This window comes from Chryseobacterium contaminans (assembly GCF_001684955.1).
Taxonomy (GTDB): Bacteria; Bacteroidota; Bacteroidia; order Flavobacteriales; family Weeksellaceae; genus Chryseobacterium; species Chryseobacterium contaminans.
This window is the reverse complement of record NZ_MAYF01000024.1, coordinates 1-57671: the sequence shown is the minus strand read 5'-3', so window position 1 is coordinate 57671 and position 57671 is coordinate 1. Positions and strand designations below refer to the sequence as shown.

The window sequence follows — 57671 nt, the reverse complement described above, 5'->3', positions numbered from 1 at the left end:
AAAAAGATATGGAAGCGGATACTGTGATGGATAGATTGGTTTGCGGAGATGTAGGTTTCGGTAAAACAGAGGTGGCTATTCGTGCCGCATTTAAGGCTGCTACAGACGGAAAGCAGGTGGCTGTATTGGTTCCTACCACTATTCTGGCATTTCAGCATTACAGAAGCTTTAAAGAAAGGCTGAAGGATTTCCCGGTAAATGTTTCTTACGTGAACCGATTCAGAACAGCTAAACAGAAATCTGAAACGCTGGATGATCTGAAAAACGGGAAAGTGGATATTATTATAGGAACCCATCAGCTGGTAAGCAGTTCGGTTAAATTTAAGGACCTTGGATTATTGATTATTGATGAAGAACACAAATTTGGTGTTTCTGTAAAAGATAAACTAAAAACCCTGAAAAATAATGTGGATACGCTTACATTGACGGCAACCCCAATTCCAAGGACATTACAGTTTTCATTAATGGCAGCAAGGGATTTGTCTGTAATCAAAACGCCGCCGCCTAACAGACAGCCGGTAGATACACAGTTGATAGGGTTTAATGAAGAGATCCTTCGTGATGCTATTTCTTATGAAATTCAGAGGGATGGGCAGGTGTATTTTATTAATAACAGGATTGAAAATCTAAAAGATATTGCCGGACTTATTCAGCGTTTGGTGCCGGATGCAAGAGTTATTACAGGGCATGGCCAGATGGATGGTAAACAGCTGGAAAAAAATGTACTGGATTTCATGGAAGGGAAGTATGATGTGCTTGTTTCTACTACGATCGTGGAAAGTGGAGTGGATGTTCCGAATGCGAATACAATCTTTATTAATGATGCGCAAAGGTTTGGGATGGCAGATCTTCACCAGATGAGAGGAAGGGTAGGACGAAGCAATAGAAAAGCATTCTGTTACCTGATTACACCACCTTATGATATGATGACTTCTGATGCAAGAAAACGTCTGGAAGCCATCGAGCAGTTTTCTGACCTTGGAAGCGGCTTCCAGATTGCAATGAAAGATCTTGAAATTCGTGGAGCAGGAGATTTATTGGGGGCAGAACAGAGTGGCTTTATCAATGAAATGGGATTTGAAACCTATCAGAAACTAATGCAGGAAGCCCTGGAAGAATTGAAAGATGATGCTGATTTTGAGAATTTATTTGAAAACGAAGAAGACAGACAAAAACTCTTCAAATCTGTGAAAGATGTCAATATTGACACGGATCTGGAACTGATGTTGCCGGATTTCTATATTTCTAATACAGAAGAACGATTATTATTGTACCAGAAAATAGCAGAGATTAATAATGAACAAGATCTTCATCAGTTTGAACTTGAACTGATTGACAGGTTCGGGGCATTGCCTAAAGAAGCCGTGAATCTGCTTAAGAGCGTTTCTTTGAAATGGCTTGCTGCAGATATAGGTTTTGAGAAGATTGTCATGAAGAACGGAATATTTTTAGGGTATTTTCCTGGCAATCCTCAGGATAAATTCTATCAGACAGATAGGTTCAGACATATTATTAATTATTTGACCAGAAATCCTGCGGAGGCTCAGCTTAAAGAAAAATCGGGTAAAGAAGGCAATCAGTTGATGATGAGAAAAGAGAAGGTGAAAAACGTAGATGAGGTTAATCTCTTACTAAAAGCAATCATTGAACATAATTAAAATATTGTGTTCAAAAATTACTAAGTTTTCTCTAAACAATACTAAACCACATAAAAAGAATGAATTTTTATGTGGTTTTTTTGTGATTGTTATCATGTTTTTTCTTCGGAATATTCCTGTTTAAGAGAATTAACACCCTTTTTGAGGGACTGAAGTCACTTCTTAATGAGAAAATAGAGTTGGGTAAACAACGATATAGAAGTGGTTTGGCATACTATATAATTTTAATTTTATTTCTAAAACAGACGTGTGTAGAAATAATTCTACTTTTTCGTGTAAATAATTCTACCATGTAATGTGTTTATTTCTATAGGTTTAAGTGTTATGACTGGAATTTTTTCGATTCGTAATTTGTACCTTTGCAGTCCTTATTATGAAAAAAATTATATTCAGTTGTGTAGTCGGATTTCTTTCCTTCTATGCAGAAGCACAGGTGGGAATCGGGACCACTAAACCAAAATCAACTCTCGATGTGAATGGAAAAACTACTTTAAGAAGAGAACTTAGGGTAGGTGGAACTTCCACTCAGGTAGGAAATGCAGGATTAAACGGACAGGTCTTAGTTTCTCAGGGAGAAGGAAAGCCGCCTGTTTGGAAATCATTGAATGTTCCCTTTATGGAAGAGGGACAGTACAAATTAATCAATTCTTATTTGTCGTCGGATCAGGTGGGTATTACTACTCTTTCTGGTGGTGTTCAAGGTGATGGAGTTTCCAGTAATAATGTTGGAGACGATATCAATGATGCCTCCAAAGGCAAATGGGCAAAAATTGATGGGCTTAAAAATGTTTTTACCATTAAAAATGGAAAAAACAGGCTTACTTATCAGTTTCAGACCGGAGTTGAAATGAAAGCACCGGTATCTACTACCTCTGACAATGTAAGATTCGCCTGCGCTGTTTTCAGAAATGATAAATTGGTTGCTGTACGTCCTGACAGGATAGCATCTACCAATAGCAGCGGAAAAGCAGGTATTCAGGATTATATTTTCACACTTAATTATACAGAACTGAATGTTCCCGTTGGTGTACAAAAGCTTGAAATTGCATGTAGAAAAATTAATACTTCAAATGTAAATTCTCAGTTTGCCATCGGTCGTGATGTTCAAAGTTCCAACGGCGCATCCAATGCATTTACGTTGGAGTCTAATATGAAAATTGATGTTATTGAGTATGTAACTTATAAATCCAACTAACTTAAGTGATGAAAAATATAATTTCGACTATACTTCTCGCATCGGGATTGATGCTTTCTGCCCAGGTGGGTATTAATACTAATTCTCCAAAAGCACAACTGGATGTAAACGGAGATCTGAACCTGAGAGATAGAATTGCTGTATTTAATGATACAGATAAAAGTCTTTCTTTTGGAAATAATGATCAGCTGCTGGTTTCTCAGGGTGAGGGCTATGCACCGATCTGGAAAACCCTTCGTATTCCGGAATATGAACCGAATAAGTTTTATCTTATCTTTAATAATTCCTTTTCAGATAAAGTGGGAGTTGATTTATCATATTCGGAAGAACCTAATATGAGTACTTCTAAGGCGGCAACTTTTACAAAAGGGGCAAGTTTTGGAAGTCTTACAGGATTTAAAAAAATTAGCGGGCTGTCACAAAAAATCAGTGTGTTCAGTACTGAGAGTAAAGCTTATTTCCAGTTTGAAACAGTAGTACAGGCTAATTTTACCGCTAATGGAAGCACAGATACATCTATAGATTATGCATGTGGTATTTTTGTAGACGATAAACTGATCAATTTAAGACAAAGCAACCTAAAAGCAAGCAGTGCCCAATTTCCTTTCCTGACCCATAATCAGATAGGAGTTATAGAAAACCTTTCTAAAGGTGACCATACGGTAAGTGTAGGATGTTCAAGACTTACATCTTATGGAGATGCCCCTAATAGGAGACTGGCTATAGGAAAAAATACAAATACCAATATTAACAGCTTTATTGCTCAATCTTCTTTGAAGGTAGAAGTATATGAAGTTCCACAAGCATTTAACACGATAATAAATTAAAAACCAATTATGAAAAAAATATTTTTTGTTCAATTTTTATTAATTGTCGGGTTAGCTAGCGCTCAAATCGGTATTAATACGCCTAATCCTGTTAATAAACTGGACGTAAATGGAGACGTAAATGTTAGAAAAGAGCTAAGAACTGCAGGTACCGATTTATTAAAAGGATCAGCGGGTAACGCAGGAGACATTTTTCACAATAATACGGAAATGGCTGCCAATGATTGGAAAAGTATTAAAATTGCCGATGGACAAGGAAGTATGTCTTTGTTTTCGATTAATACTGTTGCAGACCAAACAGGGATATCATTCAATAGCAATGGTAATCCTGTACCTTACAATGAAAATGATGATTTAACAAGTAGCTGGCTTGTGATACCTCAGGCTGTTGATACATTTTCTGTAACAAATATGACCAATAAAGTGACATTTTCATTTCAAACCACTGCTCAAAAAGTATTTGCCGGTACAGCATCAGCAAGTTTTGCATGTGGTGTGTTTGTAGATAATAAACTTAAAGCAGTGAGAACTGATGTATTGCAGGGAGACAGTGGGGCTTATAAAATATTTAATCTTAATGCAACGCTTGAAAATCTTATTCCTAAAAATAAATATTCTGTTAAAGTAGCCTGCATAAACAGGACATTAAATAATACAACACTGGGGATTGGAAGAGCAGTGGACGGATCAGTTCTTAGTAGTGATATGGCACAGTCTGTTTTAACAACATCTGTATTACAGCCTTATTAATTTTAATATCCATATAATAATTAAGAATCTAAAAGCGTTATGTTTTTAGATTTTTTTATTTATTGTCGCTATTCTTTATGAATTTATTGGTTGGTGTAGCCTGTGTTGTGTAAAATTGAATTATATTTGAACAAATTAAAAAAATATGGTAAAAAACTATTTTCTTCATGTGTTGGCTGGTATTCTTCCATTCGGTTTGCTGGCTTCACTTCAAACAGTACAGGAACATCCAAGATTCAGAGGGATTGTAATAATGGATCTCAGAATCTGATGTTTATCTATTACAAATCGTAGGAGAACTATTATTGTTAATCTTATCAGAATATAAATAATCGTATAATTTTTATGCAAAAAAAAATTATATTTGTGAAAAAATAATCAATTACCAGGAAATGAAACAAATTTTCTATTTTATCTTATTAATTGCAGGCTTTTCTTCAATACATTCCTGCAAAGATTTATTGGATGAAGACGGGAATCCTCTTTTGGATCTGAATAATACGGGAGGGCTGAGCGGCCCAAGAGCTTTATATAAAGAAATTACCGATAAAACCACTCTGGCGGAATATCAGTACAGCGGATTGCTGATGAACAGAGTTGTCACAGATAGTGCTTCTATTACAGATATAATGTACAGTGGTGATAGAATCAGCCAGATTAATTTCAGAGGTTTTCTTGATCTTGATGGAAACGGAAAACTGGATAAAGACAGTATATCTTATGAAAGACAGTTCAATTATGGAAATAACAGCCAGTTGCAGTCTATTTCTGAAACACGCTCTGTATTCAAAAGAACGCCACCGGTTCCACCTTCCACTAAGCCAGGACCTCAAACCTTATTCGCTTCAGAAAAGTATATTCATACCCTAACTTATAATGCCGGTACTTCAAAATTGGAGTCTATCACTACAATTAAAGGCGAAGAGGCTATAGGCGGGCCTATCAATTATAAAGAATATTACAAATCAGAGTTTACGTATGTGGGAGATAATGTATCTAAAGTACTTAATGTTTCTGGGCCGGTAACATCCAATAATCCAATTGTGTATGGTACACCTACTGAAAAATACGGCTATGAATATTATGCTTATGATCAACAGATCAGCCCGTTCACGCTATTACCAAAAGTATATAAAATCTCAAGATTATTAGCTACTAAACATACTATTAAAGAGAGCTTGATTCTTTCTCCAAATAACCCTAAGAGATGGTCTGTAACAGATCTTAGTGCAAATATCCCTCAGCCTATTGTAATGAGTACAAATTACGCATATGACTTGCAGACTTACATGACAAAAGGCTATGGTGTGAACTATATTTATAAACCACAATAAAATAGTTTTTCAATAATATTTAAACTCAATCTTTCCAAGGTTGAGTTTTTTATTTTTTATCCCTTAATTTTGTAAAAAATTTCTGATGAAATATTTAATTGTTGGGCTGGGAAACAAAGGCTCAGAATATGAAAATACACGACATAATATAGGTTTTAAAGTAGCTGAAAAAATAGCTGAAAAACTGGAAGCCCCGTTTAATACTGCTAATTTCGGCTGGATAGCAGAAGGAAAGTATAAAGGCAGAAAAGTTTTTGTTCTTAAACCGGATACCTATATGAATTTATCCGGTAATGCTGTAAGATATTGGATGCAGAAAGAAAATATTCCTTTGGAAAACGTATTGATTATAACAGATGATCTGGCGTTACCTTTCGGTACTTTAAGGATGAAAGGAAAGGGTTCTGATGCAGGTCACAACGGCCTTAAGAATATCAATGAAGTATTACAGACACAAAACTACGCAAGGCTTCGTTTTGGGATTTCGGCAGATTTTGCTGCAGGCCGACAGGTAGATTATGTATTAGGAACATGGAATGAAGAAGAAACAGAAAAACTTACAGAAAGAATAGAAACTTTTTCAAAAGCCAGCCTTTCCTTTGTATTTGCAGGGATCAGTAATACAATGTCTACATTTAACGGAAAATAATTAGCCATTTTTTTGCTATACCTGAAAAATAAAGGCCATCGGATTTCCGATGGCCTTCTGCTATGCATTTAATTAATTTCCAATCAATTGATCTGATCTCTATGATACTTAGTAAGTAGCTAAATAAGACTCTTGATTATTATAACCAGGTTACTGCACCTGTTTCAACATCGTAGTTAGCTCCAACAATCTTAATTTTTCCTTCTTCTTCAAGTCTTTTAAGTGTTGAGCTTTGTTTGCGGATGTCTTCAATGGCATTTTTTACATTCTGGTGATTAAGTCTTTCTAAAAGAGAACTGTTTTTTGATGAGCGTTCTTCATTTTCTTCAATCACTTCATTGATAATTGGGTTGAAATGATTGATCAGGTGGTTCAGGTTATCCATTCCCAACCCTTCAATTTGGGCTGCATCAAGACCTCCCTTCAGAGCTCCGCATTTAGTGTGTCCTAAAACAACGATCAGTTTGGAACCCGCTACGTTACAGCCAAATTCCATAGAACCTAAAATGTCCTGATTTACAAAATTACCGGCAATTCTGATACTGAAAACATCTCCCAATCCCTGGTCGAAAATTAATTCTGCAGAAGTACGGCTGTCTATACAGCTTAAAACCACTGCAAAAGGCCATTGCCCTTCACGGGTTGCATTTACCTGCTCCAGAAGGTCTCTGTTGGCTTTAAGATTATTAACGAATCTTTGGTTTCCTTCCTTTAAAAACTCTAAAGCTTTTTCAGGAGTAATGGTAGACTGAGTTTCGTATGTATGTGCTTTCATATAATTTTAGTTGTTTGTTGAATTGTTAAGTTTAAAATAAAATTGGTTTGAGCTTACATTGCTCTTTTATGAGTAATCAAGATGTGAGAATCCTGGCTTCTTTCATAATCTTTATATGACGTTTTAAAGCCCAGAAGTTCTACGTTGATATCTTCTTCTTTTGCACGGATATTGGCAAAATCCTGGATCATTTCCAGTACATCTGTCGCGATATATGAAGTTTCTCTTGCGTCAATGATTACAGTAGAGTTAGATTTAATGTTTTTTAATGTTTTTTTAATGGCTGCTTTATTTAAGAAAGATACTTCCTCAGCCAGTTTGATCTTGATTCCATCTGCATCATCCAGTTTTTCTCTGCTGAGATAATAAGCTCTTTTCATATTTCCCTGCAGGATATAGAATACAGAGATGGCAAGACCAATTCCAACCCCTTTTAACAGGTCGGTTGCTACAACAGCTACAACAGTTGCCACAAATGGTACAAACTGGAATTTTCCAAGATGCCAGAAATGTTTGAAGGTAGCAGGCTTCGCAAGTTTATACCCTACCAGAATCAACACCGCAGCAAGAGTTGCCAGCGGGATCAGATTCAGAATAACCGGAATACTCAATACACAAACTAATAGAAGTACCCCATGAATCATAGCAGATACTTTGGAAGTAGCTCCTGCATTGGCATTTGCTGAACTTCTCACCACTACTGAGGTCATAGGAAGCCCACCAATAAATGAGCTTACAAGATTTCCAACTCCCTGCGCCTTAAGCTCAAGATTCGTATCAGTAATTCTTCTTTGCTTATCCAATCTATCCGAAGCTTCAATACAAAGTAAAGTTTCTATAGAGGCTACAATAGCAATAGTTGCTCCTACAATCCATACTTTAGGATTGGTAAAGCCACCGAAATCCGGCATTGTAATAAGATTCTTAAAGTCATCCAATGATTGTGGAACAGGTAGTGAAACCAGGTGTTCTTTACCAATAGCCAATGAACTTCCTGATAGTTTGAACAGTTCATTTAATAATATCCCGGTAACTACTGCTACCAGCGCTCCCGGAAGCATTTTCATTCTTTTAAGAACCGGAATTTTATCCCAGGCAATAAGAATCCCTACAGATACTGCTGTTACAATAATAGCTCCAGGGTGAATCGCTCCGAAAAGTTCAGTAAAATACCCGAAATTAAGTCCATTACTGAATAATGACTGGTTTCCTTCATAATCTTTATCAAATCCCAGTGCGTGAGGAATTTGTTTTAAAATAATAATGATACCGATGGCTGCAAGCATTCCTTCAATAACATTATTGGGAAAATAATTGGAAATACTACCAGCTCTTACAAAGCCTAAGACCAATTGGATAATCCCCGCAATAATCCCGGCACATAAGAACAGTTCAAATGCTCCAAGGTCGGTAATGGCGGTTAGTACGATAGCTGTAAGCCCTGCGGCAGGCCCGGAAACTGATATGTTTGAATTACTAAGAAAGCCTACAACAAGGCCACCTACAATTCCGGAAATAACCCCGGATAATGGCGGTGCTCCAGATGCTAAAGCGATTCCTAAGCACAAAGGCAGTGCTACTAAGAATACAACGAGTCCGGAAGGGAAATTCTCCTTGATTCCTCCTAATAATGATGTTTTTTTCATGATATTTTTGAAAATAGTATAACCGATGATTTATTCTTAAATAATCAATTATAAAAGATTGGAAAATTAATTTTTAAAGCATAAACAGCTTATTCAATACCTTAAAAGGCATGAATAACTATAAAATCTAACTACTACTTTTAAAAATTAAGCTTCCGGAGGCGGAGAAAATATAGTAAGTAAAGGAGATAGATGAAAGGAATCATCTACCAGTACGAAAGACATAGATTGAGGTGCAGGCTCAGAAAACTTCAGATAGTCAAAAACATCCAAAGGTTTTGGAATTGTCTTTTCGTAAACTATAAACGAGGATGGGTGAGAATGTGGCTCTTCTTCATTTACTATTATATTTGTTCTGACAATGTCCCAGCCTGCCACCGCAGCAATGCTTGGCAGCGCTGTAAAATTTAGAAAAAACGTTAATACAATAATACTCCAGAATTTCATTTCACATTCTTTTTTGAAAAACTATTTAGTCTTTCTGCTCATTACCCAATCTGAACCGGTAAGGTTGTAGATCTTCTGAATGTCTTTTAAGATTTTCTCAAAATCAATCTCAAGATCAATAATTTTACCTGTTCTAAGGTCAAATACCCAGCCGTGTACAACAGGTTGTTCTTCTAAAATATACCTTTCCTGTACGCAGGCCATTTTGATAACGTTGATACATTGCTCCTGAACATTAAGCTCAACCAGCCTGTCATAACGCTTATCTTCATCTTCGATAGAATCAAGTTCTGCCTGGTGTAATCTGTAAACATCACGAATATTTCTCAACCAGGGATTCAATAATCCTAAATCCTGAGGAGTCATCGCTGCTTTTACACCACCGCAATTGTAATGTCCACAAACTACAATATGTTTTACTTTAAGATGTTCTACAGCATATTGAATAACTGCTGTGGAGCTCATGTCTAAAGTATTTACAACATTGGCAATATTTCTGTGAACAAATACCTCTCCCGGCTTGGCTCCCATTAATTCTTCCGCTGTAGCTCTACTGTCTGAACATCCTATATAAAGATAATCAGGATTTTGAGTTTTTGCCAGCTCATGGAAGAAGTTGGGGTCTTGTGCCACTTTAGATTCTACCCATTTCTTATTGTTCTCAAAAATAACTTCGTACGATTGTGACATAATTTTAAATTTAAAAAGGTTTATAATTATTTATTTCGTTTAAATTATTTTCAAAATCAATAGACCGAATCAATAATTATGCAAAAATATAATTTTTACGGAAAAACTATCCACTTTTAACAAAGTTTAATATTAAAATATGCTTAAAATCATATGTAATATTCCTATATACTTTGCTTTAGCATGAATAAAGGTTCTATAATAATCCAAACGTTTAAAAACTAAGATAAATTTACAAAGTAAAAATCATAAAATAGGATGTGAAGATTAAAATATTTTTAAATTTCCCTATCCTTCAAAAGAATGGATGAGATCTATTGAAAATAAATAATATTTACTTTAAAAAATGAATAAATTAAGGCTTTGATTTTAACCCTATAGTTTCAATGGCGGATTTATAATGCTGGGATTTACATGGCTTATTACTACATTGGCTGGCATTTTTCAGATCAGAAAGGGGAATATGATAAAGCCCAACAGTTTATGGTTTACAGTTATGCCTGTACCTTTGCTGCGGTAACACTAAGACTTTGGTATCCTTTGTTGCAGAATATCACTCATGATCCCGATAAATCCTATCTTGCTGTAGCTTGGCTATGCTGGCTTCCCAATTTGTTGGCCGCTTATTGGATTAATAAAAAGAATCTTGAAGTTAATTAAGATAATTTATTATTAATATAGCCTTGGGTAGCATTTTCAGCAGGATAGATCTTTCCCGGATTTCCCATAACCATAGAGTTTTCAGGAACATCAAAGTTCACATAGGCATTAGGCGCAATCAAAACATTGTTTCCTATATTTACATTGCCAACAATAACGGCATTGGGGCCTATCCATACTTCATCTCCGATAACTGGGTAACCTTCGTTTTTGCCTCTGTTCTGCTGCCCGATTGTTACTCCTTGGGCAATATTACAGTTTTTACCGATTTTAGCTTTAGGATTGATAACCAGTGCTCCCCAATGCCCCAGATATAAACCTTCTCCAATCTGAGTTTCAGGATAAATCTGGAAACCGTATTTTATCTGATAATGCCTTAAAACAAGCCTCCAGAACATACCGGAAACTGATTTTTTCTGGTGTTTCTGAGCCTTTCTGAAGATGTAGAGATAATGGAGATTGGGGTTAATGCATTTTTTCCAAATTCCAATTGTGGAAAGCCATGTACCGCTTTCCCTGTAAAAATCTTTCTGTATTGCTGTATACTCTGGCATAACAAAATATTTTATACATGATCAATAATTTCCTGAAGATGCGCTACCGATTTTTCAAGCACAAACGGAAGGTCCGTTTCTGTTATTGCCTTTTCATATTGTTTGGAAAGCTCACTGTTCGTTAAGAATTGTTTCATTCCTTCATAAATTCCTTCTTCAGAATTAGGGGTAATAAGACCCAGTTTGCCATCCTGAAGCAGGTCTTTTATTCCTGAAACATCTGTGGAAACTACTGGTTTATTAAGAATAAGAGCTTCTGCAATAATGGTAGGGAATCCTTCATGTCTGGATGACATTATATAAAAGTCCGAGTTTTTAAGATAAGGATAAGGGTTACTTCTGAAACCAAGCATCTTTACTGTATCCTGAAGTCCCAATTGATTAAGCTTTGCCTGTATATTGTCAAAATCAAAACCATCACCAATAATGATGATCTGATGTTTTAATCCTTCATCCATTAATTTCTTATGAACATCCAAAAGCCTGTCGTAACCTTTCTGAGGATATACGGTGCCAATAGTTACAAAGGTTGGTAAATCTTTGGAAAAAGGGTAGTCATCAATCTTAGCCTCTGCTTTCTGGAGTGTATCCTGAGAGTCTATGGGGTTGAAAATCTTAACAACGGCCTGTTTCTCTTTTTCATTACGGGCCAGCTTCTGCATTTCCTCTTTAAGCTTGTTGGAAATAACCAGAATTCTGTCGAATTTGAAAAACTGCCTGATTACTTCAGGTGTATATTCTTTCAGATTAAAGATATCATTCTGAACCCATACGATTTTTTTAGAATCTTTTTGCGGACTGGATAGTATCTCTTTGTACATCCCATGGATAGCCGCTATTTCTACATCGTATTTTTTATTTTTTAATATAAATTTATAGAGAAGGGAAGGGAACATCAGGAACATTTTCTGATACAACACCCTGAATGCCTTCACCGGAATTTCATGAGGCTTATTGGTGGTAATCATTTCTCCTTTCAGGAGATAATGGAGTTTTACCCAAGACGGAACTTCCTGGATGTACATTCCTGTATAGAGGTTAATCAATAAATCAACTTCATATTTATCTTTGGGAAGGTTTTTAAGAAAGTTAACCAGAACTTTTTCTGCACCGCCATGGCGAAGGGAACCGATTCTAATGAGAATTTTCTTTTTTTCAGACATTTATTTTTTTATAGGTTTATAAGTATGAGGGAGATGTTCTTTTACATAAGCTTCCAGTTTAGGCCTGTCTGCTTCCAGTTCCCGGGGATACATGACGTTGTTTTTTAATGCTTTGTCCCCATATTCTTCAATAGTACAGATAAACTTTGCAGGAACCCCGGCATACACCGTTCCGTTCGGCATAGAGGAAGTTAAAATGGAACCTGCTCCCAATACACAGTTATCGCCTATTTCTGAACCTAGCATGATGATGGTATCTGCGCCAATAAAGCACTGTTTTCCAATTTTTATGCGCCCGAATGCTCTTACATCCTTATATTTTTCAAAAAAATGTAAGGCATTGTAGCCGCCATCATGATTAATGAATCTAACATTATTAGAAAGTGTTGTTTCGTCACCTATTTCAATTAAAAAAGGTTCCGTACCTAATTCGGGAACTTCTACAAAACGAACATTTTTTCCTACCTTTAATCCTTTAGCAATACAAATTTTGAGATAGATCCTCTTGATAAGGTATTGATAAGTGGTATGAATTTTTAATATGATACGATATATAAATATCATTATTCTAAATTTGTTTTTCTCATACAAAGAAAAGAATTTATATGATAAGAATTTCTAAAATAGAATATTATTTGCCTGAATTGATTCTCACAAATAGGGATTTGGAAAAGGAATTTCCGGAATGGAGTTCTGAAAGAATCCGGGAAAAAGTGGGGATCGTGCAGCGTCATATTTCTTCAGAAAATGAGACAGTGTTGGATCTGGCTATTCAATCATCAGAAAAGATTTTTGAGGAATATGACAGGAATACAATAGATTTTATTCTTTTCTGCACTCAAAGTCCGGACTATTTTCTGCCCACTACGGCTTGTATCTTACAGGATAAGCTTGGGCTGAGAAAAAATATAGGTGCTGTAGATTTCAATTTAGGATGTTCCGGGTTTGTGTATGGGCTGGCCTTTGCTAAAGGATTAATTGCTTCAGGAATTGGCAGCAGTATTTTGTTAATTACTTCAGAAACATATACCAAACACATTCATCCCAAAGATAAAGGAAACCGCTGCTTATTTGGAGATGCTTCAGCCTCCGTAATTGTTGAGAAAGATTCAGATGTAGAGGATTATAAATTTTGTCTTGGAACTGATGGCAGTGGAGCTGAGAATCTGATGGTAAAAAAAGGAGGCTTCAGGACAGATTTTACCTTAAATCCAAATCATGAGTTTGGCCCTGAGAATCTTTATATGAACGGTCCTGAAATTTTTAATTTTACCATAGAAAAGATCCCAGGATTAATTAAAGAAACCATGGAGGAAAATAGCCTTACCATGGATGATATTGATTATTTTGTTTTTCACCAGGCAAATTCTTTTATGCTGAATTATCTGAGACGTAAAACAAAAATTCCCACCGAAAAATTCTATATTGATATGGAAACAACAGGAAATACCGTCTCTGCAACCATTCCGATTGCCCTGAAAAATATGATGGATAAAGGTTTGTTGCAAAAAGGAAATAGGATTTTACTGGCTGGTTTTGGGGTAGGATATTCCTGGGGAGCAACCATAATAGACTTTTAATTTTTAAATCATCAATCACAAAATTTAAAATATATGAAAACTTCCGTTTTTTTAGAAAAACTACAAGAAGAATTAGAAGAAAAACAAGCATTGCACCGAAACACTAGGCTAAAGGATCTGGAAAACTATGATTCTATAAGCTTACTCTCCGTCATAGCTTTTGTAGACGAAAATTTTAATCAGCAGCTTGATCCGGACCAGTTTAAAAATATGGAAACGGTTTCCGATCTGATGAATATTATTGGGTTAGAAAATTTTGAAGATGATTAATGATGGTTATATAATCATCATTTACTTCGTTTTTGCTGATAGAGATCTTCAAGGATGTGTTCAACGGTATTGAAGATCTTCTGATTATCAAACTGATCTTCAATGGTAAGAAGGTTCTTTCTGATTCTGGCAATCAACTCCGGATCAGAAAGGAACTTTTTCATCGCTTCATACATTTCGTTGGTTTCATACTTAATCAAGTATCCCGTTTCGCGGTCTTTAATCATAATTCCTACATCGCCGGTATCTGTTGCAATAATCGGTTTTTGAAGGATCAGTGCTTCTGCAATTACGAGTGGCCATGCTTCAGATTCGGAAGGAAGAATAAAATAATCTGCATTTTTAATGTAAGGATAAGGGTTCATTTTATTACCACATAAAATAAATGTGTCCTGAACATTATTGGTATTGATCTGTTCTTTCAGGTTTTCCATTTCTTCGCCATTTCCAAGAATTAAAATGGTGTGGTGGAAGCCTTCGTCTATTAATCTCTTATGAGCATCAATAAGTTTGTGGTAACCTTTTCTGTGATGAAGCCTGCCTACGGAAACAAAGACTGGTCCCTCAGGGAAATCGTTTAATTTTTCTTCTGCCTTTTTCTTAATTTCTTCAATAGGAATAGCATTGATGACTACACTTTCTGCGGGATATTTTAAGTCCGGATAATAAAGATGCATCATTTCTTTGATCCTTTGCGAACAGTAAATCATATGATCAAACTTTTGAAAGTTGCTGATGATCTCAGGAACGGCAGGCTGTAGGGCTGGTAAATTGATTTCAGAGTGAAACCAGCCTACTTTTTTTGAATGTTTATTGCTTGAATTATTGACGGCTGAGAAGGTAGCATAAGAAGGAGAAATCTCTATATCAAATTTTTTATTCCCTAAGATGCGGTCAGCAATTCTGGGATTTTTTAATATTCGCATCAGTTTAAGTCTTCTGCGGGCAAGCTGAAGTTTATTGATGAAAGGATTTTTAGAAAAATTCTCTTTGCCTTCAGTAAAATAAACCTTTTTGACATGATTGGGGATTTCGTCCCGAAGTTCCCCCTGGTTCATGTTGAGGCATATGGTTAATTCAAATTTATCAGGATTAAGATTGTTGAGCATGCTCAATACCACTTTTTCCACCCCTCCCATTTCCATAGAGCGGTGTCTGAAAAGAACCTTTATTTTCTTATTTTCTGACATTATCTGAATAGTTTTTGTAAAGTGATGGCTATATTTTTTTTAATTCTGTACCAAATTCCATGCTGATACTCCAAAAGAGCAAAAATCTCCTGGTGATTGGTATATTTTTCCGGGATTTTTTTTCCGTTGATGCTGGTAAGGTTTCGTCTTTTCATAGTTGCTAAAACAACCTGAGCAAAGTAATCATAAGATTTACCTTTGTTATTATTCTGGGAAATACCTCCCGAATGAGCCCTGTAAAGATAATTGGTGTCATCTATAAAATAAACGTCCCCTTTTTCATACATTTTTAAATACAAATCCTGATCCTCCGCAATTCTTAGTTCCGGATTCATTTTTTCGGTCTGTTCATAAACATCCTTTCTGAATGTGACAAAATGATTGATCTGATTAGGATAATTGAAGAAATAAGGATCGCCGTTCCTTACCTGCATTGCAGATTTAAACGGGGCAATAGGCTTTAGATCCTGGTCACACCCCATAAAGCGGGAATAGGTGAGCACCACTTTCTTTTTGTCTTTAAAAACCTGAATAGCCTTTTCAATAGCTGTGGGAAGTATAGCATCATCTGGGTCAACAAAACCACAAATTTCCCCTGTAGCTAATTCTATAAGTCTGCTTTTGGTAACTCCTACGCCAGAATTCTTTTCATTTTCAAAAAATCTGAATCTTTTATCTCCAGCAATAATGGTTTTTACCAGCTCTTTTTCATCTTCTGAAGAAGCGTCATCTACAATAACTGCTTCCCAGTCAGTATGAGTTTGTTTCAGTAGAGAACCGAAGCAATCTCTAAACAATGCAGCGTTGTTGTAATGAGCAATAAGTATGGAAAACTTCATCTTGATTTATAAAGAGTATTGACAATTAATTTCTGTAAAACTATAATGATTAACGGACTTGATATTTTTATCAGTTGCCACAGATGAATATTCCAGAAAATAGACTGAAAGAAATTTGTTCATTGAAAAATGAAATCCGGATGATAAACTGGCATTTTTCATAATAGGGATAGGGTAATGCTTTTTTTTCACTTGAGTTACACAAATATAACCTGTTTTTATATAAATGAAAAAAAAACTTTATTTTTGCTTTACATAAAGACAACACAGTGGGTGAAATAACAAGAGTTCTCAAAACATTTATCGGGTATTTGAAAAGACCCGATCTTTATCCGGAATTGGGCCGGAAAATTATTAAAAATACCGTTAACAGAGGAAATGCTTTTAAAGGAAAAGAAAAAACAAATTCCTGGGCAGCCGAAAGGGCAGTATCACAGAAAGAAGCCGTTTCAAAGCTTTTTGGGCTTGAAATAGATACTTTTCGTAAAGATTATCAGGAAATTTTAGCGAATGCTGCTCAGAGAGAAAAGCAATGTCCCGTGAAAATGGGAGGTCCCGGTGCTTTGGAACTGATTTACTATGCCTGTGAGTTTGCTAATGCTCAGTATGTTGTGGAAACAGGAGTCGCTTACGGATGGTCTTCATTGGCTTCCCTTTTATCATTGGTAAAAAGAAACGGGACACTATACAGTTCAGATATGCCTTATCTGGCTCAGGATGGAGATCAGTATGTAGGATATGTGGTTCCCGAAACGCTTAAAAACCATTGGAAGCTATTCCGCTTTGCAGACAGGGAGTCATTACCAAAAATCTTTGCTGAAAATGCTGTATTCGATGTTCTTCACTATGATTCTGATAAGAGCTATAACGGAAGGACATGGGCATATGAGGAGCTTTACAAGCATTTGAAAAAGGGAGGAGTTTTCATCAGTGATGATATTGGTGATAATTCTTCATATCAGGATTTCTGTGAAAAAAATAATATAGAGACCACTGTAGTAGAATATGAAGGAAAATACATCGGTGTTTTTATTAAATAATTTTAAACGGAGCTATTTCCAATAAAAAGATATTGATCCCTTTTATTAATTTATTTGATAAGAAATACTGTGAACCCTAGTAAGATAAAGATTTCTGGATAAAAAATGGTGTATAAATTTATTAAACAGCTGTTTACACGGTTTTTATGAAAATAAGTCAGATTACATTTACCAGATTTCTTGCGGCTATGGCCATTGTCATCTCCCATTTCAATAAAGATCTGTTTTTATATAAAATTGATTATATCTCAAAAATATTTCTGAATGCCAATGTAGGAGTGAGCTACTTCTTCATTCTTTCAGGTTTTATTATGATTGTGGCTTATCACAAAAAAGATAAAATTGAGTATTTTGAATATTATAAAAACAGGTTTGCAAGGATTTATCCCTTGTATGTACTGGGGCTTTTGCTGTATTTGGTAACCAGATACTCCAACTTCAGTATCTATAAAGGATTTTTGTATCTGTTTGGGCTTCAGAGCTGGATTCCGGGTGAGGCTATGATTCTGAATTTTCCAGGTTGGTCTATTTCTGTAGAGTTTCTTTTTTACCTGTTGTTTCCTTTGCTGTATAATTATCTTTATTCTAAAGGAAATAAAAGTATTTGGGTAATAACTGTTTTGATCTGGATTGTAACGCAGGTATTTTGTAGTCTATATTCAGATTCATTTTATTATAAGGGGCCTCATACGGAAAGTCATGAGCTGCTGTACTATTTTCCACTGATGCATATCAATGAATTCCTGGTGGGAAATCTTGCAGGATTATATTTTATGAAAAACTCAGGTCAGAAGAATTATGATGTACCGGTAGTTATTATTTTCGGACTCTTGCTGTTGTCCTTGATTTTTCTTCCGCTGTTCTATCATAATGGCTTGATGGCATTGCTCTTTATCCCTATCATTATTTTAATATCCAGGAATAATGGAGCAATAACGAGGATATTTTCATGGAAACCTCTGGAATATTTAGGGGAGGCCAGCTATGCAGTATATATTACCCATATTCCTGTTCTCTACATTCTGAGAGAGGTTTTAAAATGGGGGAATTATAATTTTTCCATTGATATTGTATTTGGGATTTATATCGTAGTTCTTATCATCACCTGTATTCTGTTTTATCAATTTATTGAGAAGCCATTAAGAGATTATCTGAAAAGGGTGAAGATCAAATAAAAATTTTTACTTTTGTAACCAAACAACACAATTATAAAATGAGAAAAGTTCCCGATACCTATATTTCAGATGAAAATCTGATATTACAACCCATCAGCAGAAAAAACAATAAAAAAGTGCAGTCAGCACTAGGAAAGTATACATTGATGTTTTAATAAAAAAGAATATTTATGTATAAAACATTTTCGGAGCTTAAAAAAGAACTTCGTAAAGAATCTAAAGGATTAAAGACTGTAAAAGTTGCCTTACTAGGCGATACTGCAACCCAGTTTTTAAATATTGCTTTAAAAGGAACTGCTGTTTCTGAGGGAATACATCTGGAGATCTTCGAAGCGGATTTTGGGCAGATATCCCGCCAGATCCTGGATCCTTCTTCAGAATATTATGAGTTTAATGCAGATTATACCATTATTTTTGAATCCTCCCACAAACTGCTGGGGCAATATTATAAATCGTATAACTCGCAGTCTGTTTTTGCTGACAATAAGATCAGTTATATTGCTGAGCTTTATCATACAATCCAAAGCAGGACTAAAAGCAGAGTGATTTATTGCAATTTTCCGGGTATCAACAATCAGGTTTTTGGAAATTTCTCAAATAAAGTAGAATCTTCCTTTGTTTTTCAGCAAAATAAGCTGAACTACCTGCTCTCAGCAGAATTAGCCATTAAGAATGATAATTTTTTTATTGCTGATTTAGTTTCCATTCAGAATAAATGGGGGCGGGACTTTATGTTTTCTCCCAATATTTATATCAATACGGAAATGGTTCTTTCTTTAGATGCGCTTCCTATTATTGCTCATCATATGGTAAGTATTATTTCTTCTTTGGAGGGGAAATTTAAGAAATGCCTAATTCTGGATCTGGATAATACAACATGGGGAGGAATTATTGGTGACGATGGCCTTGAAAAGATTCAAATTGGAAGCCTGGGAATTGGAAAAGCATTTACAGAGTTTCAATATTGGGTAAAAGCTCTGCAAAAAAGAGGGATCATTCTGGCTGTTTGCAGTAAGAATGATGAAGATAAAGCCAAAGAGCCTTTTGAAAAACATCCGGATATGGTTCTTAAACTGGAAGATATAGCGGTATTTGTAGCCAATTGGGAGAATAAAGCAGATAATATCAGAAAGATCCAGCAGATTTTAAATATAGGGTTTGATTCTATGGTTTTCCTAGATGATAATCCGTTTGAAAGAAATCTCGTAAGAGAAAATCTTCCGGAAGTTTGTGTTCCAGAGCTTCCAGAAGATCCTGCCGAATATCTGGAATATTTATATAGCCTGAATCTTTTTGAAACGGCCAGCTTTTCTGAGAATGATACAGAAAGAACCAAACAATATCAGGTTGAAGCACAGCGTGCCATTGCCCTGGAAAGTTTTACAAATGTGGAAGATTTTCTTGAAAGCATGAATATGGTTTCTGATGTTCAGTCTTTCAACAATTTTTCAAAGCCGAGGGTATCTCAGTTAACGCAGCGTTCCAATCAGTTTAATCTTAGAACAATAAGATATAGTGAGCAGGATGTAGACCATTTAATACACTCAGATAATCATATTACCATGTCCTTTACTTTAGAAGATAAATATGGTGATAATGGGCTCATCTGTGTTATTGTTATGGAAAAAAAGGATCCTGAAACTCTTTTCATTGATACATGGCTGATGAGCTGTCGTGTCCTGAAAAGAGGAATGGAAGATTTCACCCTGAATACCATTGTAGATACTGCCAGAAATAACGGATATAAATATATAGTAGGAGAATACATTCCTACAACTAAAAATCAAATGGTTGCAGATCACTATGAAAAGCTTGGATTTATCAGGCAGGATGAAAAGTGGATATTGGCAGTAGATGATTATAAAAATAAAAACGTATATATTAATAACAAACTATAAACACATTGAAACATTATGAATAATGATGAAACTCTAAGTAAACTAACTGGTATTTTTCGTGAAGAACTGGATAATGATGAAATTGTACTCACCCGTGAAACTACAGCGGAAGATATTGAAGAATGGGATTCTCTTTCTCATATTCAATTAATTGTAGCGGTAGAGAAAGGATTTGGAATACGTTTTACTTCATCGGAAATCAGAAGCTGGAATGATGTAGGGGAAATGATAGACTCTATAACTTCAAAATAAGTTGTATGCTTCTTAATTCCTACAGCTTTATATTTTTCTTTATTGCGCTTTATTTTATTTATTATCTCTGCGGAAAAACCTCGAAGATTCAAAATATAATTCTGCTCATAGGAAGCTATGTCTTTTACAGCAGCTGGAGTTGGGAATTTTTATCACTACTTATTGTTACTACAGGGGTTACCTATTTTGTAGGAAACAAAATAAAATCTGCCGAAAAGGAGAAAGCTAAAGTGTTGTGGCTGAGATCAGGAGTTTTTATGGTCCTGGTTCAGCTTCTGTATTTTAAGTATTTTAATTTTTTCATTGAGAACTTTAATGATTTCCTGAATCTTTTCGGAGTTAAAGATCAATTGGGATTGCTGAAGATTATTTTCCCGATAGGAATAAGCTTCTATTCATTCAGAATGATAAGTTACTTATTGGATATCAGGAATAATAAGCTGAAGGAAATTCCATCTTTACTGGATTATGCCGTCTTTATTGCCTTTTTCCCATGTATTATTGCCGGACCTATTGACAGGGCAACTCCATTTTTGAAAAACCTGAAAATAAAAAGAGAATTTTCTTCCCCTCAGTTTACAGATGGTTTGAAGCAGATTTTATGGGGGCTTTTCAAAAAACTGGTGGTAGCAGATAATATTGCCGGAATTACCTCTCAGCTCTTTGACTCCTATCATACCTTAAACGGAAGTGCTTTATTGGCAGGGGCTGTATTGTATTTTATCCAGTTATATTCAGACTTCTCAGGATATACAGATATGGCTATTGGGATTTCTAAGCTGCTGGGGATTAAAATTCAGCCTAACTTTAATTATCCGTTGTTTGCACAGAATGTTGCCGATTATTGGAGAAGATGGCATATTTCTTTAACCTCCTGGCTAACAGAATATGTTTTTACCCCTTTATCTATTCACTTCAGAGATTATGATAAATATGGATTGATAATGGCCATCATCATTAATTTCCTGGTTGTAGGATTCTGGCATGGTGCCGAATGGCATTATATTGTACATGGCCTGGTAAGTGGGATTATGTTTATTCCATTGATTTTGAGCGGGAAAATGAATAAGAAGATAAAAACGTCTAACAACTTCATTCCAACAAAGGAGGAAATGAAAAATATCCCCGTAACATTTATTCTTTTCACTTTATTGATGGTCCTTTTCTTTTCAAAAGATATGGAAATGGCTACGAAATATTATCAGGGAATCTTCTCATTGTCATTTTTCCAGTTACCTAATTTTCCTATTCAGAAAGAAATCATAGCTGTCAGTTTATTTATGATATTACTGGAGTGGGGGAATAGGGATAAAGAATATGCTATTAAAGAAATTCTTGTAGAGAAAAATATCGTTTTACGATGGGGTTTTTATTATGTGCTGGTGTTTCTGGTTTTCCTGTTTTATATTGCTCCTAAAGGATTTATATATGCCATGTTTTAGCCTACTATCAGAAATAATAGAAAGAACTCTGTAAGAACAAGCAGAATTTGAATTATGAAAAAATCACTTTTAAAATTGATACTGTTTTCTATACTGCCTTTATTGGTAGTAGGATACGCTGTCTATTTTTTAGCAAAAAATTCAGATGATTTTTATAGAAGGTTTACCTCTCCCCAGCAGAATTCTTTTATACTGGGGAGCTCCAGAGCTGCGTTGATGGAGCCTGCTATTATTGACAGTATTTTACATCCCAAATTTCCCAATATACGTTTGTATAACTATTCCTTTACCTGGGCACATTCTCCTTATGGGCCCAAATATCTGGAATCTATTGAGAAAAAAATTAAACCTGAAACTAAGGATGGTGTTTTTATTGTTACCGTTGAACCTACAGCTTTAATGGTAGATAAAAACAAACCGGACAATCCGGAGTTTTATATTGAAAATGATAAGAGTGTTGCCAAAACTTCAAGGGTTGCTGTCAACCCCAATATTGAATATCTGCTGGAAAGTTATGAACCTTCCATTACCCATGAACTGAATAAAAAAATAATACCTCCTAAAAACATAGTTGGAGTTCCTGTTATTTTAGACAACGGAAGATATTATCTGAAAATTATAAAAAAAACAGCTCCGGAAAAACTGAAGATGTCCAACAAGAAAAATATGAGGCTGCTTCAGGAAAGAGTAAATGGACTGAAGGCATCTGAAAACAGGATTCTGTATCTTGAAAAAACAATTGAGTTTTTGAGTAAACATGGGAAAGTAATTATTGTAAGAATGCCCGTTAATAAAGAGCCTTACTCAATAGAAAATAACGCATTCCCGGATTTTGATCGCCGCATGAAGCATGTTGCCTCTAAAACAAAAGTTTCCTATATCAATTACAATGAAATGGATAATCAGTATCAATGGCTGGATGAGGTTCATCTGGATGAAAAATCAGTTGAAGCATTTTCAGCAGTAGTAGCCAAAGATATTTTAACACATTGATCATATATAGGTTTGGCTAAAAGAATTGTAAATTTATTAGCTTAAATCATTTATTTTTATTTTCTGGAATATTCATGAAAATCAAAATAAGAAAAAGAATATGTAATCCAAAGTACTCCTAATGAATGAAATAATAAATATTCCACTAAAAATGGCAGGAATTTTCTCAGGAAAAAAGGCTGTATCTATGCTGGTTTATAAGATATACCATATTGAAGCAGAAGTAATAAAGGCTCACGGGGAGTATAATAACCGTTAACTTCTAAAATCAGCCGATGTTATTCAATTCAATAGGATTTCTTATTTTTTTACCAATAGTATTTTGTCTCTATTGGTTTGTTTTCAACAGGAAATTTCAGGAACAGAACAGGTTGCTGTTGCTAGCCAGTTTCTATTTTTATGCCTGTTGGGATTGGAGATTTCTTTTTTTACTGATGTTTTCCATTGGTCTTGATTATGTATCAGGAATTAAAATAGAGAACAGTAAGACGAACCGGGAAGCTAAATTCTGGCTTACTCTGAGCATTGTCATCAATCTTGGCTTTCTTGGTTTCTTTAAATATTATAATTTCTTTGTTGATAGTTTTGCAGACCTTCTTAGTGGCTTTGGATTCAAAGTAAATGTCTGGCTGCTTAATGTTATACTTCCGGTGGGAATTTCGTTTTATACATTCCATGGACTGTCTTATGTGATAGACGTCTATAAGAAAAGAATAAAAGCGGAGAGAAGCTTTACAGACTATGCTGTCTTTGTAAGTTATTTTCCGCTTCTTGTTGCTGGTCCCATAGAAAGAGCAACTCATCTTCTTCCTCAGATTCAACGGGAAAGGGTATTCAATTATGAGCAGGCGGTGGATGGAATGAGACAAATTCTTTGGGGATTTTTCAAAAAAATGGTTATTGCTGATAACTGTGCACCGCTGGTGAATGAAATATTTAACAACTATCAAACAGAAAGTCCCGGAAATCTTGTGTTAGGGGCTGTATTGTTTGCTTTTCAGATCTATGGAGATTTCTCCGGATATTCAGATATTGCATTAGGGGTTTCAAGATTGTTCGGAATAGAATTACTGAAAAACTTTGCATTTCCTTATTTCTCCAGGGATATTGCAGAATTCTGGAGAAGATGGCATATTTCGCTTTCTTCATGGTTCAGAGATTATCTGTACATTCCGTTGGGAGGAAGTAAAGGTGGGCTTTCTATGAAAATAAGAAATACATTTATTATTTTCCTGGTGTCTGGGTTCTGGCATGGCGCGAATTGGACGTTTATAGTTTGGGGAGGCCTTAATGCGTTGTATTTTATGCCTTTGCTCATCATGAATAAAAACCGCCAGAATATGGAAGTAGCGGGGCAGGGGAAGTTTCTGCCATCCTTTAGGGAATGCTTACAAATTCTGATAACTTTTGTGATTACCTGCGTTGCATGGATTTTTTTCAGAGCTGAATCTGTAACTCAGGCCATTCACTATATCGGTAGAATTTTTAGCCGTGAACTGCTTTCTATTCCGCATACATTACCGGTAAAAGTATTGGCCCTGATTGGGTTTATGATGACCGTAGAATGGATTAACCGAGAAAGATTCCACGGATTGGAAATTAAAAGATTCCAGCCTTGGATAAGACGTATTGTCTATTGGGTTGTTATGTATATCATTCTCCGTTATGCCAACTTCGGGAATAATGAATTTATTTATTTTCAGTTTTAGCATGAAGAAGTTTTTAATTAAAATAGTCCCTTATTTTGTAGCAGTGCTTATAGTGCTGGCCATCCTTGGATCTTATGCAGATGGTAATACGGATGATAACTATATGCATTTTGCGGTTAAAAAGCCAAAGAATATGATACTGGGAGATTCCCGTGGCTCTCAGGGAGTGGTTCCCGGAATTTTGAAAAACAAACTTTCTGTGGATTTTGATAATTTTTCTTTGAATATCGTAGAATCACCCTATGGACAGGTTTATTTTAAAGCCCTTAAAAGAAAATTAGATCAGGAAACTAAAAATGGAATTTTTATATTGACGGTAAGCCCATGGAACCTATCATTAAATAAACTAATAAAAAAAGAAAAAGATTTTCCGGAAGAACATTCTCCGTTGAATGATATGTACTTTTATGACAGGTCTCCTAATTATGAATATCTTTTGAAGCATTATACAAGAAGTTGGTTTAAAATTTATACCGAAAGGGAAGAAGCCGGAAGGTCCAATACTTTCCTGCATGATGATGGATGGCTGGAAGTAACAATCAATATGCATAAAGATTCTGTTGCGGTGAGAACCCATAAAAAGGAACAGTTTTACAAAGACTTAGCCAATACAGTAGAGCTGTCACCAGAGCGTCTTAAAGCCATTAATGAAATGATTAATTACTTAAGGACAAAAGGCAAAGTCTATCTCGTACGCCTTCCTACATCAAAAAGTCTTAGTGCCATAGAGAATAACAAATATCCTCATTTTAACAAACTGCTAAGAGATATAGCAAGGAAACAGAATGTGAAATTTTTTGATTTCTCAGGAAATTATGCTGAATATGATTATACAGACGGCAATCATTTATATAAGGAATCAAGTAAAAGAATTTCTTCTCAGATAGCGGATTCTATTATTGCAAATAGAGGAAAATAAAATAAGATCAGAACAGATTATTCCTAAAGTTAATGTTATAAATTCCAGACCGGATGCTTTTATAGTCTGTTAGAAAATATTTCAGGATCATTCCCCATTTTTTTGAACTAGGAGCATTGGCAATCTGAAAACTGCGATACATTCTTTTGATATGAAGCTTTATATGTTCAGAAAGAGTAGTCTCATTTTCAGCCCAGGTATTCACTTCTTTCCATAACAGGACACGGGTAGTTGCCGGATTCACCTTTTTTGAATCAACCAATGTAATTCTGTTGTCTTCATGTACACCTCTTACTGCAATAGCTTTATCTAAAATTCCAGGGTAAAGATTAAGATAATAAGAAAGCCTGAATAAAAATTCCGTATCCTGATGCAGCCTTAGACTGGATTTAAATAAGGAATCCATTTTTTGCATCAAAGAGTCCCTACGAATCGTTAAAGCATCAATACTGAAGAGCCCGAAACTTCCAAGCATATAGATTTGCCCCGGAAAAACATCTTTGGGTTCATGTCTTTTATAAACGGTGGTTAACCGGTCTCCGAATAAAGAATAATATTGTTCTTTTGCTTTTTCAGTATAATAGTGTACCCCAAGGGCTCCATATACGCCTTCTACTTCAGGGTTTTTGAAAAGCTCTTTTTCAGCATCAAATCTGTTAGGAAGAAAATAATCATCCGCATCCAGGAATGCAATGAAATCTCCGCTGGACTTTTCTATTCCCAAATTTCTTGTTGGGCCTGCACCATGATTCTCTTTATCCGGATGCTGATAAAGTTTTACTCTTTCATGTTTTTTGGCAAGCTGTTTACATACCTCTAATGCATGATCCGGCGATTTATCTTCCACCAGAATAACTTCGCAAACTTCATCAAACTGCAGAGCAGATTCCACTGCCTGGGAAACATATTTTTCGGCATTGTAAACGGGAATAATTACTGAAATTTTCATTTTTTTGTTTACTTAACTTTTTTATATCATTTGTGGCTAAAAGCGTTGCAAGATAGTTAATTATAAAGACTTATCTCTAATTTTTTTACATAAAAACAAAGAGGTGTTTTTTATTAAGATTCTGATTCAAAAAGTCTGCCGAACGAAATGCTTTCGGATGGCTTCAATTAAGAATTTGCAAAGTTTTTTGATTTTTGTTTTTTAATCTAAGTTTTGTAAATCTATGGTTATTATTTTATGAAATCAATGAATGCCGGAAATTGATATTGTATAAACCGGACCTTATGCTTTTGTAATCGGTAAAGAAATATTTAATAATCATTCCCCACTTTTTCAACAGAGGTGCTTTAGCGATTTCAAAGCTCCTGTGCATCCTTTTGATGTGAATCTTTACCTCCTCGGAAATGTCGCTTTCAGTTTGGGACCAAAGGTCAACTTCTTTCCACAGTATAGCGCGGGAAACGGAAGGATCTATGACGCGGAGGTCTACCTTTGTAATTCTGTTATCTTCATGTACTCCTCTTATCGCTATAGCTTCATCCAGGATTCCGGGATAAAGATCGAGATAATAAGAAAGGCGAAACAGAAATTCTGTGTCTTCATGAAGTCTTAAATGAGGTTTAAAAAGAGGTTTTACTTTGCTCATTAAAGCTTCCCTACGTATTGTTAAAGTATCAATACTGAAGAGCCCAAAAGTTCCCAGCATATGGAGCTGTCCAGGGAAAACATCTTTAGGATCATATTTTTTATAAACTGTAGTCAGTCTGTCACCAAACAATTGATAATATTGTTCTTTTGCTTTTGCGGAATAATAATGCACTCCAAGAGCTCCGTAAACGCCTTCTACTTTTGGATCTTTAAATAACTCTTTTTCAGCATCGAATCTGTTGGGTAGAAAATAGTCGTCTGCATCCAAAAAAGCAACAAAGTCACCGGTTGATTTTTCAATTCCCAAATTCCTACTTGGGCCAGCTCCATGGTTCTTCTTGTCCGGATGCTGGAAAAGCTTTACTCTTTCATGTTTTTCGGCAAGCTGCTGACATATCTGCAATGCATTGTCAGGGGATTTATCTTCAACCAGAATAATTTCGTGTACTTCATCAAACTGAAGAACAGACTCTACTGCCTGGGAAACATACTTTTCTGCATTATAAACGGGAATAACTACTGAGATCCTCATTTTTTCTCCTTTTTACAATAAATTTAGAATTACAATTGCGTTTTATTAGTACCATTTTGAATTGGAAATTTAAGCTTTTAATTTTACTTTTAAAAATGAAGGGCGTTTTTTTCTATAAAATAACACAGAAGTACAATCAGAGCAATTCCAATGCTGTTTTTTTTATAATGTGAGATGATCTAGGTTACTCTATAGCCTTATTTTCCTCAGAAAATTTCCCCACAAAACGGTGAGATAAGTACAAAAACAAACGGTTTTGACTAAGAAAGCTAAAAGTGACTGTCTTTCCATTTAAAAGTATAGTCACAAAAGAAAAATGCAAAATAAATTATCAAGCCTTATGAGAATAAGTAAATCTGTATTTTGTTCTCAGGATATTCGGGTTTTTTAAAATAGCAGCCAGCAATCCTATTTTTTTTGAAATACCTTTCTTTCCAGAAAGTTCAAATGCCTTTTTCTGAAGATAAATATGTTGTGCAATATCTGTTTCAAGGGATAAGGTATTAGACCATTCGTAAAGGGAATTCCAGAAAAGAAACTGCCGCTGGTTATACTGTGGAGAATACTTTATTATTTTAGTAATTCTGTTGTCATCATGCATACCCCGCATTGCTACAGGAATATCTATAATACCGGATTTTAGATGACAAAGGTATGAAAGTTTAATGATGAAATCTGAATCCTGATGAAGGCGGAGAACCTCATTAAATCTTAATTTTTTAGATTCAAGAGAGTATCTTCTTACGGTAAGGGCATCCAATGTGAAGAATGAACCAAAAGCTTCAGGTGTAAATCCCAATAGCCCTCTGAATACTTCTTTCCCTTCTGCTGCATAGTTAACGGTTAAAAGTTCACTGTCATTAATATTAGACATAAATTCTTCCTTACCTTTTTTAGTCAGATATTCCGTGCCAATAGCATTAAAAACGCCGTCTATTTTTGGATCTTTAAAAAGCTCTTTTTCAGCTGTAAATCTGTTGGGCAGAAAATAATCATCAGCATCCAGAAATGCAATGAAATCTCCGGTTGCCTTTTCAATTCCCAGGTTTCTGCTGGCTCCGGCACCATGATTTCCCTTGTCCGGATGCTGGAAAAGTTTTACTTTATCATATTTTTGAACCAGTTCACGGCAGGCCTGAAGAGCATTGTCCGGAGAATGATCCTCTATCAGAATTACTTCATAAACTTCATCAAATTGTAAGGCAGATTCTACAGCTTTTGATACATATTTTTCTGCATTGTATACAGGAATAATTACAGAGATTTTCATTTTCATCGTTTGTAGTAAGTGAAACGGTATTTAGTTTTTAATATCTCAGGGTTTTTAAGGGTTTCCCATACAATAGTACAGTATTTAATGAGGCCTTTCTTTAGCGAAAGATCAAACGATTTATAGAGCAAATAAATTCTTTTTCTGGCTTCTGGCGGGATCTGATTGGAAATAGCCCATTCGTTCAGAGATTTCCATAAAAGAAACTGCCTTTGGTTATATTGGGGAGAGTATTTTATAATTTTAGTGATTCTGTTATCATCATGAATACCCCTCATGGCAACAGCTTCTGTAATATTGCCTGTTTTTAAATGACAATGATAAGACAGTTTGATGATAAAATCCGAATCCTGATGTACCCGAAGTTCTTTATTGAATTGGAGATGATGTGCCGCCAATGAAGCTCTTCTTACGGTAAGTGAATTAAGATGAAAAGAAGTACCGAAAGTTTTAGTTGTTAAACTTAAGAGTCCTTTAAAGACTTCTTCGCCCTCTGCCGGATAGTTAACGGTACTCAAAGATATCTCTTTAAACTTAGATTGAAATTCTTCTTTTCCTTTTTCGGTTAAATATTCCGTGCCAATAGCATTGAAAACTCCGTCTACTTTCGGATCCCTGAAAAGTTCTTTTTCGGCTTCAAACCGGTTAGGTAAATAATAATCGTCTGCATCCAGAAATGCAATAAACTCTCCGGTTGCTTTTTCAATTCCCAGGTTTCTGCTGGCTCCTGCACCATGATTTCCCTTGTCCGGATGCTGAAAAAGCTTTACTCTATTGTATTTTTGAGTCAGTTCACGGCATACCTGAAGTGCATTATCCGGTGATTGGTCTTCTACTAAAACGATCTCATAAACTTCATCAAGCTGTAAAGCAGATTCTACGGCTTTTGAAAGGTATTTTTCTGCATTGTATACGGGAATGATTACTGAGGTTTTCATTTTCATCTATTGTAATGAGACTTTGTCTTCCAACGGAATTGTTTTATATTATAACATGGCTTTGTTATTGTCAGCCCATAATGCGAGCTGTAAAAGATTCCAGTGTCTTTCATCTTTGTCAAGGAAATTCTGAGCAGCTTTAAAATCAATGAAATTAAATACCTTATGGTTCGGGTCTTTCAGCAGATCATTTGAAAAATTCATCAGGTTTTCTTCCGCAAACCAACTTTTAACTCCAAGTCCAAACCCTTGTTTATGGCGTTTTCTGATGGTTTCAGTCCAATAAGAGCCCATTGCTTCACGAAGGATAATTTTATCATTGCTGTCATTCAGTTTCAGCTGATCCGGTAATTGAATACAAAATTCTGCAAAGTCCAGATCCAGGAATGGAGTTCTTACTTCCAGAGAATTGGCCATGGCCATTCTGTCGGATTTTACCATCATATTGGCAGGAACATAGTTTTCCAGATCTACTCTCATAATATCGTTAAGAGAATCCGGATTAGGGGTAAAGCTATAAGTTTGCAGATAGTCTGAAGAAACCCCAAGGAGATCACGTTCTTTTTTATTAAAAGCATTTCTTACATCATTCAGATGGAAATCCATAATAGATGAAAACTCCCCATTTTTCCTGCTAAGGAATGAAGTGGGTTTTATTTGCTGATATAATTTTAATCCGAATTGTGCTATGATATTTTTATAGCTGAAATGTTTTTTTAATTTATTTTCAACAGTATAAAAATGATATCCACCGAATAATTCATCTCCTACATCTCCAGACAATACAACTGTAAGGTTCTTTCTGGCGGCTCTGCAAATCTCATAGTGAGGGATAAATGAAGCATCTGCAAAAGGCTCATCGAAAAATGGTGATATTTTTAATAAAGAAGTAACAAGGTCAGACTTCTTTTCATGAACTTCAATATGATTGGTCTGATACTTATCGGCAATTTCCTTTGCGTATTTCAACTCATTATCTTTGTGATCGTATCCGAAGCTAATGGTGGTCTGATGAGGTAGAAATTCATCTACTAAAGCCACAACAGATGAGGAATCTAATCCTCCACTCAGGAAACTTCCTACTTCTACATCTGCAATCAGTTGTTTTTTTACCGCATTTTTCAACAGGTACAGAAATTCTTCCTTCGCATCAGAAAGGCTTATCACTCTGTCTTTTGCAGGTAAGCTATAATAACGGGAAACTGTAAATTTTCCATCTTTCCAGATCAGTTGATGAGCAGGTGGAAGCGTATGAATATTGCTGTAAATACTCTGATAAGAACTTACATATCCATATTGAAGATAGTGGGAGAGAGCCTCGGAACTTACTTTAGGTTGGATAAGCCCGGAAGCTAAAATGGCTTTGATTTCTGATGCAAAAATGAATTCATTATTCTTTCCAATGGCATAATAAAAAGGTTTTTCCCCAAAACGGTCTCTCGCACAGAATAACTGTTGTTTCTGCTCATCCCAGATGGCGAATGCAAACATTCCCGGAAGATCATGAATGAGGTTTTCCTGTTTTCTCTGATACATGGCAAGAATAACTTCCGTATCAGAACCTCCATGGTAAGGATATTCTGCATATTGCCTTTTGATATCCTGATAACCATAGATTTCACCATTAAGTACAATACATTCATTCTTAGTGCTAGAGAACATGGGCTGTTTTCCATTCTCAGACAAATCTATAATGGAAAGTCGGCGGTGGCCCAGTGCGGCATTTTCATAAAATTCATAATGAGAAGAATCCGGCCCGCGGTGAACCAATGCATCCGTCATCTTTTGGATCTCTTCCTGGTAATTTCTGGCATTACTGCTTATAATCCCCGCTATTCCACACATAATATATTATTTTTCATCATTAATTTTTCAATTTTTGTACAGCTAATTTACGACAGATTCAGAAAACTAGGGCCTGATTGAATCAATTGACTTCGTAGGCTGCTTAATTTCTCACTATCTCTTGCAATTTTTTTATACTTCAGAGACAGTTCTTTGTATCTGTTGAGATTTCCCGTTATAAAATTCTTAAGCATACTTTGTTTTAATGATCTCTTTTCCCGTTGTAAAGCGTTGGGGAGGCTAGGATTCAAAGTATTGATTTCCACACGAACATCTTCGTATTTGGTGAAATCTATTTTATGGAGAAGCTGCACCCCATCATGAACTACCTTGCTGCCTGGAACCAATAGTACTTTCTTTTGATGAAAATGAACTCTGTTAACATATTCATCATCTTCCCCATAATGAAAAAAATAAGGATTAAATCCTCCTATGGTTTCTATTGTTTTTTTCGGTAACAGCCAGTGAGCTGCATTTACAAAGTGAATTTCATAGTAAGGCTTCAAAGTCTGAAAATACAAATCCGAAATCATTCTCGTTTTTTCATAATTCTTGGCAATGTACTGATCCAAAAATATATCAAGATACTTTTCTGATCCATCAATGTGAATAGGGCTTATAATACCGATTTCGTCTTTGTTGGGATGGTTATTATATACTTCAAGCATTTTTTCCATACTGTTTTCATACAGCCATGCATCCTGATTCATCAGATAGAAGAAATCAGCTCCGTTTTTATAAGCTTTCTCTATGCCTATATTGTTGGCTTTTCCAAATCCGAGATTAGATTCAGATTGAGTAAAATCCACTTCCGGGAAATTTGTTTGTATGTATTCCTGAGTTCCATCTGTAGACCCGTTGTCTATTACAATGCATTGTACCGGGACAGAAGATTTTCTTAAACTGGTGAAGCATCTTTCTGCCCATTTCATGGCGTTGTAGGTCACAATAATAATTTGAATATCAGGCATTTTTTATTTTAATATTTTATTCCGGATTCATGAATACCCATCATCTTATAACAAATTCGTGATTCTAAAATACAAAAAATAGTAGATTTATTTGATAAAGGCAAAGAGGAGGATAATGTATCTTTTATAGCATTCTTTAATCAATAAAAACTTTTTTAAAAGTATCCATTACAGGATGAGGCAGAAATTTTTCATAAAGTTCTTTTGCTGATAAAGTAAGGTCTGCGTCCAGGATAATATTTTGCAGTTCTTTACTGTCATTATAATAGTAAGCCTGGTCCTGTAAATGAGTGATATGGGCTTTTTCCGGAGGATTGGCAAAGGCAATCACCGGTTTTCCCATAATGGCAAATTCTGCTACGGTAATCCCGAAGGTTTCTCCTCTTTCGCGGGCATGAAGTAAGGCATTACAGGTATTGATGAATTTTTGCTTCATTATGATATCCGAACTTGGCGGGAGAAAGATAATGTTAGAAGGAACAGATTTCCACCATTTCTTTTTGATAAAAGGATCTACTCCCATAAAAATGAAATAGATGTCTTTATATTTTGAAGCTATTTTTTCAATCGTTTTTTGAGCAAAAAGGATATTAAAGCTGATATGGCCGCCATAATATCCAAACACTTTTGCATGCTTAGGAATAGTAAGTTCTGCTCTTAAATCTTCATGGGTTTGAGAGTCAAAATTAACCATGTGGGGAACATAAGGATATTTTGAACCCGTCATTTCCTGGCTCAGCCATTCAGAAACATAAGCGTATACGTCTCCATGCGGTTCAAAATGTTTAAAAACACTATGGATCACAGATTTACATTCCTTGGTATCTATTCCATCTATATTCCCATTTTTAATGGCATAAAAAAGGTCTATATGATCTTCTCGGATAAGCTGATCTACTTCACTGAAATCCGAATAGCCATGTACACGGAATCTTTTTTCAAATTTTTCAATCCCTAACGGATGGTTGGTTTTTGAATTTTTATTGTATACAATTATAGATTCATTGCCCAGATATCTCTCATTGAAATCTGCGTAATCATATACTGCTATGGAAGTCCCTCTGTAATTGAGTTCATCCTCATGGAAAAGAATCTTCATCTTGGGATGTGTTATTTAAATATATTTTTCAGTCTTCCCACTATTTTCTGAATAATGGTTTTCTTCGGATATTTGGTAAGGTCATTATGCTTAAACAGCCCTTCTCCCTGGGCAATTTTGAAATTTTGTTTTACCCACCACGCCGCAATATTTCTTTCCAGCGAAGCGGTTTCTCCTGAGAAAGGAATAATGGTTTCAAGTAAGAAACTTTTTCGGACAAGATAAGGGTTATTGGTCCAGTTGGCCCAACGGGAGGTGGTAATGAAATATTCGCCTTGCTTTTGAATTTTATCAGGAAACTCTACCGCAGGATCCAGCCAATGCAAAGATTCCAGAAGATGAGGTGAAGTACATTCGTGCCAGTCATCATAATAGTTCAGCTCATTTCCTTTATGCCTGATGGAAATGAGAGGGTAGCCAGGCACGTTTCTGCTTCGGTAGCGAACTACATCAAAACCATTATCAAGCATTTCCAATCCACTTTTGAGGCGGGAAAATGCTGTTTTTTGATTTTCAACAAGCTCAAAGTCATGCTCCAGAAAAAGAATGTTTTCACAAGTCGCATTTTCTGCCAACGCTTTCATCCCTTTTCCAATACCGATATTCTCTTTTAGTCCTATATATCTGATATTGTATTGATCTGCCAGTTTTTTGTCAGATTCACTTACTTCCTGGAAAAGAATGACGATATCATCAACCATGTCCAGGAGACCATATTTTCGGTAGGACCTTAATGTGTTTCCTAATGTTTTTCCTGTTTTCCAGGAAAGAATGCAAATACTGATAGGGAGTGATTTCAAAGGATTAATTTTTATTTACGACATTATTCATCAGTTCAATTACTTTCTTTGTGTAACTTTCCCAAGTTTGATCTTTTACCAGGTCATGCGCTCTTAAACATAGTTTTGTATACTCCTCTTCGTTCATCGTAAGAATGCTTCGTATACTATCTACAATATCATTTACTTCAGTATTTTGAAGATAAATACCAAAATCATTCTTCTCCCCATAATCTAAAGCAAAAGCTTCATAAGGTTTTATAATGATAGGCGTGTAGTAAAACATACATTCAATGGTACTGGAATAGGCAGCCCAAATTTCGGATGGATTGACAAGAATTTTTGCTTTCGTAATAAGATTATAGTATTGGGTATTTTGTTCCGGATCTCCCTTATCCAAATATTCATAACAAATGATATTTCGATCTGTATTTTGTAACAACAATCTATCTTTAGGAATATTAATGATATTTAAAGTTAAATTGGGGAAATCTTTTTGTAAAATTCTAACCGCTTCTACCAGCTTTCTCGCCCCTAATAAATATTTCATAGATCCGATAAGCAGCAGTTCTTCCGAATTTTTTTTCTTATCTAGAATTTCCTGAACAGTAGGCTTATTAAAGTTGATATCATTCACAACATTACTGCCGAGGTGATGTACCTGTTTACCATGGCGTTCAGAAATTATTTTTTGTGCATCTTTAAAAAGTGAAACTACTAATTCAGAATTGTTAAATGCTTCATGTTGATATTTGATAAACCATTTTTCAAAGAAGTAAGGTTTCCTCTTTAGACGATCTAAGATAACCATGTCATAGCTCCAATCGTGAAACAATAGCGATGGTGTGTTGCTGAATTTATTATAAAAATCAAAGCTCAATATAATAACAAAATAAAGATCCGGGTTATTTTTGACAACCTTCCTGATCTTTTTATAAGCTAGCATCCTTGAAATAGGAGTTTTAATAAATTCATATTGTTGACTCGGGAAAAACCGGGATAAAATTCTTCCTGGGTATTTATTCCATAATGTTTCGTATTTTTTTATGGGCGAGAGGTCTACACGTAGAATTTCATACCCCTGTTTTTTTAAATTTTCGGAAAAAAGGAACGGTACATTAGACCAGGCTTTTGGAGAGTTTGAATCTCCGTAACAAACAAAAAGAATTTTTTTACTCATTTAGAAATTTTTAGATATTTAAAAATGGGTGTGATGAGTTGATGATTTTCTGGCGATGCTCATGAATTTCTTGCAAGCGGGGTAAAAAATACTGATTCATTTCACGTTGCTCAATACGTTCTTTTGTATACCCTTTTAGTGCGAATTTATAAAAATCCCTTAATAATTGCTTTTTTATTTTTTTTGGATCAAATTCAAATGCAGGATTCATAAATTGGGTTTGTTTTTGTAACCTCAATGAAAGCCATTTTTCTTTATAGGCAGCTTCGGGACTTTGAAACGTTTTGTGCTGTTTAGTATCATGAACTACAACGCTATCCGGGCAAAGTATAATTTTCTTTTTATGATACAAAAGACGATTGATATAGTCATAGTCTTCGCCATAATGGAAATAAAACGGATTGAACCCACCAACGATTTCAATGGTAGACTTAGGTAATAACCAATGTGCAGCGTTTACAAAATCTATTTCGTACCATTTGCTTTGCTGTTTTAAAAACAGGTCAGAAATTAAGCGGTTTGTTTTGGCATATTTTCCCAGATAATTTTCAAAATGGAGATCTAATTTTTTTTCGCTTCCGTCTAAATGCATCGGACTTAGGATACCAATTTGCTCTTTGTTCGGATAATGATGATAAACTTCCAGCAATTGTTCCATACTGTCTGGAAAAATCCATGCATCCTGATTCATCAGATAAAAAAAATCTGCTCCTTCTTTATACGCTTTTTCAATACCAATATTATTGGCTTTACCAAAGCCTAAATTTTCCGGAGACTGAGTGAAATCAACTTCAGGAAAGTTGGCTTTAATATAATCTTGAGTACCATCCGTAGAGCCGTTATCAATAACAATTGACTGTATGGGAATATTGGAGTTTCGTAAACTGGTAAAACACCTTTCTGCCCATTTCATGGCATTGTAAGTGACAATAATAACATAAATACTAGCCATCTTAAATATACTTTCTGGTTAAAGTTTCTAAATATCCCTGTGGTGTTTTTTCAGAGAAAAAAGTCATAATATCTTCGTCAAAATCTACCTTGTAGAAATCACCCTCATTGGTTTCTTTATAAAGTCCTTTTTGATCGGTTTCTTTTTCAATGGCATTAATGATCTCCTTTAAATCATAATAATAAGGAAAGGAGAAATTGATCGTTTTATTATGAGCTTGTAAGCCTTGAGAGTCTATAAACCGGCATATATCTTCAATATCTAAAAGAAGTCTTCTGGCCTTAAGATGAAGGGTGAATTCATGGTTGTTGGCAATCTGGGTTTTAAGAAAATTGAACAAGGTGTTTGGATTTCCACCTTTTCCTACAATGTTGCCGATTCTCAGGATGAGGTAATGGTCAATATTATGTTCTATATAATTTTCAATTTCTTTTTTATGAATGACATAAGGGCTTTTCTGCTTGGATTGGTCGTGAATGCTTAGAGTAGAAAAATAGATCAGTTTCTTTTCTTTGTTGTCTTCATACACTGTTTTTAAAAGAGAAAGCTCTCTTTCAAATTCTGATGTTCTTGTTTCCAGAGAGTTTGAAACTCCTGATGCAAAAAAAATAATGTCTTCTCTGTCATAAGATTTTACAGCGTTTGCTATAATACCGTTGCCAATAATCATATGTTAGTTGTTTCATTAATTGTGTTATAAGGGGAACAATATTTCATATCTGAAAAATATGAATTATTTATTTCAGGTAATCAAATATATGAAAATAGTATTTCATTTTGAGTTTGGTAATCATTCGTTTGAAAAAAGACATATTTTTGAGATAATTTTTATACTGTTCAAGGCAATATATAGTATGTCCTTTTTCAAGATCTGTATTTAAGCTGAGGCCTTTAATTGTTTTTTTAACAAAGGGATGCCTTTGAAAGATGGTAAATAAATTTTCTCGCGTGAAGATTGGTCTTTCTGAGGGATTAAAATGGGAAAATGTTTTATAGCCGATACTTTGTTTCGGATGTATGCGGTATTCTCCTAAAATTTGGTCCTCTGTCCAAACGGCATTTTTATCTGCAGCAAGCAGCAAAAGTTCATAATCGTGGATGATAACCGGATTGATTTTTTTCAGGGGAAGATGTTTCTTCAGAAAGGTATTGCGGATGGCCATACTCATACCGGGGAATACATTACCCTGATATAAAATTCTTTTGATAATATCCTGTGGCTGCGTGAGTGTACTTGGGCTGGGAGTATCTAGATCCCAGTAAGTAATTTCTTCTGAAGGGTTGATGGCTTCACCGAAAAGTTTAATATTATGGCATACAATATCAATATCGGATTGTTTTTCAAAAATTTCAGCAATTACAGCGGTTTTATTTGTAAACCAGCGATCATCCTGGTCACAAAGGAATACAAGATCTCCGGTACACAGGTTCATTGCTTTTTCGAAGTTGCCTACATAGCCCAGGTTTTCCGGATTTTGATAGACTTTGATAATATCTGGGAATTGATTTCCATAATGTGAGATAATCTTTACAGTATCATCGGCAGAGCCATCATCACAGATGATGATTTCATTTACAGATTTCGTCTGGCTGAGAATACTTTCCAGTTGTTCTGCTATATATTTTTCACCGTTATAGGTACAGAGGGCCACGGATATTTTCATCGGTTGAAGATATTAAAATTTTTATCTGTCAGAAGAGGGTTTTTGCAGATTTAAACTTTATTTTAAAAAAGCTTCTTTAAAATTTTATATACAGGAACCGGAAGCTTCTTTTTGATAGCAAAATCCAGTTTTTTCAGATGAAATGGATAGCTACGATAAGCATTGAGGTACTCTTCAGGAAGTTCTTTCCCTGATATGTAAAATTTCTGAGTCGTATGGTTGATGCTTCCTTTTGCAATTCCTTTTTTATCAAACATCATCTGAAGCAAAGCTGCCTCAAGCTCAACCCTGTCTGCTTTTATTTTAGAGATGTTTTCTGTATGTAAACGGTAGTACGCCAGTTTTTCCGGAATATAAGCGATTAAATATTTTTGGCTGATCTTTAACCATCGGTAATAATCTTCCAGAATAAATTGGGTATCATATTTTCCGGTTTCTTTAATAACGTCTGTTTTCAGTAAAACCGTTAAAGCTGCAATTCTATTACTTTTTAACAGATCATCTTTAAAGACGTAAGGGTCTACTTTGCCCAGTATGTCATAGTCTACAATATCTTCAATAACCTCACTGTCATTATTCACAAAATGAGTATGGCTATATGACATGGCGTATTCATCCCCAAGATTTTCAAGGGTAACCACAGACTTTTCAATAGATTCGGGATGCAAAAAGTCATCAGCTGCAATAATTTTTACATATTTTCCCTTAACCAGTTCCATGCATTCATTAAGCATTCCTGCAATACCTGTATTTTTGGTATGATAATTTTTCTCTGCAGGGTAATTATTTTCCTGTAACCACTGTTCAAAAACCTCCACCGAATGATCTGGAGAGGCATCATCACCAACAATTAACTGTATATTTTTGTAGGTCTGATTTTTGATACTGTCCAGGTTTTCTCTTATAAACATGGAGTGATTATAAGAAATGACAATAACTGTTACTAATGGATATTCCATGCTAGAATTCATTTACTGCTTTAATGATCGTATTGATTTCATCTTCTTCTAAAACGGAAGAAATAGGAAGACTAAGAACTTCAGAATGCATTTTTTCACTGATTGGAAAAGAAAGTTCATTCCATTCTTTATATGCCTGTTGTTGATGAGGAGGAATAGGGTAGTGAATAATTGTTTGCACTCCTTTTTCTGTAAGATAAGCCTGAAGTTCATCTCTTTTTGCAGTTCTTATCACGAAAACATGCCATACATGCTCTGCTTCATTTTCAGGATTTTCAGGAAGAATGATAGCAGGATTTTTTATTTCTTCAATAAATTTTTTAGCGATAACTCTTCTTGTTTCGTTCTCTTTGTCAATATGTTTTAGTTTAACATCCAAAACCGCCGCCTGCAACTCATCTAATCTTGAGTTTAGACCTTTATAAATGTTCACATATTTTTGGTTAGACCCATAGTTTGCTAAAGCTCTGATGGTTTGTGCCAGGTCATCATCGTTTGTAGTTACGGCACCGGCATCACCCAATGCACCCAAATTTTTACCTGGATAAAAACTGAATCCGGCAGCATCTCCTAGATTTCCTGATTTCAGACCTTTCCATTCTGCTCCGATGGCTTGGGCATTATCTTCAATGATTTTTAAATTATGTTTTTCTGCAATTTCTTTAAGCTGATCCGAAAAAACAACTCTTCCCTGAAGGTGAACAATAAGAATTCCTTTTGTTTTTGACGTGATTTTCTCTTCAATTTTAGAAATATCAATATTGTAAGTGTTAAGTTCGGGTTCTACCAATACCGGAACTAAACCATTATCTGAAACGGCTAATATAGAGGCAATATATGTATTGGAAGGTACAATAATTTCATCACCCGGACTCATTACACCCAATTCAATATATCCACGAAGAATAAGACGGAGTGCATCCAGCCCGTTAGCAACACCTATGGCGTGTTTTGTCCCTATATATTGTGCCAGATTGGCTTCAAAACCCTTATTTTTTTCTCCCTGAAGATACCATCCGGATCTGAAAGTCTGTAATAAAGCGTCTTCTATTTCTTGTTGATAATTAAGGTTTACTTTTTGTAAATCAAGAAATTTAATCATTGTTGTTTTTATTAAAAGTTAGCACGGTTTCTATTAAGGGACATAGTTTTTAAACTCTTCAAAATCTCTGAAATAATCTTTTTCGTCATAGAGTTCAGAGGCAAGACATAGAAGTACTGCACTATGGGAAAATTTTATATCTCTCCAGATCAGTTCCGGAAGATAAAGTCCTTTTGTAGGATGGTCTAAAACAAAAGTTTCCTTATTTCCTTCTTTATCTTCAGTATTAAAGGTAATAACGCCGGATACAGCAAAGATGACCTGCTGTAGTTTTTTATGGGCGTGGCCTCCTCGGATGACGTCTTGTGGAGTATAATAAGTCCAGTAAACACGCTGGATATCAAAAGGTACATTTTTTTGCTCTTCAGCAATGGTAATATAACCAAGCTCTGAAGAACCAATTTTATTAAAAGCTATTATTTGCGGTTTATTCTTTTTCATTAAGATCATTAAATAGTTCTATAAACTCGTCAAAGTTAATCATAAAATTGCTATTAGTATGTGCACCGTCATTTATGTAGAGCTGAGCATAATAGTTCACCTCAAAAATTTTTGACAGATTGGAGAATGCGCTGAATTCTTTTGCATTATCAGGAATGAAACAAATGGCCTTAGGACGGCTTCTGCAAAACAACATATTGGACCAGGCTGCGCCGGAGATTCCTATTATAAATTTAGCGTTTTGGAAATAGCTGGCCTGCTCATCTATGCTTAACTCTTCCAGACAAACAGGAGCAAATCCGAAGTTTTTAAGATATTCTAATATCTGATCCTGGTTCTCTGCAATGCGATGGGTATTTTTTCTGTATAAAAATATCTTTTCAGGCAAATCTTTTTTTATGGTAAGCCTGTCTAAAATAAGATTAGAAAAACTGCGGGTAACCTCATGATTATAAAATGTTCCTTCTGCTTTAATTAATCCATCAAAGCGATTAAACTGAACACGGTTAAAATCATTGATATAATATAGATTCTGTACCAAGTAAGTTTTATCTGAGTTTAGATATTTGATCTCAAATTTATTTCCTGCTACAATCTCCAATATCTTTTTCATACTTGGGACCTCCAGCACGATTTCATTTACTAATAAAGTAGTCGTGTTCCCATTAAATAATGTGAGTTTTGGCATTATTTCAATCAGGAAATGAAACCAGTTCCAGGAACCGTTACCACCCAGGAAAAAACCATCTTCCAATTTTTCAGGTTTTACTTTTATATCTATCCGGGCCTCTTCATCATTATGGGATGTTACAAATCCTTCGTTGAATCTTTCTTCCTTACTTCGATAAACAATTAATTCATCATTTAATAGGATTGAAGAAGATTTAATATCAATCTGAACATTTTGGAATTGATACAATGAAATTTCCGGACTAACAGTTTCAATGTATTGTTCATCAGTATTTAAAAATCTGGGCATATAGTTTTTAAATACACCTTTATCAATCAACTTTTGTGTGATATTGCTTTTATAGTTTTCAATATCTTTTATTTTGGCTTGTAATGAATAGGGTTTATGCTTATTTCGTAGAATTATTTTTTTAAAATAACTGAAAAGTGATTTGTTGTTTTTTATTTTGGTTTTCATCTGAAGCTTGTTTTAAGAGATAGGAGTACGATTAGAATGTGAAAAACATCTTTTTTATCAACTTGTGGTATCTCCAAAAGCTCTGATTGCTATGGGTTTTAATTTAGCAAGGCCTATCTTATTGAAAGAAATAGATGGTATATGTTTTATCATGGATATATAAATAAATAACACTCTACAATTGATACCATCGTAGAGGTGTTATAGCTCTTTGTGAACTGTAAAGCAAATTCAATGCTATTTTGGTCCAAAGGAGGATATTATTGTCAGACTCTTTATACTATTGAAGAATTACTGGAGTCATAAATGATGAAAATGTCTTATTTTGAGTTTAATAGAAGTAATACATGTTCAATTTCTCAGATTAGCCTTTATTCTGAAGTACAATTAGCTTTTTTTCTGAAAAAGATTATAATAATATTTTTTGAAATTCAGATAACCGGATATAAATCTGCCGCCTGTTATTTTATTAAATTCAGATCTCATTTCAATAAACTGAGAGGAACGTACATCAATGATGTGATAGGCTAAACGATCATGAAGATCATCGCCATACAGCCTTTTTAATATGGGAAGAATTTTGATTCTTTGATGAAGAATTTTGTATAGGTCTGAAGACATGCTGTTATTATTGTCTTCCTTGCGGTAATGGGCAAGCGGTTCATCTACTAGAAGAACCTTCGGATTATCTTTGGTAATATAAATCCACATCAGCCAGTCTTCACAGCTTTTTAAGGACGTATCAAAAAGGAAACCTTTGAGCAGTTCTTTAGAGATCAAGGAGCAGTGAATGGGGATGCTGAATTTTAAATCCCATCCGAAGACAATGCCCTCAAAGGATAGGTATTCCTGCTCAACGCGGTTATAACCAGGATCATGACTATGGTTTCTGTAAATGGTAAATTGACTTACCATTAATGGATATTCTGAATCATGTTTCAGGCTTTTGGAAAATTTTTCCCGATGAATCATATCATCACTATCTAAAAACTGAATGTAATCTCCCTGAGCTTTTTCTAACCCTGCATTTCTGGCTGATGATAATCCTCCGTTCTCCTTATAGACATAGCTGAAGCGGGGATCTTTTGCAGTCCATTTTTTTGCGGTTTCCTCAGTATTATCTGTAGAGCCATCATTAACAATGATACATTCCCAGTTTTGATGGGTTTGGTCAAGAACAGACTGAAGACACTCATCAAGATACTGTGCCTGATTGTAGCAAGGTACGATAACAGATACTTTAGCACTCATAGTTTATTGGATTTTTTGCTTCTTCTTTTTTTAATACCTCTAATAGATATTGTTCATAGTGTCTTATATTTTTCTCAAGATCATGATTGGATAAAAATTGATCCGTCTCCAACTGTTGTAATTCTTCTAATTTATTGTTGGATAATATGTAATGAGTATGTTTCGCTAATGCTGAAGGGGTATAAAAATAAGGAGGAATAGATGTTTCATTATCAATAGGCTTTATTGAATTGTTTCCATCAATATTATCCAGAATAATAGGAATATTGTTCATGCATAATTCAGTAGCGGCATAACCTACATATTCATAAATAGAAACAATCCAGGCAAGGGAAACATTTTTTTCTTTAATGCTTTCCAACATGTTTTCGGCATGGCCCTCAAATGAAATATGATGAATAAGCCCTTTATTTTTAATGACCTCCATTAATTCTGAATGGTAATCAGGATCCTGAATATGGCCAAAGATTTTAAGCTTTACCTCAGAGTTCAGATTTTTTAAAATTTCAAATGCTTCCAGTATTTTATCAATCGGTTTAATTCTGTTGATTCTGGTAAAGACCCCAATATTAAGTTCTTTCTTTTCCACAATCTTGTGGTAGTCTACAGGAGTTAAATCATGAACATTGATTGATAATGGGAATCCAAAGGTATTTTTTATTCTAACCTCCTGGGCTTCTATTTCTTTTAATTGATATTCATCAGCATACACGAAATTGTATTCAGTTGAATTTTTATCATAAGCTTCATAGATTTTGAAGTCAGGATTAAACTGAGCCTGATGACACATCAGATGGGTTTCAAAGTGAATGTCAGGATTAAGATTATTTTTTATATGATGAAAGAATAAAGCATCCACCAGGATTACAGCATCAAAAGAATTAAGAAGCTTATTCAGCCTTTTATGATACAAACTGCTTCTCCTGTATCTGTTAATTCTGAACAGGATATAATTTGAAATTTTTTTGAAAGGAAGACGATTCATGAAATCCACCTGAATTTCTCCCGGTCTATAAAGGTTGGTATGAATCTTTATACCTAATTTTTTGAGTTCAAAATAATAAATGTGAGGAAATTTTTTATTTATATGAACATCGGCAGTGGTTAATACCTCCACATCAAATAGCGATTTATCTATATTCTTTACGATTTCAAAAGTATATTTTTCAGATCCCGCTTTTTGTAATGAATTGGTTACAAATAAAAGTTTTTTCCTTTTTATCATTTAAAACTTGTTTATGACTTTAATTATGATAGAGATATCTTCTTTACTCATTACTGAAGAGATAGGAAGACTTAAAACTTCCTGATGTATTTTTTCACTGATAGGGAATGAAAGGTTTTCCCATTCTTTATAGGCTTCTTGTTTGTGAGGCGGAATAGGGTAGTGGATCAGAGTCTGAATTCCATTTTCCGTAAGGTAGGCCTGAAGTTCATCCCTTCTGGATGACCTGATGACAAATACATGCCACACATGCTCTTTTTCATTTTCAGGATATTCCGGAAGAATGATGTCAGGATGTGTAATTTCGTGGATAAAACGTTGGGCAATAGTCCTTCTGATTTCATTTTCACGATCGATATATTTCAGCTTGATATCTAAAACTGCAGCCTGAATTTCATCTAATCTGGAGTTTAATCCTTTGTAAATATTAACATACTTCTGATTGGAACCATAGTTGGCTAATGCTCTGATGGTTTTTGCTAAATCATCATCGTTAGTGGTAACAGCTCCGGCATCTCCTAAAGCACCTAGATTTTTACCCGGATAAAAGCTGAATCCTGCTGCGTCTCCAAGGTTTCCGGATTTTATACCATTCCATTCTGCACCAATGGCCTGGGCATTATCTTCAATGATTTTAAGATGATGCTGGTGAGCAAGTTCCTTAAGCTGCTCCGAAAAAACAATTCTTCCCTGTAAATGAACAAGAAGAATACCTTTCGTTTTAGAAGTGATTTTTTCCTGGATTTTGGAAATATCGATATTGTAGGTATTGATTTCCGGCTCCACCAAAACAGGGATTAATCCATTATCAGAAATGGCAAGAATAGAAGCAATATAAGTATTGGAAGGAACAATAATTTCATCACCCGGACTCATGATGCCTAATTCAATATAGCCACGAAGAATAAGACGAAGAGCATCTAATCCATTGGCTACTCCAATGGCATGCTTTGCACCGATATAATGTGAAAGATTAACTTCAAAATCAGAGAGTTCTTTTCCCATCAAATACCATCCGGAACGGAAGACTTCTATAAGTTTTGCCTCTATTTCCTGCTGGTATTCTAAATTAATTTTCTGAAGATCTAAAAACTTAATCATTAGCTTTTGTATATAATATTTCTCCGTTATTATTAATCGTTCCCCTTTGTTTGGCCGGATTTCCAAACCAAACTGTATTGGCAGGAACATCTTTTGTGACTACACTTCCTGCTCCAATTAAAGCATTTTCTCCAATGGTGTTACCAGCAACAATAGTGGCATTAGCTCCAATAGAAGCTCCTTTTCTCACAAGCGTTTTGCTAAATTCTATTGGATATTGCTTAGAGCGTGGAATTAAATCATTAGTAAAAGTTACATTAGGACCAATAAAAACATTGTCTTCCAAAGTAACGCCGTCCCATACCTGAACGCCAGGTTTTATGGTGACATTATCTCCAATGACAACATCGTTTTCTATAAAAACATTGCAGTTAATATTACAATTGCTGCCAATTTTAGCATTTTTTAGAATTACACAAAACTGCCAGATCATTGTATCTGTACCAATATTTTCGGACTGGACATCTGCCAGAGGGTGTATTTTATAATTCATTCTGTATCTTTAAAAAAGTATCATAGTCTCTCACATAATCTTTTTCATTATAATGGTGAGACGCTAAAACCAAACAAATAGCCCCCGAAGAAAAATTAATTTCCGAGGCCCAGATTCCCGGAGGAATATGTAATCCTAAATCAGGACGGTTTAGAAATACCTGTCTTTTAAACTTTCCGTCATCCAATGAAACTTCAAAGCTTCCACTGGCTGCTATCAGAAACTGATGACACTCTTTATGGGAATGTGCTCCCCGGCTTTCACCACCTGCAATGTCATACAGATAAAAGACTCTTTTTACATCAAACGGGAAATGGGAATTGTTTTCAACCACCGTAAGATTTCCTTCATCAAAACCAACTTTACCCAGATCAATTACACTGCAATCAAAAACTGAAACTCTATCTTTCATCTGTAAGCTGTTTAAATATTTCGAAATCTCTTATGTAGTCATTCTCATCATAAGACTTATCAGAAACAATGAGTGCCAGAGAATTGGTGGAAAAATTTTCCAGCCTTCTCCAATACATTTTAGGAATATATAATCCGTAATAAGAACGGTTTAATGAGTACACTTTCTCTTCCTTTCCATCGTGTATCACAACATCAAGGCTTCCGGATAATGCGATAATTACTTCCTGTTGTTCTTTAAAAGCATGGCTGCCTCGCAGTTCTCCACCCGGAACATCATAAATCCAATAGGTTCGGGCAATTTCAAAAGGAAGCTGGTTGGGATGTTCCAGAAATGAAAGATTTCCCCGTTTATCATATATTTTCGGAAACTGTATTATCTGAGGTATCATGGTGTTTTTACATTATAGTCAAAATTAGGTCTTGTAATTCCCGGGTATATATGCATTTTGCTTCCCACTTTTACATTTTCAACTTCAAAACCAACGGAATTGTCAAGTATAAATAAGGCTTCAGTCTGGTCTTTTCCAAAGAATAATTTGAAATAGTAATTTCCTGCGTTTAATAATCCTGCCGGAATATCAAACTCAATAGAATATTCTCCAGTTTTAGAATCCTGATCTTTGGTAAGAATCTTCCCTACATGGAAAACAATGAGCTCTTCATAGTTCCTTAACTCAAAAGTTGCATCCAGATTGATATTGGGACGGTTATTATGGAAAACCAATTTAACTCTTATCCCCGAATTAATATCAATCAGTTTACCGTGTTGGGCAGATACTGAAAACTCCTTTATTCTGATGTTTTCATTTCCTATAGCATCATCCAGATTCCCATTATACAGATAATGAGAGGTAGATGCACTGTTTTTTTGATACTCTATGATGGTGCTTAGCATATCACCTTCATACTCTAATGTTCCTTGGGTAAGAAGAATTCCTTTATTACAAAGCTCTTTTACAGCCGTCATATTATGACTTACAAAAAGGATTGTTCTTCCTTCTCCTTTGGCTACATCATTCATTTTTCCCAGACATTTTTTCTGAAAATCTGCGTCTCCTACAGCAAGAACTTCGTCTACAATTAAAATTTCAGATTCCAGGTGGGCAGCGACTGCAAATGCAAGACGTACATACATTCCCGAAGAATATCTTTTAACAGGGGTGTCAATATATCTTTCAACTCCTGAAAAATCTACAATCTCATCAAATTTACGTTTGATTTCTTTTCTGGTCATCCCCAGAATGGCTCCGTTTAAAAATACATTTTCGCGGCCGGTCATTTCAGGGTGGAACCCGGTCCCAACTTCTAATAGAGATGCTATTCGGCCATTTGTATAGATCTTGCCTGTAGTAGGTTTGGTTACCTTACTTAAGAGTTTTAGCAATGTAGATTTTCCGGCCCCATTTCTCCCTATTATTCCTACAGCATCTCCCTGTTCAATTTCAAAGTTGATATCACGGAGCGACCATACATAGTCGGAATTTCCTTTAGAGGCTCTGTCATTGGCTTCACCAATCTTTAAATAAGGATCTTCTTTGCCTCTTACTTTATGCCAAAGCCTGTTGAGGTCATGAGAAAGAGTTCCTGTTCCCACTTCACCCAGACGGTATTGTTTTGATATGTTTTCTGCCTTTAAAGCTAGCATTTTTTTCAGTTTTAAATTTTTATTCTAGTGTTTTTGTCTTCAATTATACTGTATCCATAAAGGTTTTCTCCACTTTGTTAAAGGTGATCACCCCTATTACCAGAAGGATCAGTATAATAACAGTACTGGCGACCAGCATTACCGGAGAAAAATCTCCTACGCCTAACCAACCATATTTGAAGCACTCAAAAATACCCGTTAATGGGTTGAATTTTGCCAGCTTTTTGAAATATCCCGGAAGCATAGATACAGGATAGATAACTGGTGTAGCATACATATATAAGCTTATCCCAAATGTTAAAAGCATACTGAGATCCTTATATTTTGTAGTAAGTGCAGAAAATATCATTCCAACTCCTAGAGCAAAAAGAGCCATAAGGATGAGTAAGAAGGGGGTTGCCAGCACCCACCAGTTAGGAGAAACTTCTTTGTTGATAAGATAATATACCCATACCACCAGGAATAGAAGGAATTGAACACTTAAACGCATCAGGTTTGAAATGACAATTGAAATGGGAGTTACTAATCTCGGGAAATATACTTTACCAAAGATATTGGCATTTCCTGTAAAAGTGGCCGTTGTCCCCAATAATGCCCCGGAAAAATAGTTCCATAAAGTGACTCCGGAAAGATAAAATATGATGCCGGGAGCACCGTCGGTAGGTAGCTTTGCAAACCTTCCGAAAATAATCAGATAAGTGATTGTTGTAAAGATGGGATTAATAAAAAACCAGATTGGTCCCAAAATGGTTTGCTTGAAACTTGATATAAAATCTCTTTTTACAAACATGTAAATAAGGTCTTTATATCGCCATACTTCCTTGAGTTTTAAATCAAATAAAGAATGACTGGCTTCAATGGTTTCTGTCCACTTTTGCTGTGGTTCATTCATCTGTGTAAGTTTTTACAAATTTATAATAATTAATTCTTACCGGATTTCCTAGTGTGTAAATTATTGTTTACATAAACTAGAAAATAACAACTAATATATTGATATTTGTTATTATGAACAAAAACTATTGACTATAAAGCCAATAGTTTGTAAGATTTATAAATGATGCGGTTATTGACTAACAAGCTGTTTCAAATACTGACCATAGCCACTTTTTCCATATTTTGCTGCTGTTTCCAATAATTTTTCTTCGTTGATGAATTTATTTCTGAAAGCAATCTCCTCAATGCATCCAATTTTGAAACCTTGTCTTTTTTCAATAACGCTTACAAATTCTGAAGCATCGTGAAGTGAGTCAAAAGTTCCTGTATCCAGCCATGCTGTACCTCTGTCCAGAACTCCCACCTCAAGCTTTTCTTTGTTCAGATAAACATTGTTGACATCAGTGATTTCAAGCTCTCCTCGGGCAGATGGTTGAATGTTTTTAGCGATTTCTACCACATTGTTGTCATAAAAATAAAGGCCAGGTACTGCGTAGTTAGATTTAGGCTTTAAAGGCTTTTCTTCTATAGAAACTGCTTTAAAGTTGTCATCAAATTCTACAACGCCGTATCTCTCAGGATCTGCAACGTGATAGGCGAAAACAACACCTCCATCAGGATTGGTTTTATTCTTTAATAAAGTCCCCATTTCCGAACCGTAGAAGATATTGTCTCCTAAAACAAGTGCTGCAGGATCATTACCAATAAACTTTTCTCCTAGGATAAAAGCTTGTGCTAATCCATCCGGACTTGGCTGTACAACATATTCTATATTACAGCCAATCTGAGAACCATCACCTAATAATTTAATAAATCCAGCTTGGTCATGTGGAGTAGTAATAATCAATATATCCTTAATTCCAGCTAAAAGCAAGGTGGACAAGGGGTAATAGATCATTGGCTTGTCATAAACAGGCATTAGTTGCTTGCTTACGGCAATGGTTAGAGGGTAAAGTCTTGTCCCGGATCCTCCGGCTAATATTATTCCTTTCATCTTTTTATTATTTGGTATTTTCTATGGCATAGTCCAACAGATCTTTGCTATTACAAGAAAATGGTCTATGCAATAAAAGTTGGCACCATCATCAAAACTTTGATGATGGTGCCAACTTATTCTTAGTTGTACTGCTTTTCGTAATATTTCTGATAATCTCCGCTGGTTACGTTTTCCAGCCATTCCTTGTTTTCAAGGTACCAGTCAATCGTTTTGCTTAATCCTTCTTCAAAAGTTACTGATGGTTTCCAGCCTAAATCCTTGTTTAATTTATTGGCATCAATAGCATAGCGTTTATCATGGCCAGGTCTGTCCTTTACAAAAGTGATCAGCTTTTCAGAGTACCCTTCAGGTTTTCCTAGTTTGGCATCCATTTGCTTAATCAATTCCTTTACCAGATCAATATTTTGCCATTCATTGAATCCTCCGATGTTATAAGTTTCTCCGGTTTTAGCTTCATTGAATATCTGATGGATAGCTTTTGCATGATCAATTACAAATAACCAATCTCTTGTATATTTTCCATCTCCGTAAATAGGTAAGGGCCTCTCATTAATAATATTAGAGATACAAAGGGGGATTAATTTTTCCGGAAAATGATTAGGGCCATAGTTATTTGAGCAGTTCGATACAATAAACGGCATTCCGTATGTATTTCCATAAGCTCTTACCAGGTGGTCTGAAGCGGCTTTGGATGCAGAATATGGGGATTGTGGATCGTAAGGTGTAGTTTCAAGGAAGAATCCTGTTTCTCCTAAACTTCCGTATACTTCATCGGTTGAAACATGATAAAACAGATTTGTTCTTTTTTCATCCGGAAATCTTCCGTGTGTGTGATCTGGGTTTAAGGTCCAGAATTCTTTGCAAAGGTTAAGAAGATTTGCCGTTCCATTCACGTTGGTATTGATAAAAGCCATAGGATCCGTAATACTTCTGTCAACATGGCTTTCTGCGGCTAAATGTACAACAGCCTCCGGATTATATTTTTCAAAAACCTTTCTTAGTTCTTCAGGCTTTGTAATATCTGCTTTTTCGAAAACATAATTAGGTTCATTTTCAATATCTTTCAGGTTTTCTAAATTTCCGGCATAAGTAAGAGCATCAAGATTGATAATCATACTTTGCGGATTATTTTTTACAAATTCTCTTACGACATGAGATCCAATGAATCCTGCTCCTCCCGTAATAATAATATTTTTCATTGATTTATTTTGAGATTGTCTTTCTACCTATACTTTTATAATAAAATCCGTTTTGCTCGGGGATTTCAAGCGGATACATATTCCTTCCGTCAAAAATAACTTTATTTTTCATTTTTTTAGCCATGAGCTCAAAATTAGGATTTTTGAATTCCGGCCATTCCGTAGCAATAAATAAAGCATCTGCATCTTCTAATGCATCATACATCCCTTTGGCGTATTGAATTTTGCTTCCCAAAAGTTTTTGTACATTGTTTTCAGCAACAGCATCGTAAGCTATTATAGTTGCGCCTTTTTCCAATAAAAGAGCAATATTATCTAAAGAAGAAGCTTCTCTGATGTCATCGGTATTCGCTTTGAATGCAAGTCCCCACATCGCGATCTTTTTTCCTTTAATGCTGCCTCCAAAATATTTTTCAATTTCAGAAACAAGAATTATCTTTTGTGAAGTATTTACATTCTCAGTGGCTTCAAGGATCTGGAAGTTGAAATTCTCCTGCTTTCCTGACTTTATAAGTGCTTTTACATCTTTAGGAAAACAGCTTCCGCCATATCCGATCCCGGGAAACAAGAACCTGTGCCCAATTCTGTCATCACTTCCCATTCCTAATCTTACCTTATCTACATCAGCTCCTACTTTTTCACAGTAGTTGGCAATTTCATTCATGAAGGTAATCTTTACAGCAAGGAATGAATTGGCTGCATATTTTGTAAGTTCAGAAGACTTTTCATCCATGAAAATAATCGGAATACCGGTGTTGGTAAATGGCTGATAAATTTTAGCCATAATATCTTTTGCTTTATCAGAACTGGCTCCAACAACAACTCTTGAAGGGTTCATAGAATCTTCAACAGCAAAGCCTTCTCTTAAAAATTCAGGATTGGAAACCACATCAAAGGGAATGCTTGTTTTAGAAGATATCGTTTCTCTTACTCTGTCTGCAGTACCAACAGGAACTGTGCTTTTATTAACAACAACCTTATATTCGGTCATCATTTCTCCAATATCATTTGCAACCTTTAATACATATGATAAATCTGCAGAACCATCCTCTCCGGGAGGTGTTGGCAATGCCAGATAAATCACTTCACTTTTGTCTAAAGCTTCTTTTAAATTGGTAGTGAAAAATAATCTTTCAGATTGAATGTTTCTAAGGAACATTTCTTCAAGGTTCGGCTCATAAATGGGAACGATGCCGTTTTTCATACCTTCTACCTTTTTTTCATCAATATCAACACAGTATACTGAATTGCCAAGTTCTGCCAGAGTAGTTCCTGTAACTAATCCCACATAACCTGTTCCTACAATCGTTATATTCAAAATGTTTTCGTTTTTAAAATTCAAAGACAAAAATAATAAAAATACCTTCATATGCTTCTTTAATTTAATGTAAATGAATTTCGTTCTATTTGCTTGATAATAAGATAATTTTGCATTTTTAGAAAAAAAGCGTATATTTGCAATGGATTTACGGAAAAAATGGGAAGGCTTCGCAAGAAAGCCTTTTTTCGTACTGTAAATCAAGATAAAAAAATGTATGGAGTTTAAAAAAAGAATTGAAGAATTATTAAATGAATTCCTTGAAACCAGAAAAGATCTTTTCCTTATTGATCTTAAGATTTCTGCAGGGGATGATATTACAGTGATTTTAGATGGTGATAATGGAGTCTCTTTGCAGGATTGTCTTGATGCAAGCCGTGCTATAGAATTCAATATGGATCGTGAGGAGCATGATTTCAGCCTCCAGGTAATGTCTGCAGGATTAAGCGAGCCATTAGTAACACCAAGACAGTTCAATAAAAACATAGGAAGAGAGATTGAGGTGATGCTGGAGGATTCTTCTAAAATTGAAGGGGAATTGTCAAAGGTAGACGAAGAGAAGATCACTCTTGTTTTGCGTTACCGTAAACCGAAAGACATCGGGAAGGGAAAGGTGGATGTGGAAGAGGAAAAAGAAATTCCTTACACAGAAATCAAAAAGGCATTAGTAGTAATTAAATTTTAAAAAAGAAAAAGAATAGATGGATAATATAGCGTTGATTGAATCCTTTGGTGATTTTAAAGACGAAAAAGGGATCAGTAAAATTGATCTTATGGCAATTATTGAAGATTCACTGAAGACTCTTTTGAGAAAAAGATTCGATTCAGATGACCACTTTGATGTGATTGTAAACCCGGATAAAGGAGATTTTCAGATATTTTTAAATAAAACAATTGTAGAGGACGAAATGTCTGAAGACGATGATTTGGAAATTGAAATTTCTGAAGCAAAGAAGATTGATCCTACCTTCGAAGTAGGAGAAGACTTTACAATGGAAATTCCTGTTGCACAGTTGGGGAGAAGAAACATCCTTACCCTAAAGCAAATTCTGGCTACAAAACTTCAGGAGCATAACAATGCAATGCTGTACGAACAGTTTAGAGATAAAATTGGGGAAATCGTTGTAGGAGAAATCCACCACATCCGTCACAAACATGTAATTTTGTTAGATGACGAAGGAAACGAATTCATTTTACCAAAAGAAAACCAGATCCCATCCGATTTCTTTAAAAAGGGTGAGAATATCAGAGCTATTGTTGAGACAGTAGATTTTAAAGGTTCAAAACCGCAGATTATTATTTCCAGAACTGCACCTAAATTCCTAGAGAAATTATTAGAGCTGGAAATTCCTGAAATCCAGGACGGAACTATTATCTTGAAAAAAGTAGTGAGAATTCCGGGAGAAAAGGCGAAGATCGCAGTAGATGCTTATGATGACAGAATTGATCCTGTAGGAGCTTGTGTGGGGGTTAAAGGATCCAGAATTCATGGAGTAGTAAGAGAATTGAGAAACGAAAACATCGATGTTATTCAGTGGTCTAAAAACCCTGAGATCTTGGTGAAGAGAGCTTTAGGAAATGTTACGATTAACAAAATCGAGATCAATGAGGAAACTAGCTATGCGTTAGTATATACTCCGGTTGAAGAGATTTCTAAAGTAATTGGAAAACAAGGTCAGAATATCAGACTGGCTTCTTGGTTGACAGGATATGAAATTGATGTTTACAGAGAGTCCAGCGAGGATGACGATGTTGAATTGAAAGAATTCAATGACGATATTGAGCAGTGGATTTTGGATGAATTTAAGAAAGTAGGACTTACAACTGCAAAATCAGTATTGGATAAAGAAACTGAGAGTCTTTTAAATATGGTTGACCTTGAAGAGGAAACAATTGAAGAGGTTAAACGTATTCTGAGAGAAGAATTTGAGGATTAAGATGTAAAATAAATCTTAATAAAACAGTAAAAAGGAAATACTTTAATTTTAAAAATTAAAAAACAGTAAATAATATAGATGCCAAAAATTAGATTAAATAAAGCGGTTAAGGAATTCAACATTTCGATGTCCAGATTAGTAGAGTTTTTACAGTCAAAGGGTTTCGAGGTTGAAAGCAATCCTAACGCTCAATTGGAAGAATCGGCATATTCTGCATTGGAAGCTGAGTTTGCTAAAGATGGCGAACAAAGAAAAGCTTCCCATGAGGTGGTGATCACTAAAGTTCCGGAAGAAAAACTGGAAATTGAAGAGAAGAAAACCCCTGAAGTGATAAGAGCTAAAGCAAACAAACCAGAAACTAAAATTTTAGGTAAGATAGATTTAGAACCTGCTAAACCTGAAGTGGAAGAAACCCCTGCTGCTCCTGTAGCGACACCGGTGGAAGAAAAGAAAGAAGAAATTGTGAAAGAAGAACCGGAAGTAAAAGCAGCTCCTGAAAAGCAGGAATTTAAAGTTTTGGATAAGATTGATTTGTCTCAGATAGAATCTAGAAATAGACCTGTTAAAAAAGACAAACCAAAAATGGAGGAGAAAAAAGAAGAAGAAAAACCGGTTGAACCTGTAAAAGAAACTCCAAAACCAGTGGTAGAAGAGAAAAAAATAGACGCTCCAAAAGTGGAAGCAGAACCTGAATCTCAGGAACCTCAGAAAATTGAAACTGTTTATCAGAAACTGGACGGTCCTAAGATCGTAGGTGAAAAAATTGACTTAACTCAGTTTGCACCAAAACCAGGAGCTGGTGCTAAAAAGAAAAGAAAGAGAATTGAAAAGCCAGGCGGAGGTCAGAATAACCAAGGCCAAGGTGGAAACAATCAAAACTCTGGAAATAATCAAGGTGGCCAAGGCGGAAACCGTCAGCACAACAATAATGGTGGTGGACAAGGTGGAAACCGTCAAGGGCAGGGCGGACAAGGAAATCGCCCGCAAGGTCAAGGTGGTCAAGGCGGAAACCGTTTCGGAAATAACCAAGGTGGAAACCGTCAAGGTGGCCAAGGTGGTGGATTTAAGAAAGGAGGTCAAAACAACAGACCTGGTCAAAGAGTTATGCCGGTTGAATTAACTGATGAACAAGTTAAAAACCAGATCAAGGAAACCTTAGAAAAACTTACCAATAAAGGGGGTAAATCTAAATCTGCAAAACACAGAAAAGATAAGAGAACTTTCCGTAGAGAACAGGACGAACGTCAGCAGGAGCTTGAAGCACAAGACAGAACACTGAAGGTAACAGAATTTATTACGGTAGGAGAATTAGCGAGCTTAATGAACGTTTCTCCAACAGAAGTAATTTCTGCATGTTTCTCACTTGGGGTAATGGTTACCATGAACCAAAGACTGGAAGCTGATACCTTATTATTAGTAGCAGATGAATTTGGATATAAAATTGAGTTCTCAGATGCGGATCTTGAAGATACAGATGCAGAAGATGAAATCGATACTGAAGAAAGCTTAGTGTCAAGAGCGCCGGTAGTTACTGTAATGGGGCACGTTGACCACGGTAAAACTTCATTACTGGATTATATCAGAAAAACAAATGTAATTGCTGGTGAATCAGGAGGTATTACTCAGCACATTGGAGCATATAACGTGAAACTGGAAAATGGTCAGAGAATTACATTCTTAGATACACCAGGTCACGAAGCCTTTACAGCGATGAGAGCAAGAGGTGCTCAGATCACAGATATAGCAATTATTGTAATTGCTGCCGATGATGATGTAATGCCACAGACGAAAGAAGCAATTGCTCACGCTCAGGCTGCAGGAGTACCAATGATTATCGCGATCAACAAAGTAGATAAACCAAATGCAAACCCTGACAATATTCGTCAACAGCTTTCTGGATTAAATCCTCCGGTTTTAGTAGAAGAATGGGGTGGAAATGTTCAGGCTCAGGAAATCTCTGCTAAATTTGGTAATAATGTAGATGTGTTATTGGAGAAAGTTTTATTACAGGCTGAGATGCTTGAACTAAAAGCTAATCCTGACCGTTCAGCTAATGGAGTTGTTATTGAGGCATCTTTAGATAAAGGTAGAGGTTATGTTGCAACGATGTTGGTGCAGACCGGGACTTTAAAAGTTGGTGATTATGTAGTAGCAGGTAAAAATCATGGTAAAGTAAAGGCATTGCTTGATGAAAGAGGGAAGAATCTTGCGGAAGCAGGTCCTTCAATTCCTGCAACAATCTTAGGCTTGGACGGTGCTCCTACAGCAGGTGATAAATTCCGTGTTTATACTGACGAAAGTGAAGGTAAAGCTATTGCCAATAAGAGGGAACAGCTTCAAAGAGAGCTTTCTATCAGGACGAAAAAGCATACAACACTTGAAGAATTAGGTAGACGTATTGCTTTAGGAGAATTCAAAGAATTGAATATTATCCTTAAAGGTGACGTGGATGGTTCTGTAGAAGCATTATCTGATCAGTTGCAAAGATTATCAACAGAAGAAATCAGCGTGAAGATTCTTCACTCAGGTGTAGGACAGATCACTGAATCTGATATCAACTTAGCGGCAGCATCAGATGCTATTATCATTGGATTTAACGTAAGAGCTGGTGCTAATGCAAAAGAACTTGCGGACCGTGAGGAAATTGAAATCAGAACTTATTCTGTTATCTATAAAGCAATCGATGAAGTAAAAGAAGCAATGGAAGGAATGCTTTCTCCTGAGATTCAGGAGCAGGTAATCGGAAATGTTGAAATCCGTGAGGTGTTCAAAATTTCTAAAGTTGGTTCAATTGCAGGTTGTATGGTTCTTACCGGAAAAGTAACAAGACAGTCTAAAGTACGTTTGTTAAGAGATGGTATTGTGAAGTTTGATGGAGAACTGGAAAGTTTGAAGCGTTTCAAAGATGATGTAAAAGAAGTAACAAAAGGTTACGAATGTGGTCTTAACTTAAAAGGATACAATGATATTGAAATCGGAGATATTCTTGAAGTTTACGAAGAAGTAGCTGTTAAGAAAAAGCTGAAA

58 protein-coding genes (1 of these 58 running past the window's edge) are annotated in these 57671 nt (G+C 35.4%); 22 read left to right on the top strand and 36 right to left on the bottom strand.

The window, feature by feature from the left end:
- The 7 genes from mfd to pth all read left to right on the top strand — a co-directional run.
- Positions 1-1658, top strand: the end of a protein-coding gene (gene mfd / locus BBH99_RS02820; protein ID WP_066691663.1) for a transcription-repair coupling factor. 1711 nt of this gene lie to the left of the window's left edge; the window shows 1658 of its 3369 coding nt (coding positions 1712-3369); its start codon lies beyond the left edge, outside the window; its stop codon occupies positions 1656-1658.
- Positions 1659-2031: 373 nt separating this feature from the next.
- Entirely contained in the window at positions 2032-2853 is an 822-nt protein-coding gene (locus tag BBH99_RS02815; RefSeq protein ID WP_066691661.1) for a hypothetical protein, read from the top strand.
- Between the two features lie 8 nt (positions 2854-2861).
- On the top strand, positions 2862-3680 hold the full coding sequence (locus BBH99_RS02810) for a hypothetical protein (protein WP_066691658.1): 819 nt from the start codon (positions 2862-2864) through the stop codon (positions 3678-3680).
- A 9-nt stretch (positions 3681-3689) separates the two neighbouring features.
- Positions 3690-4430: a hypothetical protein gene (locus BBH99_RS02805; RefSeq protein ID WP_066691655.1), complete on the top strand. Its 741-nt coding sequence runs from the start codon at positions 3690-3692 to the stop codon at positions 4428-4430.
- A 145-nt stretch (positions 4431-4575) separates the two neighbouring features.
- Entirely contained in the window at positions 4576-4701 is a 126-nt protein-coding gene (locus BBH99_RS22875; protein WP_262487185.1) for a hypothetical protein, read from the top strand.
- Positions 4702-4822: 121 nt separating this feature from the next.
- Positions 4823-5764 carry a hypothetical protein gene (locus tag BBH99_RS02800; RefSeq protein ID WP_066691652.1) on the top strand — a complete coding sequence of 314 codons (942 nt, stop codon included), beginning with the start codon at positions 4823-4825 and terminating at the stop codon, positions 5762-5764.
- An 85-nt stretch (positions 5765-5849) separates the two neighbouring features.
- On the top strand, positions 5850-6413 hold the full coding sequence (pth, locus tag BBH99_RS02795; protein ID WP_066691650.1) for an aminoacyl-tRNA hydrolase: 564 nt from the start codon (positions 5850-5852) through the stop codon (positions 6411-6413).
- Between the two features lie 139 nt (positions 6414-6552).
- On the opposite strand, the gene BBH99_RS02790 is transcribed toward pth, so the two are convergent.
- From BBH99_RS02790 to BBH99_RS02775, 4 genes are all read right to left on the bottom strand, one after another.
- Positions 6553-7188: a carbonic anhydrase gene (locus BBH99_RS02790; protein WP_066691648.1), complete on the bottom strand. Its 636-nt coding sequence runs from the start codon at positions 7186-7188 to the stop codon at positions 6553-6555.
- Between the two features lie 53 nt (positions 7189-7241).
- Entirely contained in the window at positions 7242-8834 is a 1593-nt protein-coding gene (locus BBH99_RS02785) for a SulP family inorganic anion transporter (protein WP_066691641.1), read from the bottom strand.
- Between the two features lie 147 nt (positions 8835-8981).
- Positions 8982-9281 carry a hypothetical protein gene (locus BBH99_RS02780; protein WP_066691638.1) on the bottom strand — a complete coding sequence of 100 codons (300 nt, stop codon included), beginning with the start codon at positions 9279-9281 and terminating at the stop codon, positions 8982-8984.
- A 21-nt stretch (positions 9282-9302) separates the two neighbouring features.
- The gene (locus tag BBH99_RS02775; RefSeq protein WP_066691634.1) at positions 9303-9971 is read right to left on the bottom strand and encodes a carbonic anhydrase; all 669 of its coding nucleotides are present in this window, start codon (positions 9969-9971) and stop codon (positions 9303-9305) included.
- Between the two features lie 414 nt (positions 9972-10385).
- On the opposite strand from BBH99_RS02775, the gene BBH99_RS02770 reads away from it, so the two are divergent.
- Positions 10386-10631 carry a DUF2306 domain-containing protein gene (locus BBH99_RS02770; RefSeq protein WP_066691631.1) on the top strand — a complete coding sequence of 82 codons (246 nt, stop codon included), beginning with the start codon at positions 10386-10388 and terminating at the stop codon, positions 10629-10631.
- Here BBH99_RS02770 and BBH99_RS02765 read toward each other — a convergent pair.
- Genes BBH99_RS02765 through BBH99_RS02755 form a run of 3 tightly spaced genes read right to left on the bottom strand, consistent with a single transcriptional unit; the run spans position 10628 to position 12912 of the window.
- Positions 10628-11185: a serine acetyltransferase gene (locus tag BBH99_RS02765; RefSeq protein WP_066691629.1), complete on the bottom strand. Its 558-nt coding sequence runs from the start codon at positions 11183-11185 to the stop codon at positions 10628-10630. The genes BBH99_RS02770 and BBH99_RS02765 overlap by 4 nt on opposite strands.
- An 11-nt stretch (positions 11186-11196) precedes the next feature.
- Positions 11197-12348: a glycosyltransferase gene (locus tag BBH99_RS02760; protein WP_066691627.1), complete on the bottom strand. Its 1152-nt coding sequence runs from the start codon at positions 12346-12348 to the stop codon at positions 11197-11199.
- A complete protein-coding gene (locus BBH99_RS02755; RefSeq protein ID WP_066691619.1) occupies positions 12349-12912 on the bottom strand; it encodes an acyltransferase in 564 nt (187 codons plus the stop codon). It lies immediately after the preceding gene.
- Between the two features lie 41 nt (positions 12913-12953).
- On the opposite strand from BBH99_RS02755, the gene BBH99_RS02750 reads away from it, so the two are divergent.
- Positions 12954-13928, top strand: coding sequence for a 3-oxoacyl-ACP synthase III family protein (locus tag BBH99_RS02750; RefSeq protein ID WP_066691616.1), 975 nt, complete (start codon positions 12954-12956; stop codon positions 13926-13928).
- A 33-nt stretch (positions 13929-13961) separates the two neighbouring features.
- Entirely contained in the window at positions 13962-14198 is a 237-nt protein-coding gene (locus tag BBH99_RS02745) for a phosphopantetheine-binding protein (protein WP_066691614.1), read from the top strand.
- 17 nt (positions 14199-14215) lie between these two features.
- On the opposite strand, the gene BBH99_RS02740 is transcribed toward BBH99_RS02745, so the two are convergent.
- A complete protein-coding gene (locus tag BBH99_RS02740; protein ID WP_066691612.1) occupies positions 14216-15388 on the bottom strand; it encodes a glycosyltransferase in 1173 nt (390 codons plus the stop codon).
- The gene (locus BBH99_RS02735) at positions 15388-16227 is read right to left on the bottom strand and encodes a glycosyltransferase family 2 protein (protein WP_066691609.1); all 840 of its coding nucleotides are present in this window, start codon (positions 16225-16227) and stop codon (positions 15388-15390) included. Before BBH99_RS02735 ends, BBH99_RS02740 begins: the two co-directional genes overlap by 1 nt.
- Before the next feature lie 311 nt (positions 16228-16538).
- Here BBH99_RS02735 and BBH99_RS02730 point away from each other — a divergent pair, with 311 nt between their 5' ends.
- From BBH99_RS02730 to BBH99_RS02695, 9 genes are all read left to right on the top strand, one after another.
- Positions 16539-17267, top strand: coding sequence for a class I SAM-dependent methyltransferase (locus BBH99_RS02730; RefSeq protein WP_228390728.1), 729 nt, complete (start codon positions 16539-16541; stop codon positions 17265-17267).
- Positions 17268-17413: 146 nt separating this feature from the next.
- Complete coding sequence (locus BBH99_RS02725; protein WP_066691600.1) at positions 17414-18442, top strand: acyltransferase family protein; 1029 nt, start codon at positions 17414-17416, stop codon at positions 18440-18442.
- A gap of 170 nt (positions 18443-18612) precedes the next feature.
- Positions 18613-20340, top strand: a complete 1728-nt coding sequence (locus BBH99_RS02720; protein WP_066691598.1) for an HAD-IIIC family phosphatase — start codon at positions 18613-18615, stop codon at positions 20338-20340.
- A 15-nt stretch (positions 20341-20355) separates the two neighbouring features.
- Positions 20356-20592, top strand: a complete 237-nt coding sequence (locus BBH99_RS02715; RefSeq protein WP_066691589.1) for an acyl carrier protein — start codon at positions 20356-20358, stop codon at positions 20590-20592.
- A gap of 5 nt (positions 20593-20597) precedes the next feature.
- Positions 20598-22034, top strand: a complete 1437-nt coding sequence (locus tag BBH99_RS02710) for an MBOAT family O-acyltransferase (protein ID WP_066691586.1) — start codon at positions 20598-20600, stop codon at positions 22032-22034.
- A gap of 54 nt (positions 22035-22088) precedes the next feature.
- Complete coding sequence (locus BBH99_RS02705; protein WP_066691584.1) at positions 22089-23027, top strand: hypothetical protein; 939 nt, start codon at positions 22089-22091, stop codon at positions 23025-23027.
- A gap of 121 nt (positions 23028-23148) precedes the next feature.
- Positions 23149-23286: a hypothetical protein gene (locus BBH99_RS22670; protein ID WP_167367175.1), complete on the top strand. Its 138-nt coding sequence runs from the start codon at positions 23149-23151 to the stop codon at positions 23284-23286.
- 16 nt (positions 23287-23302) lie between these two features.
- Positions 23303-24736 (top strand): MBOAT family O-acyltransferase, encoded by a 1434-nt coding sequence (locus BBH99_RS02700; protein ID WP_066691580.1) that lies wholly within the window; start codon positions 23303-23305, stop codon positions 24734-24736.
- A gap of 1 nt (position 24737) precedes the next feature.
- Positions 24738-25655: an SGNH/GDSL hydrolase family protein gene (locus BBH99_RS02695; RefSeq protein ID WP_228390727.1), complete on the top strand. Its 918-nt coding sequence runs from the start codon at positions 24738-24740 to the stop codon at positions 25653-25655.
- A 7-nt stretch (positions 25656-25662) separates the two neighbouring features.
- Here the strand turns inward: BBH99_RS02695 and BBH99_RS02690 are convergent, their stop codons facing one another.
- From BBH99_RS02690 to BBH99_RS02560, 27 genes are all read right to left on the bottom strand, one after another.
- Positions 25663-26604: a glycosyltransferase family 2 protein gene (locus BBH99_RS02690; protein ID WP_066691577.1), complete on the bottom strand. Its 942-nt coding sequence runs from the start codon at positions 26602-26604 to the stop codon at positions 25663-25665.
- Between the two features lie 235 nt (positions 26605-26839).
- The gene (locus BBH99_RS02685; protein WP_066691575.1) at positions 26840-27784 is read right to left on the bottom strand and encodes a glycosyltransferase family 2 protein; all 945 of its coding nucleotides are present in this window, start codon (positions 27782-27784) and stop codon (positions 26840-26842) included.
- A gap of 331 nt (positions 27785-28115) precedes the next feature.
- On the bottom strand, positions 28116-29054 hold the full coding sequence (locus BBH99_RS02680; RefSeq protein WP_066691734.1) for a glycosyltransferase family 2 protein: 939 nt from the start codon (positions 29052-29054) through the stop codon (positions 28116-28118).
- A 2-nt stretch (positions 29055-29056) separates the two neighbouring features.
- Positions 29057-29992 (bottom strand): glycosyltransferase family 2 protein, encoded by a 936-nt coding sequence (locus tag BBH99_RS02675; RefSeq protein WP_066691724.1) that lies wholly within the window; start codon positions 29990-29992, stop codon positions 29057-29059.
- Positions 29993-30040: 48 nt separating this feature from the next.
- On the bottom strand, positions 30041-31837 hold the full coding sequence (gene asnB / locus BBH99_RS02670; RefSeq protein ID WP_066691573.1) for an asparagine synthase (glutamine-hydrolyzing): 1797 nt from the start codon (positions 31835-31837) through the stop codon (positions 30041-30043).
- Between the two features lie 47 nt (positions 31838-31884).
- On the bottom strand, positions 31885-32808 hold the full coding sequence (locus tag BBH99_RS02665) for a glycosyltransferase family 2 protein (RefSeq protein WP_066691570.1): 924 nt from the start codon (positions 32806-32808) through the stop codon (positions 31885-31887).
- Between the two features lie 136 nt (positions 32809-32944).
- Complete coding sequence (locus BBH99_RS02660) at positions 32945-33907, bottom strand: glycosyltransferase family protein (RefSeq protein ID WP_066691567.1); 963 nt, start codon at positions 33905-33907, stop codon at positions 32945-32947.
- Positions 33908-33918: 11 nt separating this feature from the next.
- Entirely contained in the window at positions 33919-34707 is a 789-nt protein-coding gene (locus BBH99_RS02655; protein WP_066691563.1) for a glycosyltransferase family 2 protein, read from the bottom strand.
- A 4-nt stretch (positions 34708-34711) separates the two neighbouring features.
- Entirely contained in the window at positions 34712-35866 is a 1155-nt protein-coding gene (locus tag BBH99_RS02650) for a glycosyltransferase family protein (protein ID WP_066691561.1), read from the bottom strand.
- Positions 35867-35876: 10 nt separating this feature from the next.
- Complete coding sequence (locus BBH99_RS02645) at positions 35877-36818, bottom strand: glycosyltransferase family 2 protein (protein ID WP_066691559.1); 942 nt, start codon at positions 36816-36818, stop codon at positions 35877-35879.
- A 1-nt stretch (position 36819) separates the two neighbouring features.
- On the bottom strand, positions 36820-37488 hold the full coding sequence (locus tag BBH99_RS02640; RefSeq protein WP_066691557.1) for an NAD-dependent epimerase/dehydratase family protein: 669 nt from the start codon (positions 37486-37488) through the stop codon (positions 36820-36822).
- Positions 37489-37555: 67 nt separating this feature from the next.
- Entirely contained in the window at positions 37556-38482 is a 927-nt protein-coding gene (locus BBH99_RS02635) for a glycosyltransferase (protein WP_066691554.1), read from the bottom strand.
- 62 nt (positions 38483-38544) lie between these two features.
- On the bottom strand, positions 38545-39441 hold the full coding sequence (locus BBH99_RS02630; protein WP_066691551.1) for a glycosyltransferase family 2 protein: 897 nt from the start codon (positions 39439-39441) through the stop codon (positions 38545-38547).
- Between the two features lies 1 nt (position 39442).
- The gene (locus BBH99_RS02625; RefSeq protein WP_066691549.1) at positions 39443-40543 is read right to left on the bottom strand and encodes a DegT/DnrJ/EryC1/StrS family aminotransferase; all 1101 of its coding nucleotides are present in this window, start codon (positions 40541-40543) and stop codon (positions 39443-39445) included.
- Positions 40544-40576: 33 nt separating this feature from the next.
- Complete coding sequence (locus tag BBH99_RS02620; RefSeq protein WP_066691712.1) at positions 40577-40984, bottom strand: sugar 3,4-ketoisomerase; 408 nt, start codon at positions 40982-40984, stop codon at positions 40577-40579.
- Positions 40971-42131: a glycosyltransferase family 61 protein gene (locus tag BBH99_RS02615; protein ID WP_066691546.1), complete on the bottom strand. Its 1161-nt coding sequence runs from the start codon at positions 42129-42131 to the stop codon at positions 40971-40973. Before BBH99_RS02615 ends, BBH99_RS02620 begins: the two co-directional genes overlap by 14 nt.
- Before the next feature lie 387 nt (positions 42132-42518).
- Complete coding sequence (locus tag BBH99_RS02610; RefSeq protein WP_066691543.1) at positions 42519-43382, bottom strand: glycosyltransferase family 2 protein; 864 nt, start codon at positions 43380-43382, stop codon at positions 42519-42521.
- On the bottom strand, positions 43372-44607 hold the full coding sequence (locus BBH99_RS02605; protein ID WP_066691541.1) for a glycosyltransferase: 1236 nt from the start codon (positions 44605-44607) through the stop codon (positions 43372-43374). The genes BBH99_RS02610 and BBH99_RS02605 overlap by 11 nt, the downstream gene beginning before the upstream one ends.
- Positions 44608-45708 (bottom strand): DegT/DnrJ/EryC1/StrS family aminotransferase, encoded by a 1101-nt coding sequence (locus BBH99_RS02600; protein WP_066691540.1) that lies wholly within the window; start codon positions 45706-45708, stop codon positions 44608-44610.
- A complete protein-coding gene (locus tag BBH99_RS02595) occupies positions 45701-46201 on the bottom strand; it encodes an acyltransferase (RefSeq protein ID WP_066691539.1) in 501 nt (166 codons plus the stop codon). The genes BBH99_RS02600 and BBH99_RS02595 overlap by 8 nt, the downstream gene beginning before the upstream one ends.
- A complete protein-coding gene (locus tag BBH99_RS02590; protein WP_066691538.1) occupies positions 46191-46613 on the bottom strand; it encodes a sugar 3,4-ketoisomerase in 423 nt (140 codons plus the stop codon). The genes BBH99_RS02595 and BBH99_RS02590 overlap by 11 nt, the downstream gene beginning before the upstream one ends.
- Positions 46603-47004 (bottom strand): sugar 3,4-ketoisomerase, encoded by a 402-nt coding sequence (locus BBH99_RS02585; protein ID WP_066691531.1) that lies wholly within the window; start codon positions 47002-47004, stop codon positions 46603-46605. Before BBH99_RS02585 ends, BBH99_RS02590 begins: the two co-directional genes overlap by 11 nt.
- Positions 47001-48260 (bottom strand): ABC transporter ATP-binding protein, encoded by a 1260-nt coding sequence (locus BBH99_RS02580; protein WP_066691530.1) that lies wholly within the window; start codon positions 48258-48260, stop codon positions 47001-47003. Before BBH99_RS02580 ends, BBH99_RS02585 begins: the two co-directional genes overlap by 4 nt.
- A gap of 43 nt (positions 48261-48303) precedes the next feature.
- Complete coding sequence (locus BBH99_RS02575) at positions 48304-49152, bottom strand: ABC transporter permease (protein WP_066691529.1); 849 nt, start codon at positions 49150-49152, stop codon at positions 48304-48306.
- Between the two features lie 171 nt (positions 49153-49323).
- Positions 49324-50187 carry a glucose-1-phosphate thymidylyltransferase RfbA gene (gene rfbA / locus BBH99_RS02570; protein WP_066691528.1) on the bottom strand — a complete coding sequence of 288 codons (864 nt, stop codon included), beginning with the start codon at positions 50185-50187 and terminating at the stop codon, positions 49324-49326.
- 122 nt (positions 50188-50309) lie between these two features.
- Positions 50310-51389 carry a dTDP-glucose 4,6-dehydratase gene (rfbB, locus tag BBH99_RS02565; protein WP_066691519.1) on the bottom strand — a complete coding sequence of 360 codons (1080 nt, stop codon included), beginning with the start codon at positions 51387-51389 and terminating at the stop codon, positions 50310-50312.
- A gap of 4 nt (positions 51390-51393) precedes the next feature.
- On the bottom strand, positions 51394-52707 hold the full coding sequence (locus BBH99_RS02560) for a UDP-glucose dehydrogenase family protein (RefSeq protein ID WP_066691710.1): 1314 nt from the start codon (positions 52705-52707) through the stop codon (positions 51394-51396).
- Between the two features lie 217 nt (positions 52708-52924).
- Here BBH99_RS02560 and rimP point away from each other — a divergent pair, with 217 nt between their 5' ends.
- From rimP to infB, 3 genes are all read left to right on the top strand, one after another.
- Positions 52925-53392 carry a ribosome assembly cofactor RimP gene (gene rimP / locus BBH99_RS02555; protein ID WP_065395843.1) on the top strand — a complete coding sequence of 156 codons (468 nt, stop codon included), beginning with the start codon at positions 52925-52927 and terminating at the stop codon, positions 53390-53392.
- A gap of 16 nt (positions 53393-53408) precedes the next feature.
- Positions 53409-54644 (top strand): transcription termination factor NusA, encoded by a 1236-nt coding sequence (gene nusA, locus BBH99_RS02550; protein ID WP_066691517.1) that lies wholly within the window; start codon positions 53409-53411, stop codon positions 54642-54644.
- A 78-nt stretch (positions 54645-54722) separates the two neighbouring features.
- A partial coding sequence (infB, locus tag BBH99_RS02545; RefSeq protein WP_066691515.1) for a translation initiation factor IF-2 occupies positions 54723-57671 on the top strand: 2949 nt, incomplete at its 3' end.

Excerpts from the sequence above, each read along its gene's own strand:
- BBH99_RS02750 (WP_066691616.1), top strand. The coding sequence starts at position 12,954 with ATGATAAGAATTTCTAAAATAGAATATTATTTGCCTGAATTGATTCTC.
- BBH99_RS02630 (WP_066691551.1), bottom strand. The coding sequence starts at position 39,441 with ATGGAATATCCATTAGTAACAGTTATTGTCATTTCTTATAATCACTCC.
- rfbB (WP_066691519.1), bottom strand. The coding sequence starts at position 51,389 with ATGAAAAATATTATTATTACGGGAGGAGCAGGATTCATTGGATCTCAT.
- BBH99_RS02780 (WP_066691638.1), bottom strand. The coding sequence starts at position 9,281 with ATGAAATTCTGGAGTATTATTGTATTAACGTTTTTTCTAAATTTTACA.
- BBH99_RS02605 (WP_066691541.1), bottom strand. The coding sequence starts at position 44,607 with ATGATAAAAAGGAAAAAACTTTTATTTGTAACCAATTCATTACAAAAA.
- BBH99_RS02735 (WP_066691609.1), bottom strand. The coding sequence starts at position 16,227 with ATGAAGTTTTCCATACTTATTGCTCATTACAACAACGCTGCATTGTTT.
- BBH99_RS02690 (WP_066691577.1), bottom strand. The coding sequence starts at position 26,604 with ATGAAAATTTCAGTAATTATTCCCGTTTACAATGCCGAAAAATATGTT.
- BBH99_RS02775 (WP_066691634.1), bottom strand. The coding sequence starts at position 9,971 with ATGTCACAATCGTACGAAGTTATTTTTGAGAACAATAAGAAATGGGTA.
- BBH99_RS02740 (WP_066691612.1), bottom strand. The coding sequence starts at position 15,388 with ATGTCAGAAAATAAGAAAATAAAGGTTCTTTTCAGACACCGCTCTATG.
- BBH99_RS02615 (WP_066691546.1), bottom strand. The coding sequence starts at position 42,131 with ATGAAAACCAAAATAAAAAACAACAAATCACTTTTCAGTTATTTTAAA.
- BBH99_RS02620 (WP_066691712.1), bottom strand. The coding sequence starts at position 40,984 with ATGAAAAAGAATAAACCGCAAATAATAGCTTTTAATAAAATTGGTTCT.
- BBH99_RS02645 (WP_066691559.1), bottom strand. The coding sequence starts at position 36,818 with ATGGCTAGTATTTATGTTATTATTGTCACTTACAATGCCATGAAATGG.
- BBH99_RS02810 (WP_066691658.1), top strand. The coding sequence starts at position 2,862 with ATGAAAAATATAATTTCGACTATACTTCTCGCATCGGGATTGATGCTT.
- BBH99_RS02640 (WP_066691557.1), bottom strand. The coding sequence starts at position 37,488 with ATGATTATTGGCAACGGTATTATAGCAAACGCTGTAAAATCTTATGAC.
- BBH99_RS02755 (WP_066691619.1), bottom strand. The coding sequence starts at position 12,912 with ATGATATTTATATATCGTATCATATTAAAAATTCATACCACTTATCAA.
- BBH99_RS02625 (WP_066691549.1), bottom strand. The coding sequence starts at position 40,543 with ATGATTAAATTTCTTGATTTACAAAAAGTAAACCTTAATTATCAACAA.
- BBH99_RS02745 (WP_066691614.1), top strand. The coding sequence starts at position 13,962 with ATGAAAACTTCCGTTTTTTTAGAAAAACTACAAGAAGAATTAGAAGAA.
- BBH99_RS02675 (WP_066691724.1), bottom strand. The coding sequence starts at position 29,992 with ATGAAAACCTCAGTAATCATTCCCGTATACAATGCAGAAAAATACCTT.
- BBH99_RS22670 (WP_167367175.1), top strand. The coding sequence starts at position 23,149 with ATGAATGAAATAATAAATATTCCACTAAAAATGGCAGGAATTTTCTCA.
- BBH99_RS02800 (WP_066691652.1), top strand. The coding sequence starts at position 4,823 with ATGAAACAAATTTTCTATTTTATCTTATTAATTGCAGGCTTTTCTTCA.
- BBH99_RS02790 (WP_066691648.1), bottom strand. The coding sequence starts at position 7,188 with ATGAAAGCACATACATACGAAACTCAGTCTACCATTACTCCTGAAAAA.
- BBH99_RS02575 (WP_066691529.1), bottom strand. The coding sequence starts at position 49,152 with ATGAATGAACCACAGCAAAAGTGGACAGAAACCATTGAAGCCAGTCAT.
- BBH99_RS02610 (WP_066691543.1), bottom strand. The coding sequence starts at position 43,382 with ATGAGTGCTAAAGTATCTGTTATCGTACCTTGCTACAATCAGGCACAG.
- BBH99_RS02580 (WP_066691530.1), bottom strand. The coding sequence starts at position 48,260 with ATGCTAGCTTTAAAGGCAGAAAACATATCAAAACAATACCGTCTGGGT.
- pth (WP_066691650.1), top strand. The coding sequence starts at position 5,850 with ATGAAATATTTAATTGTTGGGCTGGGAAACAAAGGCTCAGAATATGAA.
- asnB (WP_066691573.1), bottom strand. The coding sequence starts at position 31,837 with ATGTGTGGAATAGCGGGGATTATAAGCAGTAATGCCAGAAATTACCAG.
- BBH99_RS02715 (WP_066691589.1), top strand. The coding sequence starts at position 20,356 with ATGAATAATGATGAAACTCTAAGTAAACTAACTGGTATTTTTCGTGAA.
- BBH99_RS02765 (WP_066691629.1), bottom strand. The coding sequence starts at position 11,185 with ATGCCAGAGTATACAGCAATACAGAAAGATTTTTACAGGGAAAGCGGT.
- BBH99_RS22875 (WP_262487185.1), top strand. The coding sequence starts at position 4,576 with ATGGTAAAAAACTATTTTCTTCATGTGTTGGCTGGTATTCTTCCATTC.
- nusA (WP_066691517.1), top strand. The coding sequence starts at position 53,409 with ATGGATAATATAGCGTTGATTGAATCCTTTGGTGATTTTAAAGACGAA.
- BBH99_RS02785 (WP_066691641.1), bottom strand. The coding sequence starts at position 8,834 with ATGAAAAAAACATCATTATTAGGAGGAATCAAGGAGAATTTCCCTTCC.
- BBH99_RS02595 (WP_066691539.1), bottom strand. The coding sequence starts at position 46,201 with ATGAATTATAAAATACACCCTCTGGCAGATGTCCAGTCCGAAAATATT.
- BBH99_RS02695 (WP_228390727.1), top strand. The coding sequence starts at position 24,738 with ATGAAGAAGTTTTTAATTAAAATAGTCCCTTATTTTGTAGCAGTGCTT.
- BBH99_RS02705 (WP_066691584.1), top strand. The coding sequence starts at position 22,089 with ATGAAAAAATCACTTTTAAAATTGATACTGTTTTCTATACTGCCTTTA.
- BBH99_RS02635 (WP_066691554.1), bottom strand. The coding sequence starts at position 38,482 with ATGAAAATATCCGTGGCCCTCTGTACCTATAACGGTGAAAAATATATA.
- BBH99_RS02650 (WP_066691561.1), bottom strand. The coding sequence starts at position 35,866 with ATGAGTAAAAAAATTCTTTTTGTTTGTTACGGAGATTCAAACTCTCCA.
- BBH99_RS02680 (WP_066691734.1), bottom strand. The coding sequence starts at position 29,054 with ATGAAAATCTCTGTAATTATTCCTGTATACAATGCAGAAAAATATGTA.
- BBH99_RS02815 (WP_066691661.1), top strand. The coding sequence starts at position 2,032 with ATGAAAAAAATTATATTCAGTTGTGTAGTCGGATTTCTTTCCTTCTAT.
- BBH99_RS02760 (WP_066691627.1), bottom strand. The coding sequence starts at position 12,348 with ATGTCTGAAAAAAAGAAAATTCTCATTAGAATCGGTTCCCTTCGCCAT.
- BBH99_RS02660 (WP_066691567.1), bottom strand. The coding sequence starts at position 33,907 with ATGAAGATTCTTTTCCATGAGGATGAACTCAATTACAGAGGGACTTCC.
- BBH99_RS02585 (WP_066691531.1), bottom strand. The coding sequence starts at position 47,004 with ATGATACCTCAGATAATACAGTTTCCGAAAATATATGATAAACGGGGA.
- BBH99_RS02720 (WP_066691598.1), top strand. The coding sequence starts at position 18,613 with ATGTATAAAACATTTTCGGAGCTTAAAAAAGAACTTCGTAAAGAATCT.
- BBH99_RS02710 (WP_066691586.1), top strand. The coding sequence starts at position 20,598 with ATGCTTCTTAATTCCTACAGCTTTATATTTTTCTTTATTGCGCTTTAT.
- BBH99_RS02700 (WP_066691580.1), top strand. The coding sequence starts at position 23,303 with ATGTTATTCAATTCAATAGGATTTCTTATTTTTTTACCAATAGTATTT.
- BBH99_RS02600 (WP_066691540.1), bottom strand. The coding sequence starts at position 45,708 with ATGATTAAGTTTTTAGATCTTCAGAAAATTAATTTAGAATACCAGCAG.
- BBH99_RS02805 (WP_066691655.1), top strand. The coding sequence starts at position 3,690 with ATGAAAAAAATATTTTTTGTTCAATTTTTATTAATTGTCGGGTTAGCT.
- BBH99_RS02770 (WP_066691631.1), top strand. The coding sequence starts at position 10,386 with ATGGCTTATTACTACATTGGCTGGCATTTTTCAGATCAGAAAGGGGAA.
- BBH99_RS02725 (WP_066691600.1), top strand. The coding sequence starts at position 17,414 with ATGAAAATAAGTCAGATTACATTTACCAGATTTCTTGCGGCTATGGCC.
- BBH99_RS02685 (WP_066691575.1), bottom strand. The coding sequence starts at position 27,784 with ATGAGGATCTCAGTAGTTATTCCCGTTTATAATGCAGAAAAGTATGTT.
- BBH99_RS02590 (WP_066691538.1), bottom strand. The coding sequence starts at position 46,613 with ATGAAAGATAGAGTTTCAGTTTTTGATTGCAGTGTAATTGATCTGGGT.
- BBH99_RS02665 (WP_066691570.1), bottom strand. The coding sequence starts at position 32,808 with ATGCCTGATATTCAAATTATTATTGTGACCTACAACGCCATGAAATGG.
- rimP (WP_065395843.1), top strand. The coding sequence starts at position 52,925 with ATGGAGTTTAAAAAAAGAATTGAAGAATTATTAAATGAATTCCTTGAA.
- rfbA (WP_066691528.1), bottom strand. The coding sequence starts at position 50,187 with ATGAAAGGAATAATATTAGCCGGAGGATCCGGGACAAGACTTTACCCT.